The following is a 51113-nucleotide window of genomic DNA, read 5'->3' as shown; positions in this document are numbered from 1 at the left end:
AACACCCAAGGGGTTTTGATTGGACTCAAAGCAAGAACATATTTGAATGTGTAGACAGAACTTTTATTAATCAGTTTTCCGAATTTTAGAATTTGCTTGGCGACCATAGCGTTGCGGACCCACCTGATCCCATGCCGAACTCAGAAGTGAAACGCAGTAGCGCCGATGGTAGTGTGGGGTTTCCCCATGTGAGAGTAGGACATCGCCAGGCTTTAAATATCGTTTTTAGGTCAAGACCTAAAAACAGATGGACACTTGCTTTGCAAATATGCCACTGCGGAGTGGTAGTTCAGTTGGTTAGAATACCGGCCTGTCACGCCGGGGGTCGCGGGTTCGAGTCCCGTCCACTCCGCCATTATACAAAAAAGCCCGATTCGAAAGAGTCGGGCTTTTTTACGTCTGTAATAAAGTAATAAATCGAAGTTGGCGTCTATAAATAGTAACTGAGTCTGCCTTCCGATAATCGGATACGTTTATGTATTCCAATTTACTCTGTTATTTACACGGAAAATCCAAAGGAAAAAGATCTAAGCTATTCGTTGATCTTTCTTATATACGAAAATATCTCTTTCACATCCTCTTCAGATAATACTGCCCCCCAAGCCGGCATGCCCTCGTTCCCATTTAATACAGTATCAATCAGCTCATCTTCAGTCTCAAACCAAGACGTTAACCCTGAGTAAATGTTTGATGGGGCTTCAGCTAAACTACTGGCGGCTAATCCGTCACCATGACCTAGCTCTCCATGGCAAGTAGCGCATAGGCTTTGATAGTTCTTTTCTCCATTAGATTCATTGGCTAATACGAAAGGAGTGGTGAAGATGATAGCTAGAGAGAGTATTAGAGTTTTCAAACGTAGACCCGCATTGTTTAGTTTTATTTATAGTAAGCGGTTGTCCGTGGATTTTATGTGAAAAAATGCCGACAACGTTGTCGGCATTTTTATTCGTTTTAAGGTGTTAGTAATAGGTTAGCTGTTGTTTACTAACATAAGAGCCTTCTTCGAGACTTCATGTGCTGCTTTCGACATGTCTTGTTTCTCGAGTGCGTCTGCAAGATAAGCATAATCTGAGACGTTTGAGCGAATAGAGAGTGCAGTCTCTAAGTGAGTCTGTGCATCCTTCCAGTTACTTTCCCTTAGATAAAACTGAGCAAGTGCACTGTGAGCAGCAGCGTTTGTATTGTCTTTTTTGATTGTTGTTTTTAGTAACTGAATAGGTGGATGAGTATCTGTTAGGTTCATTTCAGGGAGCAACTCAAATAACTCAGGCGTAGTATGTTTCTTTAGAGATTCCTTTAGAACTATATACGCTTCGTTATCCGCTTTTCTACCGATAAGTTGCTTTATAAAGCAAGTAATTAAGTGACTGTCTGTTTTGACTTTCTTAGGTAACTTATCCCAGTGAGTGATCAAGCCTTCACTGCCTTTTTGTACGGCAATTTCAGTTAAAAGACCACACTGTGCTTTTTGCAAAATAGCAGCTTGTTCTTCACTACCGATGAGTTTGGCTTTGATAAGTTTAGGTGAAAGCTCAATGAGCGGCTGCCAAAGCTTAAGCTCTAGATAAACGGTTTTAAGCAGATTCAATAGAATAGAATTATTAGGGTACTCATTTTTTAAGTTAGACAAGGTATCAAATGCTAACTCATACTCAGCCTCACGGACTTGTTGCTTGGCTTTAGTTAGCTCTACAGCTAGGTGAGCATTCTCTTGTTCACTTGCTTTTGTTAGGTAATGATCTCGCTTTTGTTTGTCACCCATGCCTTGTGCCGCTTCTGAGGCCACGAGGTAACAGAGTAAAGGCATGTCATGATGGTTAGCCCATCGCATGACCTTTTTTTCTGCGACTTTTAAATCGCCTTCCAGAAGCTTAATGATTCCTTCATTTGTATATCGACGAGAACGTCTTAATTTTCTTACACTAAACCAATTCCAAGTTGTGGAACTGGTACGTAGTGCTTTTTTTATTAAAAACTCTAATAGGAATAGTGCCGCTAGAGTAGCAATGATGAAGATTACCAAGGTGGTAACGCTCATTTCGATGGTTTTGTTAGCCACCGAGATCAGCACATAGCCTTGCTGCCCTGCGAATTGAGTCCCTGCGAATAACCCTAGACCCAGAACGACAAATAGGAATATAGAACGAAACATTACTTATCCTCCGTAACTAAGGTAGTGACTTCGCGACGTAGCCGTTCAGTAATAACGTCTGAAAGGATATTTTGTGTTTGTAGTTTATCAGGGTAATCAACTTCAATACTTTGTTTACCAAGAAATGCCAACGATGCATTGAACTCTTTTACTGTATTGTCATCGGCATTAAAGAAAGACGTGGACCACTGATGTGCGGTCGTTAACGCGGTTGCATAGATCTCTTCTTGCTCTACATATGTCGCTTTAATTGCCGTCTCAATCTTAGCTTTAACGTTCTCTCTCAGATAAAAATCTTGCTGAGGGGAGAGCAAAGGTATGACATTGCCATCACGAGTTCGGTAAGTGATGAAATTCTCAGAGAAGTCTTTAATAGACGTCATTAAGTTTGTCTGCCAGTCGTATATGTCTTGCGAGACTACTGCTTTTTCTTGTGCTTGTGCTTCAGGGAGAATAGCGTTGGCTAAAGGCAGTGAGTTCACTTGTTGCTGTAACGCAGTAAGTCGTAGAACCAACCCATCGCGGTCAATAATAGGCACCGATTTTAGGTGTGTGATGTCATTCGCCATTGCTTTGCGAAGTGGGACTAAGCTTGGGTCATTTAGAGACGCGATTCGTTGGTCTGCACTCTCCATCAACTTTGTTGCACTGACAACGTCTTGTTCTAGAAATAGCTTACGGCCGGCAAGCTTAACGAGGTAATCAGCTTCAGCGAGTAGCCAATCATTTGGACGGCGGCCTTTCACATCAGCAATCGCAAGTTGAAGGCTTTCTATACTCTTTTGTTGTTGAGTAAGAACCACTTCACTGCGGTGGGATATTTGAGATGCTTGCTTAATAGTCTCTTTTTGGGCAGCTTCTAATCGACTAGTTAACTCTAATTGAGAGGAGGATATTTCAGCCTTTAATGATGCTATTTGCGCCAAGTGTGATTCATTCTGCTGCTGAATCTTGTAGGTTAGTGCTCCGCCAACTAATAGAGATAAAATGATCGCTGCAATGCTTAGTTTACGTGATTTCTTTGCAGGAGGTTGATCCGAGGTTTTGTTACTCGAGCCTTTTGTTATGGTTTTTTCCTGCTTTTCTTTTTCTACGGTGCTCTTTGGTGCCGCTTCTTTTATTGTTTCAGGCGCCGCTGATTTATCAGATGCGATTATGGCGTCACTGGTGTTTGATATAGCATCTGCTGATGTTGGCTTCTGTTTTTTTTCAGGTTCAATATGCTCGTTATTTTTTTTACTTGTCATTGCTTATAGTCCTGTTTATTTAAGCTGGAGAGCAGTCACTAAATCATGGTTGGAAGCACTACCGGTATTCGTGACTGAGTTAAATCCTAATTTTTTCGCATCGAGTGCAATACGTTCACTTGGTACTAATAGGTGTAACTGAAAAAGCCAGTTTTTATTGTTTGGATTTACTTGAGAAGTGAAGAAGTTCAGTTGCCCTGTGCTAGTGATAACAAGGGTATCAACACCTTGTTGTTGCCATTGAGCAATTAGAATTTCAGATGAAAAGTGTAGATAATTTCTTTGGTAAACTTCTCTATATTCCACGTTGGCTAAACGTTTTAATAATGTGTCGTAAATGAGTTCACGCCCACCGTCACCCCGTAAAATCACGATGCGCTTGTTCTCAATTGACTGAAGAGGTTCTAGCGCTAATAAGTGCTCGCTATCTCCAACCTCTGGGTAGTGTACTTTTTGTTGGCACAGTTTGCTTAAAATCTGTGCTGTTTTTTGACCGACCGCAATATAGGTCGGATGAGTTGGCCAAAATTCTGAATTGTTCTGTAAGGCTTGGTGAGCGAAATTGACGGCATGTTGACTGACAGCAATGACAATATCGAAGCTATTGAGCTGATTGAGAAGGGTATTAAGGTCTGGATCAGGGGTAATCGAAATCAACGGATGGTGGAGAGCTTTTATCCCCACCTCCGATAGCTGTTGGCAAAGCTGAAGCCCTTGTGATTCAGGGCGAGTTACCAATACTGCCATAGATTATTCGTGCTCAGCGTACAACTTAGAGAGAATCTCTTTTGCACCATCATCAAGCAGTTGATTAGCGAGGGTTACGCCAAGTTGCTCTGCTTGCGCTCTTGGTCCGCGAATCTCACCACGTACCATTTTAGAACCATCTGGCTCACCGACTAAAGCTCTTAACCAGATGTCATCGCCATCCAGTAATGAATAGCTACCAATCGGAACTTGGCAACCGCCTTCAAGTGTCAAGTTCATTGCTCGTTCGCAGAGAACGCGATCAGCGGTGTCAGCATGGTTTAAAGGCTCAAGTAGTTTAATTAAACGCTCATCGTCAAGACGACACTCGATACCCACAGCGCCTTGTCCAACAGCAGGAAGTGACTGCTCTGGTTCAATAAAACTACGAATACGTTCCTCAAGTTTTAAACGTTTTAGGCCGGCAGCTGCAAGCACAATTGCATCGTAGTCACCCGCATCAAGTTTGCCTAAACGAGTTCCAACGTTGCCGCGTAGCTCTTTGATGATCAGATCTGGGCGAGCTTCTAGTAGCTGGCATTGACGGCGAAGGCTACAAGTACCAACAATTGCACCTTGTGGAAGTTCTTCTATAGATTGATATTTATGAGAAACAAAGGCATCGCGTGGGTCTTCACGCTCACAGATAGTGACTAAGCCTAAGCCTTCAGGAAAATCAACAGGAACATCTTTCATTGAGTGAACCGCTAAATCAGCACGTCCTTCAAGCATCGCGATTTCAAGCTCTTTAACGAAGAGGCCTTTACCGCCTACTTTTGCTAAAGGTGTATCAAGGATGATGTCTCCTTTAGTCACCATCGTTACTAGCTCAACTTCAAGACCTGGGTGTGCATTTTGAAGGGCATCTCTGACAAAATAAGCTTGCCATAGAGCGAGTGGGCTTTTACGAGTGGCGATACGGATAGGTGCGTTCTGAGTCATGAATATCTCAATTGATTGACATTTTGTCTTCATCCTACCATTCCAATAGTGAAATTCTTACTACTAGATCGCGTGGTTTTCATATTGATGAACGGTTAGCAGAAATAGCTCAAAATTGTGTGAGCTACATCTCGTTTATAATATGAGCTATTATTAGAAATGCGAGTTAACTACGACACTATGTAAAAAATAAATGCTGAAGATGATGGTGAAGTGCTTTCTTGCGTGAGCGCGGTTCAATTCTTTACCAAATCGAATAAAAGTGTTAGATTGATCACGTTTTGGCATTGTGTTTTGCTCGAAAGATGAACGAAATACAAAATTATAATTCAATCAAGGAATTACCTTGCAGGCTTATACACAGACTTTAATCCAACGATTAGATCGCTTAAACCAGCAACGCATTGAGCGTGCGCTGGCGCTAATGGATCTACAAGGTCAACGTGTATTCAATCTCATCCCACTGCTTTTTCATTTTAATCATCCCATTATTCCTGGTTATAAGGATTGCAATATTCCTTATGGCATCAGTGGCTTTGAAGCGACAGCGACTCAAAGAACTTATATAGAAGACACGGAAAAAACGGTCAATCAAACGTTAAAAACGTCTGACTCACCAGCTATCCTTGGTTTGTATACCATGGGAAGTACTTCTTCTATCGGTCAGAGCACGTCAAGTGATTTGGATATTTGGGTTTGTGTCTCTCCAGAGATGAATAGAGAAGATAGAGAAAACCTAACCAGTAAATGTTTAGGGATTACTGAGTGGGCTAAAACGCAAGGTATTGAAGCCAATTTCTTCTTGATGGATGAGACTCGCTTTAAAAGTAATTATTCTGAAGAGATGACCGGTGACAACTGTGGCTCATCTCAACACCTGCTACTTCTTGATGAATTCTATCGCTCAGCTGTTCGACTTTCGGGTCAGCGCCTATTGTGGCAAATCGTTCCTCCAGAGATGGAAGAGTGCTATGACGATTACGTCAAAGACCTCTGTAGTAAAGGCGATATTGACTGCAATGAATGGATCGACTTTGGCAAGCTTAACCGAATCCCTGCCGAAGAGTACTTTGGTTCGAACCTCTGGCAATTATATAAAAGTATCGATTCTCCGTATAAATCGGTATTAAAAGCGATACTGCTTGAAGCTTATTCGTGGGAATACCCAAATACGCAGTTATTAAGCCTTGATACTAAGCGTCGCTTCTTCGCACATGAACCTGATTTGTATGGAATGGATGCGTACTATCTCATGTTAGAGAAGGTAACGCGCTATCTTGAGCGTATCGGTGATGAAGCACGCTTGGATTTAGTTCGACGTTGTTTCTATCTGAAAACTCATGAGAAGCTTTCTCGTGACCCGGGTGCAGGCTCTGTCGCGTGGCGACGTGAAGCTCTGACGGACATGACAACAAAGTGGAATTGGGATTCATCGGTTATTTCTGAACTTGACGATCGCCGTCATTGGAAAGTCGAGCAAGTAAAAGTGGTGCATCATGCACTGCTTGATGCCTTGATGCAGAGCTACCGAAACCTGATTCAATTTGCCCGTAAAAATGATATTACCTCTGCGATTAGCCCTCAAGACATCAGTATTTTGGCACGTAAACTGTACGCTGCATTTGAGGTGCTTCCGGGCAAGGTGACTCTGCTTAACCCGCAGATTTCCCCAGATTTGCATGAATCTGATTTAACCTTTATTGAAGTACAAGATAACCGATCTAATTTACCTGGTTGGTATTTGTATAAACAGCCGCTGATCCCTCATCGTATCATCGGTCAGCCTAGCCTTGAGCATCACGAGTATCTTAGTAAGCTTGTTGCTTGGGCGTTCTTTAACGGCATGATTACAGAATCGACTCGTTTACATTCCGTTGTTCGTAAAGCTCAGCTCGATATTGATAAGTTTTATCAGATGGTGAGTGACTTACGTAACACGTTCTCACTGCGTAAGCGTCGCCCTAGCATGCAAGCACTGGCTAGTCCGTGTGAAATTAGCCAATTGGCGATGTTTATTAATTTTGAATGTGATCCTACCGCTGAGATCAATACCAAGACGACACGAGTCGACATGAAAGATGTCGATATATTTAGCTTTGGTGAGAAGCAACGTAGCTTGGTTGGCAGTGTAGACTTGGTTTATCGTAACTCTTGGCATGAAGTGCGTACGTTGCACTTTCAAGGTGAAACCGCGATCTTGGATGCGTTGAAAACCGTATTGGGCAAGATGCACCAAGATGCGATCCCACCAGAGTCTGTGGATGTTTTCTGTTACGCGAAAAACTTCCGTGGTGCGATTCGAAATACGGTCTATCAGCTACTCGCAGAGTGTATCGATTTACGTTTGAAACCGATTGAACAAGAGAAGCGTCGTCGATTTAAAGCGATGCGCATTGGCCAGCAGATGTACGGCCTGTTTTTTGAGCGTCGTGGCGTGTCGGTTCAAAAGCTTGAAAACTCGATTGATTTTTATCGGAGTATTTCGACCAATAAGTTAAATGGCTCACCTCTGTTGATGCTCGACAAAGAGCAGGATCGTCAACTACCTGAAATCATCGACGCCTTTGCGAGTGAAGGTTTGGTGCAGTTCTTCTTTGAAGATACTGACAAAGGGTTCAATATTTACGTACTCGATGAAAGTAATCTAAGTGAAGTTTATCACCAGTTCAGCGGTGAAAAAGACGAAATGATTGCGAGTGTAAATACTTTCTATACGTCAGCGCAGGATGAAAACCTACTGCCTGCAAAACAGATTAACTTTAATCTTCCTCAGTATTATCAAATTGTTCACCCTGAAGAAGGTGAAAGTTATGTCGTACCTTATCGTAACGACAACACAACCTATTCCAAGCCATCGCGAGCAGTGAATGCATAGCTAGTTGCGATGTACAGAAAGTGACGTAATAAAAAAAGAGTACCCTTAAAGGTACTCTTTTTTGTTTGAATCACGAGTTATTGAATCTCAGTGACTTATGGCCACTCAATTGTTTCATCAGCGTGTTTTTCACATTCTTGCTTCACCATAGAGAAAAACTCTTGGCCAGTTTTAGAACAAATCCACTGATCTTCAATTTGTTTAAAATGAAATCCGCCAGATTTAGACGCTAGCCATATCTCATGCATTGGCTCTTGTCGGTTCACAATGATCTGACTTCTATCATCAAACTCAAGGGTTAGTACGTTTCCAGAGCTCTCAAAATCAATATCTGCACCTGACTCATCAATCGCATCTTCAATGCGTTGCATCTGTAAATCGACCTCTTGATGAAATTCCGTATCGTTCATCTCTTCTATCCTATTGCTTTTCTTGATTGTGGTGCGATTATAGGGGGCATTGAATCAATAATCACGAGATGCAAAATGAAAAAATCGATCGTAGCACTATTTATGCTCTCTATTTTTACACTTGCAGGTTGTGGGCAGACGGGCGGACTTTACATGCCAGAAGATGCCGCACAAAATGAACAAGCTCAATAAACAACGAAGTTCTATAAAAAGATCAGTCAAAATTTAGTAAGGAAAACACTTTGGATTATTTCAACTACCAGGATGATGGCCAGTTATGGGCTGAAGATACCCCGTTAACGAGTCTAGTTGAGCAATATGGCTCACCTTTGTACGTTTACTCTCGAGCAACGCTTGAGCGCCATTGGAACGCATTTGATAAATCCGTTGGTGAGCACCCTCATCTTGTCTGTTATGCCGTGAAAGCCAATTCTAACTTAGGTGTACTGAACGCACTTGCGCGTATTGGTTCAGGGTTTGATATCGTATCTGGTGGTGAACTAGAGCGTGTTATTGCGGCAGGTGGTGATCCAAAGAAAGTTGTTTTCTCCGGTGTTGGTAAAACTGAAGCTGAAATGAAGCGTGCATTAGAGCTTGAGATCAAATGCTTTAACGTTGAATCTGAACCAGAACTTGAACGGCTTAACAAAGTCGCGAAGTCATTGAATGTCATTGCGCCAATCTCTCTGCGTATCAATCCTGATGTTGATGCGAAGACACACCCTTACATCTCAACGGGTCTTCGTGACAATAAGTTTGGTATCGCATTTGATAGAGCACCTGCAGTCTACAAATTTGCTCAAAGCCTCGAAAATCTAAATATACAAGGTATTGATTGCCACATTGGCTCTCAATTGACTGACTTAGCCCCGTTTATCGATGCGACAGATCGTTTGCTTGCTTTGATTGACCAATTAAAAGCCGATGGCATTAACATTGTGCATTTGGATGTTGGTGGTGGTTTAGGGGTTGTATATCGTGATGAACAGCCACCGCAGCCATCTGATTACGCGAAAGCACTACTGTCTCGTTTATCAAATCACCCTGAGATTGAGCTTATCTTTGAACCTGGTCGTGCCATTGCTGCCAATGCAGGTATCTTGCTGACTAAGGTAGAGTTCTTAAAGCACACTGAATATAAAAACTTTGCCATCATTGATGCGGCAATGAACGATTTGATGCGCCCAGCACTTTATCAAGCGTGGCAAGATATCGTTCCTGTTGTGCCTAAAAAAGGCGAAGCGCAAACCTACGATATTGTTGGACCTATTTGTGAAACAGGTGATTGTCTAGGTAAAGATCGTAGTTTGGTGTTGGCGGAAGGTGATTTACTTGCGATACGTTCAGCCGGTGCTTATGGTTTTGTTATGTCATCGAACTACAACACCCGAGCTCGCGTCGCTGAAGTTATGGTAGATGGCGATAAAACACACTTAGTTCGCGAACGTGAAGAGCTATCTAGCCTATGGGCTCTTGAAAACATCTTACCGGAGTAACGGCAGCACTATGCATTTCCATTTTTCTAAAATGCACGGATTGGGTAATGACTTTATGGTCGTTGACTGCATTACCCAAAACATCTTTTTCTCACCAGATCTGATTCGCCGTTTAGCAAATCGTCATACTGGTGTGGGTTTTGACCAGCTGTTAGTGGTTGAAGCACCCTATGATCCGGAAACTGATTTTCACTATCGCATTTTTAATGCTGACGGTAGTGAAGTCGAGCAGTGTGGTAACGGTGCACGCTGCTTTGCTCGTTTCGTTAGAATGAAGGGACTCACCAATAAATTTACCGTTAGTGTGAGCACTAAAAAAGGCAAAATGGTCCTGAGCCTTGAAGAAGATGATCAGGTAACTGTCGATATGGGCGAACCTGTGTTTGAACCGAGTAAGATCCCGTTCAAAGCGAAGCAGACTGAAAAAACCTATATTTTGCGTACAGATGAACACACCCTGTTCTGTGGTGCGGTCAGCATGGGTAACCCTCATGTTGTTACTGTGGTTGATGATGTGGACAACACTGATGTCGATACATTAGGACCACTGCTTGAATCGCATGAACGCTTCCCTGAGCGTGTTAACGCAGGCTTTATGCAAGTGGTTAGCCGTGAGGAAGTTCGTTTACGTGTCTATGAACGTGGCGCAGGTGAAACCAATGCATGTGGTAGTGGCGCGTGTGGCGCTGTTGCGATTGGTATTGTGCAAGGCCTTCTCGATAGCTCCGTAACCGTGCACTTACCGGGTGGTGAGCTTCATATAGAATGGCAGGGCCCTGGCCACCCTCTTTATATGACTGGTCCAGCAACACATGTCTTTGATGGTCAGCTATCTTGTTAGCTTAATTTGCCGTTCAGAAATAAAATGATAATTAAGGATTAATTTTGTCTCATATTGAAGCGGGTGCCTTAACCGCTGAAGTGGTTGCCGAGTATCTTCAAGACAACCCTGATTTCTTTTTACAGCGACGCCCATTGGTCGATCGTTTGTCATTGCCACACCAAGAGCAAGGCGCGGTATCACTGGTCCATATTCAGCTCAATAGACAGCGTTCACGTATTGAAGAGCTCGAAGAAGAGATCACCACGCTCATGTCGCTTGCAGCAAAAAATGATCGCACGTTTCATGAGTTTATGGACTTGCAAGAGCAAGTCTTAAAGTGTGAAGATCTGAATGGTGTATTTATTGCAATCGAAGAGAAAGCAAAGTCACTGTCACTGTTGGCTCATATTCGTCTAGTGGACGCTCAAAAATCTAAATATGCAGCGAAGCAAGAGAGTATCCAACGGTTTGCTGTTAATCACCTAAATGGTAAAGATGCTTATCTAGGACGTTTACGCAAAGCCGATCGTCTTGAATTACTCGGGGAAGAGACTCATGCTCCTGAGCTAGGATCTTATGTTGTACTACCATTGATTAAAGAGAACACATTAGGAGTACTGGCATTTTCTAGTGATGATGGCGGTCACTTCCAACCTCATCTTGATACACTTTTCCTGCGTCATTTAGCATTAGTTGTATCTCACTTAACCAACACTCTTCCTTGGCAAGCAATCGATAATGACCGAGTCTACAGCAGCACTTCCTCATAGTTTACAACGGCCCTTAGAGCGCTTTTATGAATTTCTTAGAAGCGAAAAAGGGCTGAGCCTACATACTCAACGAAATTACAAACAGCAGTTAGAAACTATGGCCCATCACTTAGTCTCGATGGGTCAAGATGAGTGGCAGCAAGTCGATGCTGCTTGGGTAAGGCAGCTTGCCAGTAAAGGTATGCGTGATGGTATGAAAGCCAGTAGCATAGCGACTAGGCTCTCTTGTTTAAGAAGTTTCTTTGATTTCTTGATTCTTCGCGGAGAGTTAAATGCAAACCCTGCAAAAGGGGTCTCTGCACCACGTAAGCAAAGACCATTACCCAAAAATCTCGATGTTGATGAAGTAGGACAACTGCTTGAAGTTGAGAGTGGCGATGATCCTCTTTCAATCCGTGATCGGGCGATGATGGAAGTGATGTATGGCGCAGGACTTCGTTTGGCTGAATTGGTTGGAATTAACCTAAAAGATGTTCGTGCTAGCGCGGGTGAAATCCGAGTTATTGGTAAAGGTGACAAAGAGCGAAAAGTTCCTTTTTCAGGCGAAGCGAAAGAGTGGGTCGCTAAGTGGTTAAGAGTTCGCTCTGATATGGCGAATAGCGGTGAACAAGCTCTGTTTGTTTCTAAGCAAGGCGTCAGAATTTCGCATCGAAATGTTCAAAAGCGTATGGCGGAATGGGGGCAAAAACAGGGAGTGGCGAGTCATATTAGCCCACACAAACTGCGTCACTCGTTTGCTACGCACGTATTGGAATCCAGTAATAATCTTAGGGCTGTTCAAGAGCTGCTTGGGCATGAAAATATCTCGACGACTCAAATTTATACTCATTTGGACTTTCAACACCTTGCTCAAGCTTATGACGAAGCGCACCCAAGAGCGAAGAAAAAGGACAACAAATAGATGCGTTTTTACCGTAGCATGTCGCCGATTAAAGCAATGACATTTGACCTTGATGATACCTTGTATGATAACCGTCCGATCATTAGACGTGTTGAACAGCAAATTACGAACTGGCTGCATCAGCATCATCCTGTCAGTGCAACTCGATCACTTGGGTGGTGGCAACAGCTAAAAAAAGAGGTTGTGATTGCAGAGCCGCTACTCAAGCACGATGTAACGCAATGGCGATTCGAGCAAGTTTTTCAAGGGCTTTTCCAACTAGGCTACGATAAACAGAAGGCTCAACAGGCTGCGCAAGCGACAATTGAAGAGGTACTGATATTACGGAGTCAGTTTGAAGTGCCTGAAGAGTCTCATCGAGTCTTGAGAATACTCAGTCAGCGTTACCCATTAGTCGCCATCACAAATGGCAACGTGGATGTGAATAAGATTGGATTGAGCCAATACTTCTCACTGGTATTGAAAGCGGGCCCTGACGGGTTGGCAAAACCAGAGGCAGACCTTTTTATTCAGGCGGCTGAGTTTTTAAATCTACAGCCAAAAGAAATTTTGCATGTGGGCGATCACTTAGTGACGGACGTTTTGGGTGCCAAACAAAATGGGTTTCAGGCGTGTTGGTTTAATGATCAAGAAGCCGACCTCATTCATCATAAACACAGTAAGACGCTACCCGATGTCGAAATTAACCGGTTGGACTCACTGCTTCAGTTTTAAGCGGCTCATCGACTCACGATTTGGCTTGGTATTGATGACCACATTTGTCGGCATGGAAGACTTTCATATAATATTGAAAGAATTCCGTGAGCTTTTGCGAAGATATATTCTCTTCTACTGAATTCAATAGTTCAGCCCCAACCTCGAGGGTGCATAAATGCCCCTTGGCTTGATTTCGTCTAAGCTGATAGCTTGAGCTAGAACTCGGTGAAAGGTGGACATGTTGGCAACCTTCTAGCCAAGGAATCTTCTTCGCCATTTTCTTTGCTTCTTGCCATGTACCATCGAGAATAATGAATAACGGTACTTTTTCTATCGATTCAATTTCTTTTCCAGCCGTATTTCTCTTCTCAGTATTTTTTCGCTCAGTATTATTCGATGCAATAGTTTCTACCGCCTTAGAAACAGCAATACTCTGTTCGCTAGGAAACAAAATGAGCGGCTCAAGGTGAGGCTGCTTAATAAGGTCAACGAGTGATTGAGTAGGCGCCGTTCGTTGCCAAATGTGTTGAGAGCAGTGCGTTAAGCTTGCTTGTAACCATTGCCCACTATTGGTTTCTCGAGTGAGTTCGTTTTCATGCATCAGCAGTGCAATATGAATCGAAGACTCAATGCGAGGAATCAAATCACAGACACAGTGAAGTGATAGATGGCAGTCTGGACAATTGATAGAGCTAGTCATCTTGGTGATTACTCGTTAGCAGCGCTATTGGTGGAAAAAAGAGTCAGTCCACCATTGGCAATAGGGTAGAGAACATTGCCAACTTTCTCTTGGCTTGCATTTAATTGCTGGCCATCGCGAGTGAAGATTCGCTCTGAACGTAGGAACTGTCTTTGATGGTGAGTCATCACCACTTGTACCTGATTTGAGTTCAGTTGCTGCCAATAGCCTTTCTCGATGATGGCGGGTTCTCCATTGTTATAATCATAGCGAGTCGTGGCGGTGTGGTCGTTGAATAATGCCATCTTAACGGTGAAGTTAGTACCTTGGGTTGAGGCGGCCTGATAAGAGCCTGTCCAGCCTAACGTTGCATCCTGATTAGAGAGTGTGGCGCAGCCTTTATACTGTTTATCATCAATACTCATCGTGGCTTTCCAGCCGTATAAGCTGTCACTCATGGTGTCATTGCACAGTTTCTCTTCAAGCAAAAGATGACCATTATCAAATTGATATTCACGCGATTTAGTGGAAATGTTGCTCTGTTTTATCGTCAGCGGTTGAGCATCACTCCCCATTTTTTGAAAGACAAACTTGTCCCCTTCGAACGTGCCAGACCAATTTGGCTCCATACCAAATACGCGTGTCGGCTTGAATGGAAGATCACATCGATTTGGATTTTCAGCGGTGAGTAAGCTTATTTGGTCAACCACAAATCGTGCTTCGAAATCAGTATCAAATCCGTGCTGGCTTGGAGTAACCAAATGTCCAATCACTTCACCATATAGTGGTTGATAGGGGCCTCTCACTAGTCGAGTTGCAGCAGGGCGTTGTGTTGAATCTAGTGCTAGCCACAGCTGTTTGTTACTGCCGCATGGAGTAATACTGCTAACCTCATGACCAATCACAACCTCACCACGAAGAACAAACGTCTGTGGTTGGACTGTCTCTGGTTTGTCGAGAGTAGCGTTAACCGATTCTACAGATTGTGTTGATGTGGTGCTGGTGGAGCAAGCTTGAAGAGCTAAGAGTGAGATGAGTAAAGTAGAACGTCCAAATACCTTCATGAGACAGTGACCTTTAAGGATATCAATGGCTGCATTATGGCATAGCGAAGGTAAAAAATAGAAGTGTGATAATAAGGGCAGTGAGGTACTGCCCTAAAGTAGTTCAATTAACGAATGCCTTGTATTACCAAGACTGGTCAATCTATTTTAAATTAGATGCTCTTTCAAATAATGCGCAACAGCATCATCAGCGTTACTACCGATCACTGTGTTATTAGGAAGTGCTTTCATTACTTTATGGTGAGAGGTACTCATGACTAACCCAAGACCTGCCATACTTAGCATTTCAACATCATTCATGCCATCACCAAAGGCGATACAGTTATCGAGTTTAAGGTTAATTGACTGAGCAACTACATCCAGAGCTTCACCCTTAGAAACTTCTGCTGCCATCACTTCTAAGCACCAAGGTGTTGAAAAGGCGATATTGGTTTCGTTACCAAATAGCTCATTGAGCTTGTCTTCAAATTGCACTAAGTAGTCGTGGTCATGATCTGGGTGGGTAAAGAAAATTTTGGCAATGCCGTCAACCGGAGCGTTATCGACGTCAAAAACTTTGTATGTAAAGCCTGATTCATCATGGAAGTTCTTAAGGATCTTATCTTCCTTATTAAGCAGCCACTCATCGTTTTGATAAAGATGAATCATGATATCTGGATCTTGTTTAATCACATCAATTACAGGTTGAACTAGATGTTCAGGAACGTTTTTACTGTACATCAATTGATCGTTTTGATCGTGAACGCGAGCGCCATTTGACGTTACCATGTACGCTGGAATGCCCACTTGCTCACGGATCCCTGCTACATCAACGTGATGACGGCCCGTTGCGAATACAAATGTTAATCCCTTCTCGTGCAACTCTTTTAAGGTACGTTTGGTGAAATCACTGAGTTTGTGGTTTGGCGCAAGTAAGGTGCCATCAAGATCAGAAGCAACGATTTGAAACTGTGAGTAGTTGTCAGCGGTGGTCATAGTACCCTCATAATGCTGGAAGTGGGTCGAGTGGTCGTTTTATATGCTTAGTTTACGTCAAAAATGAGGAAAAAAAGAGGGTAACTTGAATCTCCCCTTTTTCCTCATTTAGCTTAATGAAGCTGCTGATATTTAGCTGAACGGTTCAATGATGATGTTCATTAATAATGATATTGTTAGCTAGTATTGAGAGAAAAAGCTAAGCGTACAATCGAGAGCGTCGTTTCGATAGATATCTTGTTCAAATAACAGTTCATGCTTCGAACCATGAACAATCTTAAGCGCGCATTGTGAGTTGGTTTTAGCGAGCTTTTTTATGAAGCGAACTTGGTCTTTGTTATCTACGATAGAGTCTTCACTGGCCTGCATGACCAACAGCGGAATTTCAATGCGCCTTGTTTGTTGAATACACTGTTTTGTCGCAACCAAACCTTGCCAAACCCAACGATGGCTTGGCCCACCTAGTTTTAGTTGGGGTTTACTTTCATACAAATCTCGAAACCAGTAGTAGCGTGGCTTACTTTGGGTCAGTTGGTTAATCTCAAACGGTTTTGCAAAGTAGCTTTGTTGGCCTGGTGCGTACTGTGGTAAAGCAGTGACCATGCTCATTACTTGAGTAACAGGGATAGCAACAGTGCGTAGTAGCCTTGGCATCGCTATTCCAAACATGGGAGCGCTTAAGGTTGCGGCATCAAAATAATGTTCTGGATTGGTTTGCAAGTAGCGAGTAGCAATTGCTCCACCCATCGAGTGAGCAAGCAAATAGCGTTTCTCATAATGCTCTAGAGAGAATGAGTCTAGCACCTGCTGCATATCTGTTAGATAGTCATCAAACTCATCAACATAGCCCAATTCCGGGTCATCCGTTAAACGCTCTGACATTCCCTGACCTCGATGATCAAAGGAGTAAATATCATAGCCTTGATAGAAAAGGTCATGGAACAGCTCTTGATACTTCCAAGCAGACTCAATTCGACCATTAACGACAACAATTGCTTTGGTGTGTTTAGGATCGGTTATCTGGCACCAGTAAAGCTGGCGCTTATCTCGGGAGGTTAGATACCCTTCCGATCTAAATTGCCAAAGTTGTGAGATATTGGAATTGATAGCTTGCTCAAACGATGACTCTTGAGTATAAGATGAGTTATTCGAGCTCGATTGATTCATAGCATCCTAGTTAATATTTGAGTATTACTGAGGTGTAAATTATGTGGGGCTAAGTTCATTTAGTCGAGGAAAATTACATGGATATGCATATTTGGTTGGCGTACGTGGTTACCGCCATTGTATTTAGTTTAGCTCCAGGTTCAGGTACGGTGAACTCAATCAGCAACGGTTTGAACTATGGCACTAAAAAATCATTGTCTGCAATTGCTGGCCTTCAGCTTGGCTTAGCTTTTCATATTATGCTGGTGGGCGCTGGTATTGGTGCTTTAGTTGCTCAATCTGCCTTGGCATTTAGCATCATTAAATGGGTTGGAGTCGTTTATCTAATTTGGTTGGGTATTCAAAAGTGGCGCGATCAAACAAGCTTAGAAGCGAATGCTGATGGTGCAGAGTTGTCTAATTTAGTACTAATGCGTAACGCGGTTTTAATTAACTTAACCAACCCGAAATCGATCGTCTTCTTGGTGGCACTGTTTCCTCAATTTCTAGATCCGAGTAAAGACCAATTTACTCAATTGCTGGTATTGGGCGTAACAACCGTCGTTATTGATAGTATTATCATGCTTGGGTATACCTCTCTTGCCGCAAAAATGGGCCGATTTATTCGTTCTGAAAGCGTGATGGGGAAGGTAAATCGCGTGTTTGGTTCGATGTTTATGGGATGTGGTGCACTGTTAGCGACCTCAAAAATATGATGAAATGCACTATTCGCTCATAGATACAGAATTACTATGAATAATATTTACGTTGCTCGTCAGCCGATTTTAAACTCTAAGCGGCTGACTTTAGGTTATGAGTTACTGTTTCGTGATGGGGAAAATAATGCCTTCCCTGCGCATATTGATTCAAACCGAGCAACGTATCGTTTAATAGTTGAAAACTTTTTATCTATTGGCACTAATCCTTCAATCGATCGCTCACGCTGCTTTATTAATTTCCCTCACCAAAGTCTCATTAATGGTTTACCTAACATCTTGCCTAAAGATAAAGTTGTTATTGAGGTACTTGAAACTTGTGAGCCGACCGAGCCGTTACTTGTTGCTATTAAAGAGCTCTATCAGCAAGGTTATGTTATTGCCCTCGATGATTTTGTGTATCAGCCTCAATGGCGTCGCTTTTTACCCTATGTTCAAATTGTAAAGGTAGACATCATGGCGATGGGGTTGGCAAAAGCGTGTTTGATGGTGAAGGCGCTTAAAGCCAGTAACAGTCGGTTAAAATTTTTAGCAGAGCGCGTTGAAACGGCTGAAGAGTTTACAGCCACACGATTGGCTGGATTTACGCTTTTTCAAGGTTATTTCTTCAGTAAACCAGAGATCATCAAACAACGTTATATCAGCCCTGATCAACTGATTGCAATGGAGCTATTTAATGAGGTTTGTAAGCCAAATGTAGACTTCGATAAAGTAGAACGCATTATCGCCAAAGACGCTAAGCTCTCTTTTAAGCTGCTAAAGTTTGTTAATACGATGTCGGACCGATTAACTGTACCGATCACAACCTTTCGTCAAGCGCTTCTCTATCTTGGTCAGGATAAGCTCAAGTCTTTTGTTTCATTAACCGTTGCTTCCTTTGTCTCTCGCAATAAACCGCAGGAGCTGTCCAAGTTATCGCTTCAGCGTGCTCAGTTCTGTTTTCTGATGTCACGTAATCCAATGTTTTCAGTCTATCGAGATCAAGCCTTCTTAATTGGTCTCTTTTCGATGCTAGATGCCTTATTAGACTTGTCCCTTGATGATCTCATGGAGCAACTGCCGCTTTGTGATGGTGTTAAAGGAATACTGCTTGAGCGAAGTGGTCCGTTTGGTTCGCTGTTGCTGATGGAGGAGTGTTTTGAGAACGCCGATTGGCAGGGATTGCAAAGCTTTTGTCACACGCTGGAATTAAATGTTGAAGAGGTGATTAGCGCCTTATCTTCTGCGCAAAAGTGGAGCCAACAAGTTAACCAAGTCACGTAAGTTTTTGTTATAAAAGATTAAGTCATAAAAGCTTAGTCCATCAAAGTGTAAGTTATAACTAGCAACGGGCTATCGCTCGCTTCCTACCCTTTATTTAATTGATCTCAATACTCTTAATACCTGTTGTATGAACTTTTTATTGCAGTGCTAATGCACCTATTGACATCAAACAGACTAAAACTAATATATATGGATATGCGTATATGTGAGATTTAAGAATGTTACCACACCAGTTTTTCAAAATGCTTTCTGATGAAACGCGCATGCGATGCCTTCTATTGATCGCAAGAGAAGGGCGGTTATGTGTTTGTGAGCTTACAGGTGCCTTAGAAGAGAGCCAGCCTAAAATATCACGCCATCTTGCACAGCTTCGTCAATCTGGCGTGTTGGTGGATGAACGTGAAGGCCAGTGGGTTTACTACCAGGTTTCGAGCACGCTTCCAGGCTGGCTACGCAAGGTGATAGCGGGCTTAAAAGAGTCCAATTGCCTACAAGAACAATATCAATTAGATGTGCAGCGTTTACAGGAAATGGCTGCGCGTCCTTGCACTTAATTTTATGAATAAGAGAACGAGATAATGACAGTTAAAGTAGGAATTAATGGTTTTGGCCGCATTGGCCGCTTGGCTCTTCGCGCGGCATTTGATTGGCCAGAACTAGAGTTTGTGCTTATCAATGATGTTGCGGGTGACACCAAAACTCTTGCACATTTACTTGAGTTTGATTCGGTTCAAGGCCGTTGGAATCACGAAGCGACGAGTGAAGGTGATGAGATCATCGTTGATGGTCAATGCATCAAGACAACCCAAGAGCGAGACATCAATGTCGTCGATTGGTCTGGCTGTGATGTTGTGATTGAAGCAACAGGAGTCCACCGTAAAACATCGATTTTGAATCAATACTTAGAGCAGGGAGTGAAGCGTGTTGTAGTTAGCGCACCAGTGAAAGAAGAAGGTATTGCGAATATTGTCGTTGGTGTGAACGATGCGATCTTTGATGCAGATAAGCACCGCATTGTTACTGCTGCATCTTGCACAACCAACTGTATTGCACCTGTCGTTAAGGTTATTAATGAAAAGCTTGGCATTGAACAATCTTCATTTACCACAATTCATGACTTAACTAATACTCAGACCATTTTGGATGCGCCGCATAAAGATCTTCGTCGTGCGCGTGCTTGTGGTATGAGCCTTATCCCAACATCAACGGGTTCTGCGACAGCAATTGTAGAAATTTTCCCAGAGCTGAAAGACAGAATCAATGGTCATGCGGTACGTGTTCCATTAGCGAATGCATCACTGACGGATATCGTTTTTGATGTGAAGCGTGATACGACTGCTGAAGAAGTGAATGCAATGCTTAAAGAAGCATCGGAAGGCGAACTGAAGGGAATTCTTGGATTTGAAGATCGCCCGTTGGTATCGATTGATTACCGTGGTGACCAGCGTTCAACGATTGTCGATGCACTATCCACCATGGTTGTTGGTACGCGCATGGTGAAAATTTACGCTTGGTACGATAACGAGATGGGCTACGCAACGCGTACGGCTGAGCTTGTTCGTACTGTTGGCTTGGCTTAAGGAGAGCGTGATGACACATCCAACATGGGAACTGGCCGTTGAAGAAGGTGCTTTAGTATTAACGCCTTGTCCGGGCACGAAAGGAACGGATCTATTAACGTCTTTAGAGCAGCTTAAAGCGCAAGGCGTAAAAGCGATTGTGACAGCGATTAATGCGCAAGAGATGGCCTCGAAGGGAGTTGAAGCACTAGGTGAGCAAACCAAACAACTTGGCATGGAGTGGCATCATATTGTCATTGAAGATGACCAAGCTCCAGATGACGCTTTTGCTCAGCAGTGGGCTAACGCATCGCCACAGTTGCAGAAAATCATCGCGGAAGGTGGCAAGGTTGCGCTTCACTGTATGGGTGGTTCTGGTCGAACGGGGCTATTTGCAGCACATTTACTATTAGAAAGAGAGTGGTCTCTAGATAAAATCATCTCAGAGGTTCAAGCGTTGCGACCTGGTGCCTTTACGAAGGCTATCCAAATAGACTATATCAGCGGTATCGCTGCCCAGTAGTTATTAGTTAACAGTCGCAAATAGTTACTAGTGAAAAATCGATCGGTGACCATTTGCGATCATGGGAACCAAGTGTCTAATATTGGTTAAAGAGCTTTTGGGACATGATGATCCAAAAGCTCTTTTTGATTGAATAGATTGTTGTCTGTAATTTTGAGAATCCATATGTTTTCAAATTTAAGTAAAAGTGTTCGCCAATATATGTTGGTGACATTCAACTACTGGAACTTCACCATCACGGATGGTGCGCTTCGTATGCTAGTGGTTCTGTATTTCTACGATCTTGGCTATAGTTCGTTAGAGATAGCCTCGTTGTTCCTCTTTTATGAATTCTTTGGTGTGGTGACCAACCTCATTGGTGGATGGCTTGGTGCTCGGCTTGGTTTGAATAAGACCATGAACATAGGGTTAGGGATGCAAGTGGTCGCCTTGGGTATGCTGGCTGTGCCAAGTGCGATGCTAACGATTCCTTGGGTGATGGCCGCACAAGCATTGTCGGGTATTGCGAAAGACCTCAATAAGATGAGTGCTAAGAGTTCTATAAAAACCTTGGTACCTGATGAACAGCAAGGTGCATTGTATAAATGGATCGCTATTTTGACGGGGTCTAAAAATGCTCTTAAAGGTGCAGGTTTCTTTATCGGTGGTTTATTGCTTTCAACGATTGGTTTCCAACATGCCGTACTTGCGATGGCAGCGGTACTAACGATGGTATTCATTGGCAGTGTCGTTAGCTTAGAAGCGGATATGGGTAAAGCGAAAAACAAACCTAAATTCAACCAAATTTTCTCCAAGTCAGAATCAATCAATATCCTTTCAGCTGCGCGTATGTTCTTGTTTGGCGCTCGTGATGTGTGGTTTGTTATTGCTTTGCCTATTTATCTTGGCACTGTGTTTGGGTGGGATCATTCATGGGTGGGAGGATTTCTAGCGGCTTGGACGATTGCTTATGGTTTTGTACAAGGAATCGCACCTAAGATAACGGGTAAGGCACAAGGAAAAGTTCCTGATGGACACGCGGCTCTGGTGTGGGCAAGTGCACTAGCGGTAGTGACTGCTTGTATTGCTTATGCGGTACAAATTGGTTGGCAGCCTGAGTTGGTTATTATCGGTGGCCTGATGGTGTTTGGTGCCATATTTGCGGTTAACTCTTCTCTGCATTCGTATCTCATAGTGAGCTATGCAAAAGGTGATGGAGTTTCGTTGGATGTGGGGTTCTATTACATGGCCAATGCGATGGGGCGTCTCATTGGTACCATCTTGTCGGGTTGGGTATTTCAAATGGCAGGCCTTGCAGCGTGTTTATGGGTCTCCTTTGCTTTCCTAGCATTAACATCCTTAATTTCGATTAAACTACCAAAGTTACAATCAGTCAACGCTTGAATTGAATGTAATTAATTAACCAAAAGCTGACGAGTGTGTTACATCGTCAGCATTTTTGTTGCTATATTCAGTCTGTTACCGATACGAATGAGGATAGTGGCTTGAGAGAACGCGTTCAGTTTTTTGATTTATTACGCTGCGTAGCGGCAGTGGCTGTGATCGCAATTCATGTGCTAGCACCGTATCGACATGAGCTTGGTGTTATTCCATTTGATCAATGGGTTACAGCGGTGAGTGTCAATGGCGTATCTCGCTGGGCTGTTCCTGTTTTTATTTTGATTACTGGTGCGTTGATGCTGAGCGATCAGCGTCCGTTTGATGCTAAATATTATGTTAAGCGTCGTTTGGGCAAAGTGCTGCTTCCCTTTATTGCATGGTCTCTGTTTTATGCGTATCTATCTGGTTGGACATTAGCGGGTTATGACGGTGATGTGACTACAGAGGTTTTATCGGAAAGCTTAACCCACTCGACTTATTATCATTTAGGCTTCTTTTACTACTTTATTCCGCTTTATTTTGTGATTCCTTTGCTACAGATATTTGTTCGTCGAACCACTGATGAGGCTGTGTATGCGTTGGTGGCTGTTTGGCTGCTAACTTCTGTATTGTATCTATTTAAGATTGATGGGCCTTGGAGCAATCAACTCTGGTTATATGCAGGTTACCTTCCACTTGGGTATGTCTTGTTTAAGAAGGTCCCGCTCAATAAAACCAGTGTCGGAATCTTTACCGCTCTTGGTATTACAGCGCTGCTGGCTACGGTGCTATCTGTGGTGAGTTTAAGCATTGAAGCGGAAGAGTACACTGTTGCTCGCTGGCTCTCTTACAAGACCCTAAATGTGATACTCGCAGCGAGCATGATATTTATGTTATGTCGTTATTTTGGTGAGGGGTTATCTGCTCGAACCACGAAAGTGGTTGGATTGATTAGTCAAAATAGTTTAGGTATCTATATTCTTCATCCAATATTTCTATGGCCGATGAAGGAGTTTGGTTGGTATCAGGGACATCCTGCTTGGGTTATCCCTGTTTGGATCGTCATCAGTGGTGCTGGTGCTCTGTGTTTAAGCTGGCTATTCTCACGCTCAGCGAAGACTAGCTGGCTACTGCCATAAGCGGTGAAGTTTACTGCTTAAGAACGGTAGCATTTAAAAAGTTCAGTATTTAAAAGCTTCAGCGTTTAAGTGCAAAGTGGAGGAATTTATCACCTTGATAGGTGAGCTTTCCTTTATCACCAGGGTTAAGTGCATGGTAGTAATGAACACCAATTTGAAATTCGCGCTTAGGCCCTAAGTGCCCACGTTGGACATAAATCCAAAACTCGTCCTCTTCACCTGGCTCTGCGTCAGGGACTTGGATGACTTGTTTATCTAAAATAGTCACGTTGACCGACTGTTCAGGTGCGTTTTCTCCCTGCATATGCCTTCGGTAAAAACCGAGAAAGACCCAAGCTGCAACTAATGCTAGTAGGGTAATTGCAATAAAAAGTAAAACAGGCATGACGCTCTCCATAGTATCGACGCGCTATTGTAGCTCTGAGAGTAATGGAGTTAGCAATTAGAGATCATGATTCGTGAGCCATGTATGAATCTAATCATTAATTTGGTTAGATAATCATATTTTCAATGAGTTATAGATCTAGGTTTATCGTTTAATTTTCTAAAAAACTCGAAAAAGTGATCCGCATATAGAAGAATACAAGTGTGCCTGTCTACAATAATAGTGATGGAGGAACGTGATGTCGGATATTGAAAAAGTTGTTTTACGAACTCGTAAACTCGAGACATTGCTTCGAGGGCAATATCATGCGGAAGGGAAAGGCCTACATCAGTTAATTACTAGCTGTGAAGAGCGTTTACCTCATGACGTGATTGGAAAGCTAAGATACATAGCGACAATTCGTAATAAAATCGTTCATGAAGACGAGTATGAACTCGAAGATCGTAAGGCGTTCTTGTCTACATGTGATGAATGTGAACAGGAGCTAACACCAAGAAGTAGTCGCTTTATCTGGAGAGTGGCTATTACATTGATGGCACTCATTACTCTGGTAGCGCTGGGGTTTTACTATGTGCATTGGGATGAACTATCTAAACATTTATAAGAAATATTAATTAGTTAGCACGGTGTGTGGCTGAAATTTATCGAACTATATTACAAATAAACAAAAGGGACGCATTTGCGTCCCTTTTGTTTATTTGTAAGTTTAGTAATACATCATAGGTAGTATCATTAAGCCTGTTACTACGGCGATCATTACAAGTCCTTGTTTTTGTGAAGAAGTAATCATAACTCTGCTCCTATATGTCGATGTTAGTTACTATGCTTATTAGAATAGCACCACTTTAGTGGTTTGATCAAGTTCAACTTGATCAAACTTGCAAAAACCTAACTTTACTGAGGTAGAATTGACGAAAAATGGAAGGAAAGTCGTTGTGTTTCTTACTGTTTCTATTTTGAACTGATTGTTTTATTAATTATCGTTTTTGTTTTAACCTCATGATTTTAAGTAATAAAAAATGGTCTTGTTTTTGTTCGGTAATGTTAAATTATTTATTACACGGTCTTGGTGGTCAAACGGGAAGGTAGCTATGTTAATTCTTGTTTATTATTTTTATTGAGCGAAAATTATTGGACCTTCACTTGTAACATTTGATGAAAATGCTGCGCGAGTTGTTATTTTTACTACTATCTTGACCTTGATAGTGACAGCGGAAAGCAAGTGCTGAAATTTGCATTTTTAGTTGGTAAGTTATTGTATTTTAGGTTGGTTTGTTTTCTTGGATTAATGTGTTCTGTTTTGATGATGGTGACTTCCGTAACGATAGCTGCATGACATCTTGAATTTATGACCACCTTGGCCGATATACGACGGTTATACCTAATTTCTTAACTGCTTTGTTTAAGTCCTCCCTAAACTCATATGAAGAGGTTTAAAAGGAATTACTATCGAGATCCAAGTTTTGTCATACACCTCTAGACATCACTTATTACAAGCATAAACTGGCGGCGTAATGAATAGGGGTATTGGTATGTGGAGTTGGATGTCTGTCGCCCTGGCAGGCTTTGTTAGTATTTCAGCAAATGAAAGCAGTAAAAACACTCAAGCTATGGCATTTCGAGCCGTGAGCTTCGCATTTTTATTGGTCATCTTGTATCAACAAAATAATGAATTATCATCAGTCCAGCTATGGGTAGCACTCGGACTAGGTGTGTCGATGATTGCCGATACGTTGTATTTATTAAAAAGAAACCACAGACTTTGCTTTAGCTGCTTTTTGATTGCTCAGGTCTGCCTTAGTAAATCCTTTTGGGTTCAGCTATCTGGTGGTGTTGAGTGGTGGTTACCTGCTTTTTTATTAGCAAGTGGTGTTGTGGCTTTTTTCCTACTGCTCCCACAAATAGATAGGCTTATTTTTCCTGTCACGATCATGGGGTTAGTCTTAGTCCAATTAGCTTGGGCTGCTGGTGCTGTCTGGTTGCTACAATCTTCACTATTAAGCTTAATCGGCTTTATCGGTACCTTGGTACTGATTCTATCGGCTGTACTACTCGCTATTCATGATTACCGACGTCCAATCGTTGGTGGCCGCTATGTGGTGTCCGGAGCCTATTTGTTGGCTTATTCACTGATCACAGCTTCTGCTGTTGTATAATATTGGGTTGAGATACAACTCAATTATCAAGTAAAGAGAATACAAAAATGTCGACTGAAATCCATGCACATGCCGTACTTAACATGCTACGTGAGCAAGCTATGACAGAAGAAGCACTACGAGAAGCGATTAATAAACAGTATGGAGAGGGCGTTAAGTTTCGGACTTGCAGTAAAGATGGCTTTGATCTTGAATCATTACTGGCTTTCTTTAAGCAAAGAGAGAAAGTCTGGGTCAAAGATGGTGTTTGGACTCTCAATGCTGAACGAGTGTGTAGCCACTAATTTATAGAGTTGGTAATCGTCCAATACCTAGATAGGTAAGCAGGTTTCTTAAAGGCGTTGAAATCGTTATACTGCGCCAACTATTTTTAAGAGACCTGTTTGCTATGGAAATCCTATCTGCTGCGACCATGTTATTCCTCATCATGGATCCCCTTGGCAATCTTCCTATTGTTCTTTCAATACTCAAACACTTAGATCCTAAGCGTAGAAAAAAAGTACTATTCAGAGAGCTACTATTTGCTCTTGGAATACTGTTGCTGTTTCTATTTGCTGGTCAAAGCATCATGAACTTCTTACATGTCGAACCGGAAACGCTGAGTATTTCTGGCGGTATTATCTTGTTTATTATCGCGATTAAAATGATCTTCCCAAGTGCAGGAAGCATTACTGGCCTAGCGGCGGGTGAGGAACCTTTCATCGTGCCGATGGCAATTCCGATGATAGCTGGCCCTTCTGTTATTGCTGCGTTATTACTTCTCTCTAGTCAGCACCCTGACAATATGTTGGAGCTTTCCGCGGCTGTGATGCTGGCATGGGGCGCGACGTTCTTCATACTCATGTTCTCAGGCTTCTTCCATCGTATTTTGGGCGAGAGAGGCTTGAAAGCGATAGAGAGATTAATGGGATTACTGTTGGTAATGATTTCGACGCAGATGTTCCTGAACGGTGTTAAAGGCTATATGAGTGTGGCGAGTTAATCCTTCATTGCTCTACGTTTTACAACCTATAGAAAAGCCGCTCACTGAGCGGCTTTTTTGTGCTAGAAACATTATTAACAAGCAGAGCTACTCTTCAGACTCTTTCTGCTGTGTTACTACTTCAGGCAGCAAACGTTTATTACGAATATCGATAACAGCGCAGACGCCAAAAACAAGAATAGAGAGCCTATCTCCCCAAGTCATTTTCAACTGTTTTGAAAAGGCCGCTGAAAAAATCACAGTTTGCAGTAGGTGAGTAAAGAGTAAGAACCCCATAATGATATACAGCACCAAATCGAGCGGGTAATGGAATGGCGTGATGATATTATAAATCAGCACCAACCAAACGATCGACGTGACTGCTTTTGCGATAATTATTCCCACATTCATCATAGTCTCCTTGTGATAATGACTTAAGGTTACAGCTCTTTTCTAGTAAACAGACGATAGCTCAGTTGCCCAGTCGTCTTCTCTCGGTAGGTATGCCAGTGAGGCGGTATGCCTTCAAGCGTCAGCTCTTTTTCGGTCTCAACATAAATTAATGCATCGTCACTGAGCCAGTTGTTCTGCTCTAGCAAGACAATAGCTTCAGCAAGAAGCCCTTTTCTAAAAGGGGGATCGATAAAGACAATATCAAACGGTGTACCTGCCTGTTTTAAGTAAACCAAGCTGTCGCTATTCACGATATTGATATTCTCAGCTTTGACGGCTTCTGCATTGGTTTTTAACTGCCTGTAGGCTTGGCTGTTAAGCTCAATAAGAGTGACTGATTCAGCTTGGCGAGAAGCAGCTTCAAAACCCAAGCCTCCCGAGCCGGCAAAGAGATCCAAACATTTAGCGTGGGGCACATCTTGTGCCAACCAGTTAAAGAGGGTTTCTTTGACTCTGTCCGTCGTCGGTCTTAGCCCTTCTAAATCGTGAACAGGCAGTTTTCTACCTCTCCACAGGCCGCTGATAATACGAACAAAGCCAGTGGAAGGCTTTTTTTGTGATGTGTTTTGCTGGCGACGTCTTACCATGGATTTTTTGACCGCTAATTAAGTGTTACTATACACCGCTACCTTAAATGTATCGGTAGGGTGTAAATCTGAATTTAATAATGACAGAGTGTACCAATCTAATTGAAGGTTTTTCACTGCTTTGTCATTTTCTTTTCTATAGAAGAGATAATTCTATAAGAAAAGTGTTGTTGTTAGTTTAGTAAATCTAGGATATCTCCAGATGACGGAAAAAAAGAAACGCGGCTTACTCTCTTGGCTTGGCTTTGGTGATGAAGAGCAAACCAAAGAATCACCAAAATTAGACTCAGCAGAGCAACAAGACGAGCCTGAGTTATTACAAGACTCATCAGTTGATGAACAGTCAGCGTTAAAAGAACAGTCAGCCGAAGAAGTGTTGGTGGAATCACCTGAGCCTTCCGCAATTGAGCCACAGCCGGTTGAAGAACCTGTTGAGATAAGCAGTGAAGTGGATGACTCTGTTCTAGCAGAAGCAGAAGCAGAAGCAGAAGCAGAAGCAGAAGCAGAAGCAGAAGCAAGAGTTGAAGAGCAAGAGAAACCAACCGAAAGTTTCTTTACTCGTTTAAAGCGCAGCTTAAGTCGAACTAAAGCCAATATTGGTGCTGGCTTCTTCGGCCTATTTAAAGGCAAGCAGATTGATGACGATTTGTTTGAAGAGCTAGAAGAGCAACTTTTGATTGCTGATGTGGGTATGACCACGACGGTCAAAATCATTGAAAGCCTAACGGACAAAGCCTCGCGCCAAGATTTAAAAGATGGTGAGGCGCTGTACGGACTACTAAAAGAAGAGATGTCTGAGATTTTATCGACAGTGGATAAACCTTTAGTCGTTGATACAACAAAAACACCTTACGTTATCTTGATGGTGGGTGTGAACGGTGTCGGTAAAACGACAACGATTGGTAAACTGGCAAAACAGTTCCAGAGCGATGGTAAGAAAGTGATGCTAGCAGCTGGTGATACTTTCCGTGCTGCGGCCGTTGAGCAACTTCAAGTTTGGGGTGAACGTAATAATGTCCCTGTGATCGCTCAACATACGGGCGCTGATAGTGCCTCTGTTATCTATGATGCAATAGAAGCAGCAAAAGCGCGTGGCGTTGATGTTGTCATTGCCGATACAGCTGGTCGCTTACAAAATAAAGCTAATCTAATGGAAGAGCTGAAGAAAATTGTTCGCGTGATGAAGAAGATTGATGACTCAGCCCCTCATGAAATTATGCTGACGTTGGATGCGGGTACCGGCCAGAATGCAATAAGCCAAGCAAAACTCTTTAGTGACGTAGCACCTGTAACGGGCATTACTCTCACTAAGTTAGATGGCACCGCAAAAGGTGGTGTTATATTTGCCATTGCGGACCAGTTTCAGATTCCAATTCGTTACATAGGCGTTGGAGAAGGGATAGACGATCTTCGTCCATTTAAAACAGAAGAGTTTGTTGAAGCGCTGTTTAGTCGAGAAGAATAGCCGTCGTTTAATCGTAATGGACTGTAGATTGTAAGAGGAAGCGTAGGTGATTAGTTTTCAGCAAGTAAGTAAAGCGTATCGTGGTGGTCGTCAGGCGCTACAAAAAGTCGATTTTCACCTGAAGAGGGGCGAAATGGCCTTTTTAGGTGGTCACTCTGGTGCGGGTAAAAGTACCTTGCTGAAACTTATCTGCGCGATGGAGCGACCAACCGATGGTAAAGTTGCTTTCAATGGCCATGACATCACTCGTATCCCCAATAAAGACATCCCTTTTTTACGTCGTAATATAGGCATTGTTTTTCAAGACCACCGACTATTAATGGACCGAAGTGTCTTTGATAATGTGGCTTTGCCTATGCGAATTGAGTCTATCTCTGAGGCTGACATTAAGCGCCGAGTCAGTGCAGCACTAGATAAGACGGACCTACTTGATAAAGCACGCTGTCTACCTAGTCAGCTTTCAGGTGGTGAGCAGCAACGAGTCGGCATTGCTCGCGCAGTGGTTAATCGACCTACATTACTGCTGGCTGATGAGCCAACAGGTAACCTTGACCCTGAACTTTCTAGTCGCGTCTTAAAGTTGTTTGAAGAGTTTAATCGAGCGGGTGTGACGATCATACTGGCTACCCACGACATCGGCTTAGTCAATACTCGTCCTCAATATCGCCACTTAGAGTTAAATCAAGGGTTTTTAAGTGAGGTTTCAGATTATGGGCGGTAATGTTCGTAACAAAAAATCGGCGAAAAAACGCCCTCAAAGTCCATTTAAAACAGTTGGCTTCTTCCGATCTCATATCAATCAAGCGAAGAGTTCATTTTCTTCTTTGTGGGTTAGACCTCTCGGAAATATTCTCACTTTAGCGGTTATTTCGATGGCTCTGGCGATGCCTGCTTGCTTGTATCTGTTGGGTAAGAATATGGCCGCGGTTGCTGACAATGTGGTGAGCCCTTCTCAAGTAAGCGCCTATATTGTTGAGCAGACACCAGAAGCAAGAATTATGGTGTTAAAGGATGAAATAGAAAGCCGATCTGAAGTAGCGCATGTCGAATACATTTCGTCACAGCAAGGGTTAGATGACCTTAGCCAGTACTCTGGTTTTGAACAAGCTATTAGTCTACTCGATGACTATGCGTTACCGAGTGTACTTGTGATAACCCCAAGTGCCGATGATAAACAGTTGATTGAAGCAATCGTTGATGGCTTGAAAGAGAACAAAGAGATAACCGATATTCGTCTAGATGAAGATTGGCTGACTCGCTTAGACGCTATTCAAGCGCTCATTACCGTGATAGTTGTGACGCTCTCTATATTGATGTTGACCTCGGTTTTTCTTATTGTAGGCAATACCTTACGTTTTAATGTTCTTGCTAATAAAGACGAGATTCAAACCATGAAGCTTATCGGTGCTACTGATGGTTTTATTTTGCGTCCTTATGTGTACTCCGGAATGTGGTTTGGTTTATTAGGCGCGCTGTCTGCGTGGGTACTAACTGCGCTGATTACAATACTACTTAACGGCACCGTAAAAGATTTGGCAATGCTTTACGATAGCCACTTTAGATTGATAGGACTGAGCTGGGATGAGTCTCTACTGCTTGTGATGCTAGGTTTACTGCTTGGTTGTGCAGCAGCCAAAGTATCGGCCAAACGTCATTTAAAAGAAATTGAACCAGTTTAATTTGGTAATGTCGTAATTTAATCGATAAGTAAAGAAACTCGTGTAATAGTGATGTACTTATAAGGATAGCGACGTACTTATAAATAACGCTTAACGTGTTTAAGTAGCGCCTAGAGCCAATTAGCTTCGAAACTTGAACATAAACTTTAGCGTGAACCCTATTTTGACTTGTAACAGTTATAGGTTTGTGCATAATAATTGACCCCTGCTTGAAACCTGTTCATATTGAGTTCAAGTGAAATGGGGTAAACCTATAATCCAGATCAGAGATTGATGAGGAATTGAATGGCAACTAAATCGTATTCAATGGCAGTAGTATCGCAAGATAGCCTAGATAGCTATATTCGTTCAGCACATAGCTATCCAATGCTAAAGCCGGAAGAAGAGCGTGAACTCGCAGAAAGATTACATTACAAAGGTGAACTAGAGGCTGCTAAAGGTCTTATCTTGTCACACCTTCGATTCGTCGTTCATGTCGCTCGTGGTTATTCAGGTTACGGCTTACCAATGGCTGATCTTGTTCAAGAAGGTAATATTGGCCTGATGAAAGCGGTAAAACGCTTTAACCCTGAAGTGGGTGTTCGCTTGGTTTCTTTTGCTGTGCATTGGATTAAAGCGGAAATTCACGAATACGTATTACGTAACTGGCGTATCGTTAAAATTGCAACAACCAAAGCGCAACGTAAATTGTTTTTCAATCTACGTAAATCGAAAAAGCGTTTGGGTTGGTTTAATAACGGTGAAGTCGAAACGGTTGCTCGCGAACTGGGTGTTGAACCTTCAGAAGTTCGTGAAATGGAATCTCGCTTAGCGGCGCAAGACTCTACGTTTGAAATGCCAAACGATGATGACGAAAGTGGTCACTCGTATACAGCTCCAGTACTTTATTTAGAGGATCAGGCGTCTGATCTTGCTGATAATGTGGAAGCATCGAATTGGGAAACTCATACCAATAATCGACTTAGCCACGCTTTAGCAACACTTGATGATCGCAGCCAACACATTGTTCGCTCACGCTGGTTAGACGATAACAAAACGACATTGCAAGAGCTTGCTGAAGTCTATGGCGTTTCTGCTGAACGTATTCGTCAGCTAGAAAAGAATGCGATGAAGAAACTAAAAGCCGCAGTCGGTGAGTTTTAACACGTAGCAGGCCTGCGACAGGTTAGCTTTAGAATTATAGAAAGCCGAGATCATTTGATCTCGGCTTTTTTGTTTTTGTGATCTAATAACAATCAGGTATTTACAAGCTTGCCTGTGGGTAACTCTGTGCAAAGTTTATTGAGCACCTGTCAGAAAGCGGGGTAAATAAAGGCTTCATGGGTAATATTCCTATGGGGATACTTTTCCATTTACTCACAAATAAATAAAGATCAACACTATATATAGTAGATCAAAGGATCCAAAACCACGTTATCAACGCAATCCACAGACTTATGCACAATCTAGTACTTGTTCAGCGCTGGTGGATAACCCTATTGCTTGTTGGTACTTATCAAGCTTGGGATAGGTTACAATCACACTTCAAAAGTTAGAGATACATAGGTGTAAAATTGGACCAATTTCAAACCATCAATATTGAGCAAACGCAGACATTATTACTAAAACCGGAGGCGATTTTGGCCGATACTCGAGATAGCCAATCATTTGCTCAAGGGCATGTAGAAGAAGCTTTCCCGTTAAACAATGACACCATTGTTGAGTTTATGAATGAAGTGGAGTTTGAACAGCCTATTCTTGTCATGTGTTATCACGGAATTAGCAGCCAAAACGTGGCTCAATATTTGATTAATCAAGGTTATAGTGAAGTGTACAGTGTTGATGGCGGCATAGAAGCGTGGCGAAGAGCAGGATTACCTCTAACCGTATCAAAATAGAGTAACGGCATCAGAGTAGAGCGAGTGCTTGTAATTCAACTCATCAGCGGCGATATTGATTGGCTTCGTACAAATAAGTAGATAGCAAATGATTCGATTACTAACCGTGAGTAACCCTAGAGCCGCACAAGCTTTTATTGATTACATGGCTTCTAGGAAGATTGAAGTACGTATGATGCCAGAAGGCGAAGGGCAGTTTGCACTGTGGTTGTTAGATGGTCAGCATCAAATCGAAGTTGAAGTGGAACTTGAACACTTTCTGAGTAATCCAACAGATAATAAGTATCAAGCTGCATCATGGGCGATGGCAGAGTCACGAACCAACGTTTTTTCTTATCATATGCCTAGCTTTATTGACATGATAAAAGTGAAAGCGGGGCCTGTTACTTTGTTCGGCATGGTGTTGTGCATTGTTGTCTTTGCATTGCTACAGCTTGGTTTTAGAAATAATTTATTTTCACTACTTCACTTCCCTGCAGACCCGAGTCAACAGATCCAGATCTGGCGCTGGTTTACCCATGCTATCCTCCACTTTTCTGCAATGCATATCGTCTTTAATATACTGTGGTGGTGGCAGCTCGGTGGTGATATAGAAAAACGCCTTGGTTCGTTAAAGCTATTACAGATCTTTGCTATATCGGCAGCGCTATCTGGTGCTGGGCAGTATTGGGTTGAAGGGGCTAATTTTGGCGGTTTATCAGGGGTTGTATACGCTTTGGTGGGTTATTTATGGATGATGGGTGTTAAGGCGCCTCACTTAGGGTTAAACATGCCAAAACCGTTGATTGGCTTTATGTTAGTTTGGTTAGTATTAGGGTTTGTTCAGCCTTACATGGCGATTGCCAACACCGCGCATTTAGTAGGTTTGATTTCAGGTGTAGGGCTTGGGCTTCTCGATGCGAGTAAGAAGAAGCTCGCTTAATCGGAAAATACATTGATTTGAAGAGTTGATAGGCTTACTTCAAAAGAGTAAGCCTAATTGATAGAGTCGATATAGGTTTCTTAAGTCTACTGATATAGGTATTTAGTGAATAGTAGATCTGCGATGATCGTTCGACCTGTTTCTGGCAGAAGTGTTTCATTAAGTTGATCAACCAAAATTTTACGTAGATCTTCTCTTCCTGAAAGAGATTTTATAGTATCTTCTGATTGCTGACCAAGTAGCTCTATCACTGCGTCTCTAATGAGTGGCTGATGCTGTTCAACAATAGGTAAATCCGCGGCGCTTGCCACCATAATATCGATGCGAACCTGAATGTAGCCCAGCTTTTTGCCCTTGGTATAAAAGTTCGTGGTGAGATCCGGTTCTAAAGTGAAGTAGGCAAGTTGAGGTACCGCTTCTTCTTCCGCGTAACTTGGCAGCGAAAAGAGTAGACTAAAAATAGCAATTGTTTGGACTAGGTAACGTTTAAGCATATAAATGACTTTTCTTTTTTATAATGATGATACTCGTATCTATAGAGTCTTGTTACAATGGAGTATCTGTTTGTAATGAAATGCGGTTTGCATCCCTCGGTTGGTTTTGACCAATCTTTGCAGCTTTATTCTACGATGTTAAAGCTAATAATTGAATACTAGTATGAATCTATCAACTTCGCTCTATCTATCTGCTTTACTTCAAGTAAATTGGCAAGATCCTTCCGATTTTGACTTTCCATCTCAACAATCCAGAAGCTGGTTGTTAGAGCTTGGGTCTTTGTCACGCTTACTCGAACGCCACTGCCAAGCATTAACGGTAGACCTATTACATAATCGCATTGTGAAAGCAGAGCGACTTAACGAGCAAGAAATATCCCTTTTATCTCCAGAACAATGCTTATTGCGTAAAGTCGTATTAAAAGGCGATGGAATTCCGTGGGTGTTAGGGCGTACATTAATCCCGAGTTCTTCGATTGCAGATCAGCAGCATGACTTAACTGAGCAGGGTGAGATCCCTTTAGGTTTAACGGTGTTTAGCACCAATGATGTAAAGCGAGATGCGCTTCAAGTTGGTTGGGCAGAGACAGAGCAAGGACGATTTTTAGCGAGACGTTCTCGACTGTGGATGAATAATAAGCCGATGTTAGTCGCAGAACTGTTTTTACCGGCATCACCCATTTACGTTAAAGAGTGTCAATCATGAGTAGTGTCGATGCTAAGGAAAAGCATGAAGTGAGCGTAAAAGAGAAAGCAAAAGCTTACTGGCTACTCATGCGAATGAATCGCCCTATTGGTTCATTACTGTTGTTATGGCCGACGTTATGGGCGTTAATTGTGGCGGCGGAAGGACTTCCTCAGTGGGATGTTGTTGTCGTCTTTACCCTTGGGGTGTTATTGATGCGTTCAGCAGGCTGTGTGATTAATGATTTTGCGGATCGTCACGTTGATGGTCACGTGAAGCGAACCAAGGACCGACCATTGCCGTCAGGCACGGTTTCAAGTAAAGAAGCCATTGGGCTGTTTGTTTTGTTGGCCGTTGTTTCGTTTCTTCTCGTATTAACCATGAACCCTCTAACGATTAAGCTCTCTTTTGCCGGTATCGTTCTTGCGTTTATTTACCCATTTATGAAGCGTTATACTCACCTTCCTCAATTGTTCTTAGCGCTGGCTTTTAGTTGGGCTATCCCTATGGCGTGGGCAGCACAAACGAATGAGTTGCCACTCATGGTTTGGTATCTGTTTGTTATCAATGCTGTTTGGACCATTGCTTACGATACCCAATATGCGATGGTTGATCGTGATGATGATGTTCAAATCGGCATTAAATCAACAGCTATTCTCTTTGGCCGATTTGATAAAATGATCATCGGTGCACTACAGCTAGTAATGCTAATTATGCTGATGTTATTGGGTGATTACTACCTGCTAGGAACCACATTCTATTGGGGATTATTGGTTGTTGGGGCTTTATTTGTCTTTCAGCAACACCTGATTCGTCACCGTGAGCGCATGTCATGCTTTACAGCATTTCTAAATAATAACTACGTAGGTATGGTCATAACCATCGGCTTACTACTTGGTTTTCTAATTTAGCGAATAGCTTCTCTCGCTATATCCAATTTATAAAAAAGGCATCCAATAGGATGCCTTTTATTTTTGTAGTGAACGATCGTTAAGGTTGCTGCTGAGTGGCTATTGATTCGCTTGGTGGATGCTCTCTTGAATGGTTAAGCGAACTTCAGGGTAGAGCATTGAGTAGAGCAGCTGGGCCAGTTCTTGGCTTCGCTCTTGGTCGCATTCACCATTTTGTTCAAGGTATGCTTGCTGTTTAAGTGTGTTAAACATGCTAGAAAATACACCTTTATCAAAAAACTCAGGTGCGTTGATACCGTGTAGTCGACCAAGCCTTTGAGCGATATCTTGGCTTCGTTTCTCTAAATCAGATTTTCCTAACTCAGGATTATCAGAGAGTAGATTTAGCGCTATCGCGTAGCGTTGTAGGGTTTCAGTAATCGTTCTACCTAGCAGCATCAATACCTGAGTATTGGCTTGGTTGATGGCAACGTTATCGCCATCAATACAGACATGACCTTGGTTTGAAAGCTCTTCAATGTAAGCAGTGACTACGTCTGCTAGTGCTTCTTCCTCAATACTTAAAAACAGCTCTTGCTTAAGGAAAGGATAAATCTTTGCAACTCGGCTTTGAATGGTCGCGATAGGTAACTGCTGGCTACGAATCAGCATTTGTGCAATCAGAGATGGAATTGCTAGTAAGTGAATAATGTTATTACGGTAATAAGTCATTAATACTGATTGATGACGGTCGAGCGAAACAATGCTGCCCATCGCATCACTATCGATAACAAATTTATCTAGCGATTCTGCATGACGGACAAGCTCATCCGCACTTTCTGATGGCATTGTGAACGTTGACGAATACGGTACATTTTTCAAAAGCGATAAATAGCTGTCGATTTGATTAACTAGGCTATCGCGAGAGAGTGCTCGTTGGCGTGATGCCAAAAGCGCTGTCGCGCACAGTGTGAGTGCGTTAGCTGCTGCAGCATCGTTGATGTTGGTCATCATCTTATTGGCGAGCTTGTTTACCACCGGGTTCATCCATTGAGGTTTGTTACCACCCATAGGATCGATGTCTTGTGTCCACTCTGGAGCGTGTTCGTTTAGGTACTGGTTCAAAGGGATTGGCTCACCAAAGTTTACGTAGCCTTTACCAAAGTTGCGTAGCTTACGAATGGTGCGAAGAACTTGGCCTGCGTTTTCTTTCTCTTTGTCTTTTCCACGAAGTTCTTTGGCGTAAGTGCTCACTTCCATTACGTGTTCATAACCAATGTAAACAGGCACTAACGTGACTGGGCGGTTTAAACCACGCAGCATCGCTTGAATCGTCATGGCAAGCATTCCTGTTTTTGCTTGCAGTAGGCGACCTGTGCGAGAGCGTCCGCCTTCACTAAAGTACTCAACTGAATAACCTTTACTAAATAACTCAGCAAGATATTCACGAAATACCGTCGAATAAAGCTTATTGCCTTTAAAACTACGGCGAATAAAGAAAGCCCCACCACGTCTAAAGATAGGGCCGGCAGGGAAGAAGTTTAGATTGATGCCTGCTGCAATGTGAGGCGGGACCATACCTTCGTTGTAGAGAACGTAAGAGAGCAGCAAGTAATCCATGTGACTACGATGGCATGGTACATAAACAATCTCATGACCATCTTGTGCTAAGCGTCTGATGGTTGCAGCATTCGAAATATTCAAACCTTGATAGATACGGTTCCATAGCCAACCTAGCGTACGCTGACCCACTTTAATAAGTGAGTAGGAGAAGTTAGCTGCGACTTCTTCCATGATCGCGTGGGCTTCTTTACGGGCTTTTTCAATCGGGATGTTTTTAGCTTTTGCTTCTTCTTCAATCGCTTTTTCTATCGCTTGAGAATCGAGTAAGCGTTGAAACAGCGCCTGACGATTAGGGAGGTCAGGGCCAGAAGCTGCTAGCTTTTGACGAGAGAAGTGAATGCGGGCAACACGAGCAAGCTTATGTGCGATGGATTCATCTGTGCCGTGAGCGTCTGCCATATAACGAAGTGACACTACCGGGCTGAAACGAACCATGCAATCACGGCCGGAAAATATTACAGCAGCGGCTTTTTGAGGACCATTAAGCGCTTGAAGATAAGGTTTTGTCTGTTCTTCTTTACCTGGCTTACGCCCCCAAAGTACTGTCGTTGGAATTATCTGTACATCTAAATTGCTATCGAACTGGTGAAGTTCTAACAGTGATGAAAAGAGAGAGATCGAAGTATTGGGTACATCTTGATTACGTTGAACAAGCGTCGGTCTTGTTGATGTAAATACATAACGAGGAAAAGATTGACCATTGATAACGACGGGGCTTAAAGGATCAGGAAGACCGAGCTCCAGAACGTGCTTTTGCAGAGTTAGCAGGTCAACACTTGATCGGAATGGCAGTGCATACACAATAGGCTTGTCAGCATCAATATTATGATCTTCAATAGGGTTTGAAGGAATTGCCTTACCTTTTACTAAGAGTGATAAAGGTAACTTTAGCAATGATCGTGCTAGGGATTGTCCTGAAGACATATAGATTCACAGCCTCGTGTGTTTCAAATAAGCATAAGCGAATTTCTAATTATTTGTCATTTTAACGATAAGTAGAGAGTCGCCTAGGCAGGTCATTTAAAAGAGCGGCAAGGATACCAGAAACTGGTCTAACCTTTTAATCATAATGTGGATGATTTGGTCAGATTCGTGCGAATTTTTTATGAATGTTTATCTTATAAGGGAAAGGACGTGCCAGATAAAGCTGTACATGGATTCAAACGGATTCGAAATGCGTTAGTGTATTCATCTAAGGGGCTCAAAGCGGCGTTTAAAAATGAAGCTGCATTTAGAGAAGAGCTACTACTCGCCATCATCTTTATCTCTAGCTCTTTTTATTTTGAAGTGACGGATGTTGAGAGGGTGCTTTTAGTAACTTCAGTTCTTCTCGTGTTGGTGGTCGAACTAATTAACAGTGCAATCGAAGCGGTAGTGGATAGAGTAGGTGAGGAGCATCATGAGCTTTCTGGGCGTGCGAAAGATATGGGCTCTGCGGCAGTATTAATTACGATTCTTCTGGCGGTATACGTGTGGATAGAGATCATAATTATTTGACTGAATTTATCGATGAAAATCGAAAGAGTGAAAAAACAACCAATTATCTTTTCATTTTATAACTTACTGGATATACTCACAGTTAACTGTATAAAAAGACAGGTTACTTATGAAGCCATTGACTGCACGCCAGCAACAAGTATTTGATCTCATCAAAAGTAAAATTGATGATTATGGAATGCCACCGACTCGAGCTGAGATTGCTCGTGAATTGGGGTTCCGATCTGCGAATGCCGCAGAAGAACATCTAAAAGCGCTTGCACGTAAGCAAGCGATCGAAATTATTCCAGGCGCTTCGCGTGGTATCCGCATTCTATTAGAAGCGGCTAACGAAGAAGAAGGCTTACCGCTGATCGGTCAAGTCGCTGCGGGTGAACCAATTCTTGCTCAAGAGCATGTAGAAACGCATTACAAAGTGGATGCCAGCATGTTTAAGCCTCAGGCTGACTTCTTGCTTCGTGTGAATGGCGAAAGTATGAAAGACATCGGCATTATGGATGGTGATCTGTTAGCTGTTCATAAAACACAAGATGTTCGCGATGGCCAAGTTGTCGTTGCTCGTGTTGATGATGATGTGACAGTTAAACGTTTAGAGCGTAAAGGCTCAACGGTTTTGCTTCATGCTGAGAATACAGAGTTTTCACCAATCGAAGTTGACCTTACTGCGCAAAGCCTTGCTATAGAAGGTATTGCTGTTGGTATCATTCGAAATACCGATTGGATGTAACTTTCTTAATTGAGAGATAGTAGCCTATTTTGATCGGCGATGTTCTCAATAGCTTGTAAGTTTAAATGATATTCATTATCATCTTCTTTCTGGATTCATAAGGAAGATGATAATGTCTCTGCCGACCCCTTCTTCAAAACGACGCTATCAAATCCCCGCTGATTTGCTACAACCTTTATGGCTGAGAAGCCGTGAGAGTTTAGTGGATGATGGCCTTGTTTATGATCCTATCGCTGCAAACGCTTGTCGTTATTGCCAAGTTGCCCCTGAATGCCTGTCAGGAGATGTCGATCAGAAGCAGCTTTTGCATGCCACTCTTACCCAGCTTTGTGATTTACAAGTAAAAACGTTTATTGAACGTTATCCAGATGCTTGGATCATTAATGTAGGGGCAGGGTTAGACACTCGTTTTTACCGTGTCGATAATGGGCTTTGTCATTGGATCGAGTTAGATGTGACCGAGAATCTGTTATGGCGACAAAAACTATTCCATAAGAGCGAACGCTATTTGCATCAATGTGGCAGTGTTGATGATCTTCAGTGGCTCGATCAATTGCCTGTTCCAAACCATGCCAATGTCATGATCGTATGTGAGCACGCGCTGCTCGATGGATCTCAACAACAAGTCGCCAGTTTTGTACAAGCGCTCGGTCGTCATTTTGATGGGGCGACAGCATGTTTGGTCATCGCCGGAGATAAAACCTCGACTCAAATGGGGAAAAAGATGGGGTCTGGGGAGTACGCACACGGCTACTCTCATCCAGGTGAGTCCATTTTGAATTATTTACCCTGGGCACAATGGGTAAAAACATTCTCACCATTAGAAAAAAACTGTGGTCGCTGGAAGTTTTGGCAGCGATGGCTAACTAAGTTCCCCTCTTTAAAACAAAGACTAACACCAGTAGTAGTTCAGCTTCGTTGGTGATCCGGTTACACTTCACTCTCTAAAAGTGAGGTGACTGTGATTTCCCAACCAATTCAATTCTTCAATTATCTGTTTCGAACGCTAAGCAATCTCTCGCTGCATAAGAGGGTACTATTGCTCGCCATTCCAATGGTGCTTTCCAATATTACGGTTCCTTTGCTTGGGTTAGTGGATGCTGCGGTAATCGGTCATTTGGATCACGCATGGTATTTGGGTGGGGTTGCGCTTGGCGGCACGATGATCAGTGTGACGTTTTGGTTACTCGGCTTTTTGCGTATGTCGACCACAGGACTAACAGCTCAATCCTATGGCGCAGATGATAAGCAGCAACTGGCGCTCGTGTTCATTCAAGGCTTAATAATGGCCTTTGGCTTTGCCGTTGTCTTTCTACTATTTCACGGTGTGCTGTCTGATGTGATTTTTTCACTGAGTAGCGCAAGTGAAGAGGTGAAATTTTACGGTGAACAGTACTTTGCAATTCGAGCTTGGAGTGCACCGGCTTCATTAGCTAACTTTGTTATCTTAGGTTGGTTATTGGGCACACAAAACGCCAAAGCGCCTATGTGGATGGTGATCATTTCTAACGTGACCAACATCGCTCTCGATGTTTTGTTTGTGATGGGGTTTGATTGGAAAGTTGAAGGGGCAGCTCTAGCCTCGGTTATCGCAGACTATATGGGCTTCGCATTTGGTCTATGGTGTGTTTATCGAACGTGGTGTGAACGTAAGCTGCCTTCTCCTCGCTCTATAATTGCCCAAAGTGGCAACGATATTGGTCGGTTCGTTAAGCTAAACCGCGATATTTTTCTGCGCTCGCTCTGCTTACAAGCAACCTTTAGCTTTATGACATTCCAAGGGGCAAGCTTTGGTGACGATGTTATCGCTGCTAATGCGGTATTAATGAGCTTTTTGATGATCATTTCTTACGGTATGGATGGTTTTGCCTATGCGATGGAAGCCATGGTCGGTAAAGCGATAGGCGCGAAAGATAGAAAAGAGCTAAGTCAGTCTTTGATTGGTACGTTTTTTTGGAGTCTGATCATCTGTATTGCTTTAACCATCTCATTTTATATTTTTGGATCGAGCCTGATCAGCTTGATCACCGATATTCCAAGCGTACAAGAGAATGCTTATATTTATCTTCCGTGGTTAATTGCGATGCCACTTACGGCAATGTGGTGTTTCTTGTTTGATGGCATATTTATCGGTGCGACAAAGGGGAAAGAGATGCGTAACAGTATGTTTGTTGCGACAAGCTTTTTCTTTGCGATGTTCTATCTAACCAGTTCGATGGGTAATCATGCTTTATGGCTAGCGATGCTGAGCTTTATGGCGATGCGAGGGATCGGCTTAGCGGTTTTATTAATCGTGCAGTGGCGAAATGGAACATTCTTAGAGCAAAAAACCGCAGGTTAATCCCTGCGGTTTTGTTGGTTTGGATTCTATACGTAATCAGAACAGGCGGTTTAACCCATTAAGTGCAGCTACGCGATAGGCTTCTGCCATGGTTGGATAGTTAAACGTTGTATTAACGAAGTACTCAATGGTATTCGCCGAGCCTTTCTGCTCCATGATCGCTTGACCGATATGGATGATCTCAGCCGCACGTTCGCCAAAACAATGAATACCTAAAATTTCTTTAGTTTCTCGGTGGAAGAGTATCTTCAAGCTACCGATATCTTTGCCAGCGATTTGTGCTCTAGCCAAATGTTTAAACGATGCTCGGCCCACTTCATAAGGTACTTTCGCAGCGGTTAATTCTTGCTCTGTCTTACCCACAGAGCTGATTTCCGGAATGGTGTAGATACCAGTCGGAATGTCTTCAATCAAATATCCAGAAGCCTGCCCATGAGTGATTGCTTGTGCAACGAATCGGCCTTGATCGTAAGCTGCGCTAGCAAGGCTAGGATAGCCAATCACATCACCCACCGCGTATACATGCTCGATACTGGTTTGGTAATTGCTGTTCACGGAGACTTGCCCACGAGAGTCTGCAGCGAGACCGACCGCATCAAGGTTAAGCTTGTCAGTATTACCTGTTCGGCCATTTGCATACAGTATGCAATCGGCACGCATTTTCTTACCAGATTCAAGATGAACAATAACGCCATCTTCATTTGCTTCTATCTTCTCGAAGGTTTCATCATTTCTGATCACCACACCACTATTCCAGAAGTGATAAGAGAGCGCATCAGACGTTTCGTTATCTAGAAATGAAAGGAGTCTATCTCGCGTGTTTATAAGGTCTGTTTTAACGCCAAGCCCGCGGAATATAGAGGCGTATTCACAGCCAATAACACCTGCACCATAGATAATGATATGGCGAGGGTCGTGCTCTAAGCTTAGGATCGAATCACTGTCGTAAATACGTTGGTGGGTAAAGTCGACATCAGCAGGTTGGTATGGGCGAGATCCCGTCGCAATAACAAATTTATCAGCGGTGTACTTTTCAATCGTCCCATCAGGCTGAGTGACATCGATAGAGTGATCACCAGAAAACTGAGCCGTACCAAAAATAAGCGTACATTCATTTCTATCGTAGAAGCCTTGACGAAGTCGAGTCTGTTTATCAATAACAGATTTCGCGTGGCCTAGAATGTTAGAGAATGTGGAGTGAATACTGCTGTTATTGTGACAAAAAAGTGGGTTGCTATTAAATTCAATAATACGGCTAACGGCATGACGAAGCGCTTTAGAGGGAATGGTTCCCCAGTGGGTACAACCGCCACCGACGCTGCTCTCTTTTTCTATGATAGCGACATTGAGCCCCGCTTTGGTTAAACCCATAGCTGCCCCTTCACCTCCTGGGCCACTACCGATAACAATTACGTCAAAGTGGTTACTCTCAGTCATAGATATTTCCTTGTTATAATTTTTTACATTGCTGTAGCGAGATTTTAACGCATATTGCAGATAGGTAAATGAATTCAACACGAGAGAGTCGAAGTGATCACGGTGACTGAGGTAAAATGAGTGGGAGGAAAGTGATCTCTGACTTATTTATTACCGTTGCCTTATGAACTGAGTAGGAATAAAGCAAAACATAAGGTTTATGAACATCATCGCTTCGCGTTATAGTATGGTTGTTAAAATAATGAGCAAAGTAGTCCAGTCATGAAATCTATGGGTATTCGCGCACAACAAAAAGAGAAGACTCGTCGCTCATTAATTGATGCAGCATTTAGTCAGCTTAGCGCCAACAGAAGTTTTTCTAATTTGAGTTTAAGGGAAGTGGCTCGTGAAGCCGGTATTGCCCCGACCTCTTTTTATCGTCACTTTAAAGATATGGATGAGCTAGGCTTAACCATGGTGGATGAAGGTGGATTGTTACTGCGCCAGTTGATGCGTCAGGCTCGCCAACGTATTGCAACAGAGGGGAGTGTAATTCGTACCTCAGTTGAAACGTTTATGGAATTCATTGAAAGCAGCCCGAACGTATTTCGTCTATTACTTAGAGAGCGCTCAGGGACATCATTTGATTTTCGTACCGCCGTTGCTCGAGAAATACAACATTTTGCGGCAGAGTTAACCGAATATTTAACCATTACGGGAATGAGCCGTGATGAGGCACTTACTCAGGCGGAAGCTTCTGTAACTCTCGTATTTAGTTCGGGTGCAGAAGCTCTAGATTTATCCAAACGTGAGCGAGATGAATTAGCTGAACGTTTGATTATGCAGTTACGAATGATCGCTAAAGGTGCTTTTTGGTACCGTAAAGAGCGAGAAAGACATCGAAATAGAGGTAGGGCAGATTAATGTCGAATGCAGAAAATGTGTCGAACACAGAAAATAAAGTAGACCAAGACTTTGAGGCTGAAAATAACGCTCAAGTTGATCATGATTCTAATATAGATAAAGGCTCTGAGCGAAAAACACTGCTGCTCGCTTTGGTTGCAGGAATGTGTGGCGATTCACTGTTGTCTTGGATGACAATCAGTGATGTTAGTTTTTCCATATTCCCAATTATTGCCCTAGTGCTCTCAGTACAGGCGTTGTATCAAGAGTATCTACGTAGTCCGGTATCGGAAGATATTCCATTAGTCGGCTTAGCGTGCTTTTTCGTTGGTGGTTTTGGCCACTCAGCCTTTATTAAAGCTCAGTATCCTGATGCGGGCTCAAACCTGATTGCTATAGTGGTTGTGATGCTACTGATGCTATGGATAGGTAAGAAGCTTGGTTTTATCGGTAAAGATTCGTAGCTCCAAAAAGCTCAAAGCGAGTACCGAATTATAGATATAAAAACGAGCCAAGTGGCTCGTTTTTTGTTTTCATAGCGCTCTAAATATGACGATAGTTCTAAGCTTTGCGCTCAAGTAAAACGCCCGCTTCCATATGGTGGGTATATGGGAACTGATCAAACAGAGCAAATCGAGTCACATTATGAGTCTCGGAGAGAACATCAAGGTTATCTTTTAGCGTTTCTGGGTTACATGAGATGTAAAGAATACGCTCGTACCCTTGAACCATTTTACAGGTATCAATATCCATTCCCGAACGCGGCGGATCAACAAAGATAGTATTGCAGTTGTAGCTAGTAAGATCGACATTCGCCTGCTTCAAGCGGCGGAACTCACGCTTACCTTGCATTGCTTCGGTAAAGTCTTCCGCTGACATACGGATGATTTGGACATTGTCGATGTTATTCGCTGCAATATTATATTGAGCGGAAACCACTGAAGGCATCGCAAGTTCAGTAGCGAGTACACGTTCGAAGTTTTTTGCCAGAGCAAGAGAGAAGTTGCCATTACCACAGTAGAGCTCTAGAAGATCACCTTGGCTCTCTTGAGTACAGTCAGTCGCCCATTCAAGCATTTTCTCTGCAACTTTCCCGTTTGGCTGTGTAAAGCTGTTTTCTACTTGTTGGTAGATATAGCTATTGCCATCTACGTCTAATTTCTCAATAACATAGTCACGGTCTAGAACTATTTTCATCTTACGAGCGCGGCCAATAAGATTGAGGTTAAATCCTTCGTCATTTAAACGTTGCTTTAGAACTTTTGCTTGTTCAGTCCATTCATCATCAAGTTGGCGATGATAAAGCAGTGAAACCAGTATCTCGCCGCTCAGTGTTGAAAGGAAATCAACTTGAAATAGCTTATGGCGTAGTGTGTTGTTCTCTTTCATTGCATCAATAAGCAGAGGCATCAGATCATTGATGAGTCGGCTAGCTGCAGGGAATTGATCAACGCGGTATTTCTCTTTCGTCTCTTGATTGAACATCACGTAGTACATGTCTTCGCCTTCGTGCCATACGCGGAACTCTGCTCGCATACGGTAGTGTTGCTCAGGAGATTCAAATACTTCTAACTCAGGCACATTATAGTGAGAAAACATTTGGGTTAGACGTTCCGTCTTTTCTGCCAATTGTTGTTGATAGTGCTCAGGGTTTACATCAAGAGTCGCCATGGTTTTGCCTTTATCGCTAGTTCATTCTAAGAAAGAGCGCAGATTTTATTCAATCCTAGCCACTTGTCCAGTGATGAATGAAACTAGTGCTATTTTCTAGTCATTAAAACTATAGCTTATAGCGATGTTTACCTAGACAAAGTTGAGCGAGACGAATAACATCCTCGACTAACTGGTGCCACTCTAGAAGTATAGATGGCTGAATAGGGAATCTGGTGAGAATCCAGAACTGACGCGCAGCGGTAAAAGAGAACGAATACTCAAATGACACTGTACTAGATTGTATGGGAAGTCGAGTACTAGGCGGTGTAAACCAAGCTCTTAAGTCCGAAGACCTGCCAGTAGCCGAGAATAACATTAGATACTGATATCAATGCTCGGAAGGATTTCGCGATTTAGGACAAATAAGACAATGAACAAATCTATTCTAGCGATTGCTGTAGCATCGCTAACTACGCACGCCTCTATTTCTTACGCTGAGCAACAGGTTGATGAAACCATGGTTGTTACGGCAAACCGTTTTGAGCAACCGATTAAAGATGTTATTGCCCCTATTACGGTGGTAACAAAACAAGATATTGAAACATCTCAATCGAAAACGCTACCTGAAGTATTAAGAACCTTACCGGGTATTCAGGTCAATGCTGGTGGGTTTGGGCAGTACTCTTCAGTTTATGTAAGGGGCGCATCTTCTCGTCATTTACTTGTTTTGATAAACGGAGTGAGAATTGGTAGTGCTACTGCCGGTGAAGCTGCATTTAGTCAGATCCCTCTAACAGGTATAGAACGTATTGAATATATTCGCGGTGCCCGAGCTGCGCTTTATGGGTCGGACGCTATCGCTGGTGTAATCAATATTGTTACGGATTATCAAAAGGGCACTCAAACTGCTGAAATTAAGGTTGGTGCAGGTAGTCATAGCTTCTATGAGAGCAGTGCCTCAGTAGCAGGTGAAATTTCACCTTCGACTTGGGGTAAAGTTAGTATCTCAACCGAAGGTGATAATGGAGCTGTATCGGCTAGAGAGTCAACTGATACAATTCCATTTGAAGAAGATAAAGATGGCTATGATAAAACGACGATTGTTGCTGAGCTTGGTCATCAAGTAACCGATGAGCTTCAGCTAAGCCTTCAAGGCTATTATCACGAAGGCACAACCGAATATGATAAGACTGCATGGGATGAAAACTACGTTAATGTAATCCATCCGAATGCAGAGTCAGAAAGCACGTTGTATAACATTGCGGGAAAAGCAAAATATATCCGAGACGGATATTTTACTGAATTAACGTTAGCGACTAATTCGGATAAGGGTGTTGATAGCAACGATCTACAAGATGATTCGGTATTCGAAAGTAAACGTTACGTTGCCAACTGGATTCATAGTTATCGATTTACTCAAGACTTTATTCTTGGCGGTGGAGCTGAGTGGAATCGTGAAGAAGTATCAACAAGCACCGGCACTTACTTTGAAGAAAAAAGAAATAACAAAGCCTTGTTTGTTACGGCAAATTATCATCTAAATGATTTGTCTACAGAAGCGAGCTTACGTACTGATGATAATGATAGCTATGGCCGTAATAATACTTGGCAGCTAGGTGCTGCATATGCCTTGACCTCGGAACTACAGCTATCAGCAAATATGGGTACTGGTTATAAAGCACCTACATTTAATGACTTGTATTATCCTGATGCGGGAAACCCTAACCTGAATGCAGAAGAAAGCTTTGGTTATGAAGCTTCACTTTCTGGTTACCATGAGAGTGTAGAATGGCAAATTACAGGCTTTAAATCGGAAATAGAACAGCTGATTGCGTGGGCTCCTATTGATCCTAGTAACCCTGCAGGGGACTGGATTCCTTCGAATGTTGATACTGCTGAGATGAAGGGAATAGAGAGTGAAGTGACTTTCTTTGTGGATAACGTATCGAATACATTTGGTTATGACTATCTTGATGCTACTGATAGTAAAACAGGCAATCAACTGATTCGACGTTCTCAACATGTAGCGCGCTGGAATCTAGGTTACCAATTATCAAGTTGGAACTTTGATGTGACGACTTTGTATAATGGTAAGAGTTTTGAAGATGCTTCAAATACTAATGAGCTAGATGCTTATACGTTAGTTAACCTAGCTGCTAGTTATGCGTTTACTGAACAGTTGAAAGTTCAAGGCCGAGTTTTAAATGCCTTTGATAAAGAATATGTAACGCAAGAAACCTATAACACTATGGGGCGCTCATACTATATTAGCGCGGCCTACCAATTCTAATTATTATCTAAACCGCCTTCGGGCGGTTTTTACTTTTCTATAGGTCTGAATAATGAAAAAGAACGTAGTGATAAGCTGGTCGAGTGGAAAAGACTCGACACTAACCCTAATACGGCTACTTGAAGATCCTAACTTTAATGTAGTGGGCTTATATACCACCTATGTAAAAGATGAAGTTCCATTCCAAGCCACTCCGCTAGAAGTTGTCCAAATGCAGGCTGACCTTGTTAGGCTTCCCCTAATAACTATTGAACTTCCAGAAGTCTTTCCGAGTAACGCTATTTATCAGGAAACAGTAATAGATGGGCTCAAGAGTTCAACGTTGCCGATTGATGCCATAGCGTTTGGGGATATGTTTTGTAATGGCATTGTTGATTATCGAAAAAGTTATATTGAGCCCGCAGGGTGGGACTGCGTGTTTCCACTATTAGGGGAGCCTTCGGAGACGTTAGCTGCGGAAATTCTTAGACGAGGAATTATTACATCCCTCATTACCATTGATGGTGATCGCCTCGATAGAGAGTACTGCGGTAGAGAATACAGTCACTACTTGCTTAAAGAGCTTCCCGAAAACATCGATCCATGCGGTGAAAATGGTGAGTTTCATACTTTAGTGACACAAGCACCGTGCTTTGAAGGGAAAATAGAGCTAAAACTACTGTATGTCGATCATGATGAGCGATTCAGTTATCAAAGATATCAAGCAACCGCGTTGCCAAATCATAAAGAGAAGGTATGATTTGCGGGTACTAACTTAGGAATAATTAATAGCGTGTCTAATCAGAGCAATCCTTCAGTTCTAATCTTTGACTCCGGTGTTGGTGGGCTCTCTGTCTATCAAGAAGTTAAACTTCTTCTGCCACAAGTAAATTGTACTTACCTGTTTGATAACGAAGCTTACCCATATGGAGAGCTCTCTCAAGAAGTATTGATTCATCGAGTAGACATGCTTATTTCCAATTATCTGGCTGAGAATCCTATCGACGCTGTGGTGATTGCCTGCAATACCGCAAGTACTATTGTTCTTCCCACATTACGTAAAAAGCACACTATCCCTGTCATTGGTGTCGTCCCAGCAATAAAGCCAGCATCAACGATTGCCAATAAAGCGGTTGGCCTAATAGCCACGCCGGCAACTATAACTCGCGAATATACGAAAGACCTTGTACGAAGCTTCTCAAGTGATACACACGTTGAAATGCTTGGTTCAACTCAGTTGGTTGAAATGGCTGAAGCAAAATTAAGGGGAAGGGAGGTATGTATCGAAGTATTAGCACAAATACTAAAGCCTCTTATTGGCAATATTGACGTTGCCGTACTTGGATGCACACATTTTCCTTTGATCAAAGAAGAGATAGCGCAGGTATTAGGTAATAAAGTGACTTTGATTGATTCGGGTGAAGCGATAGCTAGGCGAGTGCAGTCATTACTGAAGTTAGAACCTGGAAATGTTTATAAAGAAAGGCAGGCTATTTGGAGTAGTGCGCGTCCATCAGATGAAAGCGCACTTAATTATGTATTGAAAGAGCTAGGTTTTAGTCCTGTTCAATGTCTTCGTTTTCCGGGTGTTTAGGATCGTTCGCTACTCTTACCTTTAGAGTACGCTGCATATAGTCTTGGTCATTAAGAGCTTTGATTGTTGATTTAACATCATTAGCTGCGATGACTACAAAACCAAAGCCTCTTCTTTTACCTGTGCGCTTGTCTTTCATAAGGCGCACGGCAAAAACCTCACCATGTTTAGAAAAAAGTTCCCTTACGTGTGCTTCATTTGCTTTATAAGGTAGGTTACCTACATAAAGAGTTTGTGTTGAAGGAGAAGAAGTTTCAGAAGTTTCCGTGTCAGTGTTAGAAGGTTTTAGAATAATGGCAGAAGCACAAACACCGATAACGAATGCGATTGCAGAAGGTATTTCTACAAAGTTGAGAACGATAGCGCCAACAACTGCGACGGCTACTACCATTGGGATCGATTTATTAGAGTTCATATTGAATACTACATTTCAATTAATAAGAGAGAGTTAGGGTCTACTGTTAACAAAATAGACACATGAATCTTACGTACATGTTTTGACTTTTACCAATATAATGATGTGACATGTCTCAAATGTTGAAATTTTATTCAATATTAGTGATGTTGGTGGCTTTTTAGGCGAACGAATTTAATTTAATAAAAAAGCCTTGTCATAAAGTTAATCCTCTCTATAATGCCGCCTCACTGACACGGAATGAGACACACATCTCATCGAGTGTTAAGTAGGAAAAAAGAGTTTGAAATTAACTCTTGACTCCAAAGTTTCAAAGCGTATTATACGCACCCCTGACAACGAACGGCAACGAACGAAAGTCAGGCGCTCTTTAACAATTTAAACCTATCAATCTGTGTGGGCACTCGTTGATGAAAATCCAAAATGTTTTACTTAGGTAAAACAGTTTCTTCGGAAACACTTGGGCTTCAATGAACTGAGTGACCAATACGAATAACTTCGGTTATTTGGCACAGTCAATTCATTATCTTTCTGTTGGAAAGGTAATAGCTTTAAAGTTACATCTTCATGTTTACATGAAGATTAGTTTTGAAGTCAGTATTCATTGAGCCGACAAAATCTTAAATTGAAGAGTTTGAT

Annotated in this window: 53 protein-coding genes, 1 tRNA gene, 1 rRNA gene and 1 riboswitch; of the genes, 37 read left to right on the top strand and 18 right to left on the bottom strand. The window is 42.5% G+C overall.

The window, feature by feature from the left end; all coding sequences use genetic code 11:
• Positions 1 to 95 precede the first annotated feature (95 nt).
• Positions 96 to 211, top strand: a 5S ribosomal RNA gene (rrf, locus tag L4D20_RS23450).
• 67 nt (positions 212 to 278) lie between these two features.
• Positions 279 to 355 (top strand) — tRNA-Asp (locus L4D20_RS23445).
• A gap of 177 nt (positions 356 to 532) precedes the next feature.
• Here L4D20_RS23445 and L4D20_RS23440 read toward each other — a convergent pair.
• The 5 genes from L4D20_RS23440 to hemC form a co-directional block, all read right to left on the bottom strand.
• Positions 533 to 853, bottom strand: coding sequence for a c-type cytochrome (locus L4D20_RS23440; protein ID WP_428803999.1), 321 nt, complete (start codon positions 851 to 853; stop codon positions 533 to 535).
• A 117-nt stretch (positions 854 to 970) separates the two neighbouring features.
• Positions 971 to 2152, bottom strand: coding sequence for a heme biosynthesis protein HemY (locus L4D20_RS23435; protein WP_428803998.1), 1182 nt, complete (start codon positions 2150 to 2152; stop codon positions 971 to 973).
• Positions 2152 to 3399 carry a uroporphyrinogen-III C-methyltransferase gene (locus tag L4D20_RS23430; RefSeq protein WP_428803997.1) on the bottom strand — a complete coding sequence of 416 codons (1248 nt, stop codon included), beginning with the start codon at positions 3397 to 3399 and terminating at the stop codon, positions 2152 to 2154. Before L4D20_RS23430 ends, L4D20_RS23435 begins: the two co-directional genes overlap by 1 nt.
• Before the next feature lie 15 nt (positions 3400 to 3414).
• A complete protein-coding gene (locus L4D20_RS23425) occupies positions 3415 to 4146 on the bottom strand; it encodes a uroporphyrinogen-III synthase (RefSeq protein WP_428803996.1) in 732 nt (243 codons plus the stop codon).
• A 3-nt stretch (positions 4147 to 4149) separates the two neighbouring features.
• Positions 4150 to 5088 carry a hydroxymethylbilane synthase gene (hemC, locus tag L4D20_RS23420; protein WP_428803995.1) on the bottom strand — a complete coding sequence of 313 codons (939 nt, stop codon included), beginning with the start codon at positions 5086 to 5088 and terminating at the stop codon, positions 4150 to 4152.
• Between the two features lie 346 nt (positions 5089 to 5434).
• Here hemC and L4D20_RS23415 point away from each other — a divergent pair, with 346 nt between their 5' ends.
• On the top strand, positions 5435 to 7963 hold the full coding sequence (locus tag L4D20_RS23415; protein WP_428803994.1) for a class I adenylate cyclase: 2529 nt from the start codon (positions 5435 to 5437) through the stop codon (positions 7961 to 7963).
• Positions 7964 to 8058: 95 nt separating this feature from the next.
• Here the strand turns inward: L4D20_RS23415 and cyaY are convergent, their stop codons facing one another.
• Positions 8059 to 8373: an iron donor protein CyaY gene (cyaY, locus tag L4D20_RS23410; protein ID WP_428803993.1), complete on the bottom strand. Its 315-nt coding sequence runs from the start codon at positions 8371 to 8373 to the stop codon at positions 8059 to 8061.
• 75 nt (positions 8374 to 8448) lie between these two features.
• Here cyaY and lptM point away from each other — a divergent pair, with 75 nt between their 5' ends.
• From lptM to yigB, 6 genes are read left to right on the top strand one after another with little or no spacing between them, the layout of a single operon-like run.
• The gene (gene lptM, locus L4D20_RS23405; RefSeq protein ID WP_428803992.1) at positions 8449 to 8565 is read left to right on the top strand and encodes an LPS translocon maturation chaperone LptM; all 117 of its coding nucleotides are present in this window, start codon (positions 8449 to 8451) and stop codon (positions 8563 to 8565) included.
• 50 nt (positions 8566 to 8615) lie between these two features.
• Positions 8616 to 9869 carry a diaminopimelate decarboxylase gene (lysA, locus tag L4D20_RS23400; protein WP_428803991.1) on the top strand — a complete coding sequence of 418 codons (1254 nt, stop codon included), beginning with the start codon at positions 8616 to 8618 and terminating at the stop codon, positions 9867 to 9869.
• A gap of 10 nt (positions 9870 to 9879) precedes the next feature.
• On the top strand, positions 9880 to 10710 hold the full coding sequence (gene dapF, locus L4D20_RS23395; RefSeq protein WP_428803990.1) for a diaminopimelate epimerase: 831 nt from the start codon (positions 9880 to 9882) through the stop codon (positions 10708 to 10710).
• Between the two features lie 44 nt (positions 10711 to 10754).
• A complete protein-coding gene (locus L4D20_RS23390) occupies positions 10755 to 11462 on the top strand; it encodes a DUF484 family protein (RefSeq protein WP_428803989.1) in 708 nt (235 codons plus the stop codon).
• Positions 11431 to 12363, top strand: coding sequence for a tyrosine recombinase XerC (gene xerC / locus L4D20_RS23385; protein WP_428803988.1), 933 nt, complete (start codon positions 11431 to 11433; stop codon positions 12361 to 12363). The genes L4D20_RS23390 and xerC overlap by 32 nt, the downstream gene beginning before the upstream one ends.
• A complete protein-coding gene (gene yigB / locus L4D20_RS23380; RefSeq protein ID WP_428803987.1) occupies positions 12364 to 13077 on the top strand; it encodes a 5-amino-6-(5-phospho-D-ribitylamino)uracil phosphatase YigB in 714 nt (237 codons plus the stop codon). It begins immediately after the preceding gene.
• Between the two features lie 13 nt (positions 13078 to 13090).
• On the opposite strand, the gene L4D20_RS23375 is transcribed toward yigB, so the two are convergent.
• From L4D20_RS23375 to L4D20_RS23360, 4 genes are all read right to left on the bottom strand, one after another.
• Positions 13091 to 13759: a tRNA-uridine aminocarboxypropyltransferase gene (locus tag L4D20_RS23375; RefSeq protein WP_428803986.1), complete on the bottom strand. Its 669-nt coding sequence runs from the start codon at positions 13757 to 13759 to the stop codon at positions 13091 to 13093.
• An 8-nt stretch (positions 13760 to 13767) separates the two neighbouring features.
• Complete coding sequence (locus L4D20_RS23370; protein WP_428803985.1) at positions 13768 to 14802, bottom strand: COG3650 family protein; 1035 nt, start codon at positions 14800 to 14802, stop codon at positions 13768 to 13770.
• A 147-nt stretch (positions 14803 to 14949) separates the two neighbouring features.
• On the bottom strand, positions 14950 to 15777 hold the full coding sequence (locus tag L4D20_RS23365; protein ID WP_428803984.1) for a Cof-type HAD-IIB family hydrolase: 828 nt from the start codon (positions 15775 to 15777) through the stop codon (positions 14950 to 14952).
• 180 nt (positions 15778 to 15957) lie between these two features.
• Positions 15958 to 16944 (bottom strand): alpha/beta fold hydrolase, encoded by a 987-nt coding sequence (locus L4D20_RS23360; RefSeq protein ID WP_428803983.1) that lies wholly within the window; start codon positions 16942 to 16944, stop codon positions 15958 to 15960.
• 77 nt (positions 16945 to 17021) lie between these two features.
• Here L4D20_RS23360 and rhtB point away from each other — a divergent pair, with 77 nt between their 5' ends.
• The 7 genes from rhtB to L4D20_RS23325 all read left to right on the top strand — a co-directional run bounded on the left by rhtB (position 17022) and on the right by L4D20_RS23325 (position 23482).
• Entirely contained in the window at positions 17022 to 17639 is a 618-nt protein-coding gene (gene rhtB, locus L4D20_RS23355; protein ID WP_428803982.1) for a homoserine/homoserine lactone efflux protein, read from the top strand.
• Between the two features lie 36 nt (positions 17640 to 17675).
• Positions 17676 to 18902 carry an EAL and HDOD domain-containing protein gene (locus L4D20_RS23350; RefSeq protein ID WP_428803981.1) on the top strand — a complete coding sequence of 409 codons (1227 nt, stop codon included), beginning with the start codon at positions 17676 to 17678 and terminating at the stop codon, positions 18900 to 18902.
• Between the two features lie 218 nt (positions 18903 to 19120).
• A complete protein-coding gene (locus tag L4D20_RS23345; protein WP_428803980.1) occupies positions 19121 to 19456 on the top strand; it encodes a metalloregulator ArsR/SmtB family transcription factor in 336 nt (111 codons plus the stop codon).
• Positions 19457 to 19480: 24 nt separating this feature from the next.
• Positions 19481 to 20482, top strand: coding sequence for an ArsJ-associated glyceraldehyde-3-phosphate dehydrogenase (locus tag L4D20_RS23340; RefSeq protein WP_428803979.1), 1002 nt, complete (start codon positions 19481 to 19483; stop codon positions 20480 to 20482).
• 10 nt (positions 20483 to 20492) lie between these two features.
• A complete protein-coding gene (locus tag L4D20_RS23335) occupies positions 20493 to 20984 on the top strand; it encodes a cyclin-dependent kinase inhibitor 3 family protein (protein ID WP_428803978.1) in 492 nt (163 codons plus the stop codon).
• Between the two features lie 165 nt (positions 20985 to 21149).
• On the top strand, positions 21150 to 22367 hold the full coding sequence (gene arsJ / locus L4D20_RS23330) for an organoarsenical effux MFS transporter ArsJ (RefSeq protein ID WP_428803977.1): 1218 nt from the start codon (positions 21150 to 21152) through the stop codon (positions 22365 to 22367).
• Between the two features lie 101 nt (positions 22368 to 22468).
• Positions 22469 to 23482 (top strand): acyltransferase, encoded by a 1014-nt coding sequence (locus L4D20_RS23325; RefSeq protein ID WP_428803976.1) that lies wholly within the window; start codon positions 22469 to 22471, stop codon positions 23480 to 23482.
• Between the two features lie 58 nt (positions 23483 to 23540).
• Here L4D20_RS23325 and L4D20_RS23320 read toward each other — a convergent pair whose 3' ends face one another.
• A complete protein-coding gene (locus L4D20_RS23320) occupies positions 23541 to 23867 on the bottom strand; it encodes a DUF2500 domain-containing protein (protein ID WP_428803975.1) in 327 nt (108 codons plus the stop codon).
• A gap of 238 nt (positions 23868 to 24105) precedes the next feature.
• Here L4D20_RS23320 and L4D20_RS23315 point away from each other — a divergent pair, with 238 nt between their 5' ends.
• From L4D20_RS23315 to L4D20_RS23300, 4 genes are all read left to right on the top strand, one after another.
• Positions 24106 to 24471: a DUF4145 domain-containing protein gene (locus L4D20_RS23315; RefSeq protein ID WP_428803974.1), complete on the top strand. Its 366-nt coding sequence runs from the start codon at positions 24106 to 24108 to the stop codon at positions 24469 to 24471.
• A gap of 928 nt (positions 24472 to 25399) precedes the next feature.
• Positions 25400 to 26023 (top strand): lysoplasmalogenase, encoded by a 624-nt coding sequence (locus L4D20_RS23310; protein WP_428803973.1) that lies wholly within the window; start codon positions 25400 to 25402, stop codon positions 26021 to 26023.
• 47 nt (positions 26024 to 26070) lie between these two features.
• The gene (locus L4D20_RS23305) at positions 26071 to 26307 is read left to right on the top strand and encodes a YecH family metal-binding protein (protein ID WP_428803972.1); all 237 of its coding nucleotides are present in this window, start codon (positions 26071 to 26073) and stop codon (positions 26305 to 26307) included.
• A 104-nt stretch (positions 26308 to 26411) separates the two neighbouring features.
• Entirely contained in the window at positions 26412 to 27005 is a 594-nt protein-coding gene (locus L4D20_RS23300; protein ID WP_428803971.1) for a YhgN family NAAT transporter, read from the top strand.
• 87 nt (positions 27006 to 27092) lie between these two features.
• Here L4D20_RS23300 and L4D20_RS23295 read toward each other — a convergent pair whose 3' ends face one another.
• Complete coding sequence (locus L4D20_RS23295; protein WP_428803970.1) at positions 27093 to 27398, bottom strand: DUF1145 domain-containing protein; 306 nt, start codon at positions 27396 to 27398, stop codon at positions 27093 to 27095.
• Positions 27399 to 27424: 26 nt separating this feature from the next.
• Positions 27425 to 28024 (bottom strand): 16S rRNA (guanine(966)-N(2))-methyltransferase RsmD, encoded by a 600-nt coding sequence (gene rsmD / locus L4D20_RS23290; protein ID WP_428803969.1) that lies wholly within the window; start codon positions 28022 to 28024, stop codon positions 27425 to 27427.
• 202 nt (positions 28025 to 28226) lie between these two features.
• On the opposite strand from rsmD, the gene ftsY reads away from it, so the two are divergent.
• From ftsY to glpG, 6 genes are all read left to right on the top strand, one after another.
• On the top strand, positions 28227 to 29489 hold the full coding sequence (gene ftsY, locus L4D20_RS23285; RefSeq protein ID WP_428803968.1) for a signal recognition particle-docking protein FtsY: 1263 nt from the start codon (positions 28227 to 28229) through the stop codon (positions 29487 to 29489).
• Between the two features lie 46 nt (positions 29490 to 29535).
• Positions 29536 to 30210: a cell division ATP-binding protein FtsE gene (ftsE, locus tag L4D20_RS23280; protein WP_428803967.1), complete on the top strand. Its 675-nt coding sequence runs from the start codon at positions 29536 to 29538 to the stop codon at positions 30208 to 30210.
• A complete protein-coding gene (gene ftsX, locus L4D20_RS23275) occupies positions 30200 to 31168 on the top strand; it encodes a permease-like cell division protein FtsX (protein WP_428804000.1) in 969 nt (322 codons plus the stop codon). Before ftsE ends, ftsX begins: the two co-directional genes overlap by 11 nt.
• Positions 31169 to 31453: 285 nt before the next feature.
• Positions 31454 to 32311: an RNA polymerase sigma factor RpoH gene (gene rpoH, locus L4D20_RS23270; RefSeq protein WP_428803966.1), complete on the top strand. Its 858-nt coding sequence runs from the start codon at positions 31454 to 31456 to the stop codon at positions 32309 to 32311.
• Positions 32312 to 32721: 410 nt separating this feature from the next.
• Entirely contained in the window at positions 32722 to 33045 is a 324-nt protein-coding gene (gene glpE, locus L4D20_RS23265) for a thiosulfate sulfurtransferase GlpE (protein ID WP_428803965.1), read from the top strand.
• Positions 33046 to 33133: 88 nt separating this feature from the next.
• A complete protein-coding gene (gene glpG, locus L4D20_RS23260) occupies positions 33134 to 33967 on the top strand; it encodes a rhomboid family intramembrane serine protease GlpG (protein ID WP_428803964.1) in 834 nt (277 codons plus the stop codon).
• Positions 33968 to 34053: 86 nt separating this feature from the next.
• On the opposite strand, the gene L4D20_RS23255 is transcribed toward glpG, so the two are convergent.
• Positions 34054 to 34461 carry a flagellar basal body-associated protein FliL gene (locus L4D20_RS23255; RefSeq protein WP_428803963.1) on the bottom strand — a complete coding sequence of 136 codons (408 nt, stop codon included), beginning with the start codon at positions 34459 to 34461 and terminating at the stop codon, positions 34054 to 34056.
• Between the two features lie 163 nt (positions 34462 to 34624).
• On the opposite strand from L4D20_RS23255, the gene L4D20_RS23250 reads away from it, so the two are divergent.
• Positions 34625 to 35167: a chorismate lyase gene (locus tag L4D20_RS23250; RefSeq protein WP_428803962.1), complete on the top strand. Its 543-nt coding sequence runs from the start codon at positions 34625 to 34627 to the stop codon at positions 35165 to 35167.
• Positions 35164 to 36057 carry a 4-hydroxybenzoate octaprenyltransferase gene (gene ubiA, locus L4D20_RS23245; RefSeq protein WP_428803961.1) on the top strand — a complete coding sequence of 298 codons (894 nt, stop codon included), beginning with the start codon at positions 35164 to 35166 and terminating at the stop codon, positions 36055 to 36057. The genes L4D20_RS23250 and ubiA overlap by 4 nt, the downstream gene beginning before the upstream one ends.
• A gap of 99 nt (positions 36058 to 36156) precedes the next feature.
• Here the strand turns inward: ubiA and plsB are convergent, their stop codons facing one another.
• Entirely contained in the window at positions 36157 to 38583 is a 2427-nt protein-coding gene (gene plsB, locus L4D20_RS23240; protein WP_428803960.1) for a glycerol-3-phosphate 1-O-acyltransferase PlsB, read from the bottom strand.
• A 210-nt stretch (positions 38584 to 38793) separates the two neighbouring features.
• On the opposite strand from plsB, the gene L4D20_RS23235 reads away from it, so the two are divergent.
• The 4 genes from L4D20_RS23235 (at position 38794) to dinF (ending at position 42224) form a co-directional block, all read left to right on the top strand.
• Positions 38794 to 39156, top strand: coding sequence for a diacylglycerol kinase (locus L4D20_RS23235; protein ID WP_428803959.1), 363 nt, complete (start codon positions 38794 to 38796; stop codon positions 39154 to 39156).
• A 109-nt stretch (positions 39157 to 39265) separates the two neighbouring features.
• The gene (gene lexA, locus L4D20_RS23230; protein WP_428803958.1) at positions 39266 to 39883 is read left to right on the top strand and encodes a transcriptional repressor LexA; all 618 of its coding nucleotides are present in this window, start codon (positions 39266 to 39268) and stop codon (positions 39881 to 39883) included.
• A 112-nt stretch (positions 39884 to 39995) separates the two neighbouring features.
• Positions 39996 to 40808 (top strand): class I SAM-dependent methyltransferase, encoded by an 813-nt coding sequence (locus tag L4D20_RS23225; protein ID WP_428803957.1) that lies wholly within the window; start codon positions 39996 to 39998, stop codon positions 40806 to 40808.
• A gap of 36 nt (positions 40809 to 40844) precedes the next feature.
• Complete coding sequence (gene dinF, locus L4D20_RS23220; protein WP_428803956.1) at positions 40845 to 42224, top strand: MATE family efflux transporter DinF; 1380 nt, start codon at positions 40845 to 40847, stop codon at positions 42222 to 42224.
• Positions 42225 to 42260: 36 nt separating this feature from the next.
• Here the strand turns inward: dinF and sthA are convergent, their stop codons facing one another.
• Positions 42261 to 43661 carry a Si-specific NAD(P)(+) transhydrogenase gene (gene sthA, locus L4D20_RS23215; protein ID WP_428803955.1) on the bottom strand — a complete coding sequence of 467 codons (1401 nt, stop codon included), beginning with the start codon at positions 43659 to 43661 and terminating at the stop codon, positions 42261 to 42263.
• 261 nt (positions 43662 to 43922) lie between these two features.
• Here sthA and fabR point away from each other — a divergent pair, with 261 nt between their 5' ends.
• Together fabR and L4D20_RS23205 are read left to right on the top strand one after the other, a co-directional pair.
• On the top strand, positions 43923 to 44564 hold the full coding sequence (gene fabR, locus L4D20_RS23210) for an HTH-type transcriptional repressor FabR (protein WP_428803954.1): 642 nt from the start codon (positions 43923 to 43925) through the stop codon (positions 44562 to 44564).
• Positions 44564 to 45007 carry a YijD family membrane protein gene (locus tag L4D20_RS23205; RefSeq protein WP_428803953.1) on the top strand — a complete coding sequence of 148 codons (444 nt, stop codon included), beginning with the start codon at positions 44564 to 44566 and terminating at the stop codon, positions 45005 to 45007. The genes fabR and L4D20_RS23205 overlap by 1 nt, the downstream gene beginning before the upstream one ends.
• Positions 45008 to 45104: 97 nt before the next feature.
• Here the strand turns inward: L4D20_RS23205 and trmA are convergent, their stop codons facing one another.
• Positions 45105 to 46214 carry a tRNA (uridine(54)-C5)-methyltransferase TrmA gene (gene trmA, locus L4D20_RS23200; RefSeq protein WP_428803952.1) on the bottom strand — a complete coding sequence of 370 codons (1110 nt, stop codon included), beginning with the start codon at positions 46212 to 46214 and terminating at the stop codon, positions 45105 to 45107.
• 155 nt (positions 46215 to 46369) lie between these two features.
• Positions 46370 to 46571, top strand: a riboswitch (cobalamin riboswitch).
• A 55-nt stretch (positions 46572 to 46626) separates the two neighbouring features.
• Between trmA and L4D20_RS23195 the strand changes: the two genes are divergently transcribed.
• The 3 genes from L4D20_RS23195 to murI are packed head-to-tail and all read left to right on the top strand — an operon-like array spanning position 46627 to position 50059.
• On the top strand, positions 46627 to 48486 hold the full coding sequence (locus tag L4D20_RS23195) for a TonB-dependent receptor domain-containing protein (protein WP_428803951.1): 1860 nt from the start codon (positions 46627 to 46629) through the stop codon (positions 48484 to 48486).
• A 52-nt stretch (positions 48487 to 48538) separates the two neighbouring features.
• Positions 48539 to 49225, top strand: coding sequence for a Dph6-related ATP pyrophosphatase (locus L4D20_RS23190; RefSeq protein WP_428803950.1), 687 nt, complete (start codon positions 48539 to 48541; stop codon positions 49223 to 49225).
• 33 nt (positions 49226 to 49258) lie between these two features.
• Complete coding sequence (gene murI / locus L4D20_RS23185) at positions 49259 to 50059, top strand: glutamate racemase (RefSeq protein ID WP_428803949.1); 801 nt, start codon at positions 49259 to 49261, stop codon at positions 50057 to 50059.
• Here the strand turns inward: murI and L4D20_RS23180 are convergent.
• Positions 50022 to 50474, bottom strand: coding sequence for an RNA recognition motif domain-containing protein (locus L4D20_RS23180; protein ID WP_428803948.1), 453 nt, complete (start codon positions 50472 to 50474; stop codon positions 50022 to 50024). The two genes, murI and L4D20_RS23180, sit on opposite strands and share 38 nt — an antisense overlap.
• Positions 50475 to 51113 lie beyond the last annotated feature (639 nt).

Origin of the sequence: Vibrio kyushuensis (assembly GCF_050337325.1) — a bacterium.
GTDB classification, from domain to species: domain Bacteria; phylum Pseudomonadota; class Gammaproteobacteria; order Enterobacterales; family Vibrionaceae; genus Vibrio; species Vibrio kyushuensis.
This window is presented reverse-complemented; position numbering and strand designations above follow the sequence as displayed.

Excerpts from the sequence above, each read along its gene's own strand:
- L4D20_RS23295 (WP_428803970.1), bottom strand. The coding sequence starts at position 27,398 with ATGATGAATGTGGGAATAATTATCGCAAAAGCAGTCACGTCGATCGTT.
- lptM (WP_428803992.1), top strand. The coding sequence starts at position 8,449 with ATGAAAAAATCGATCGTAGCACTATTTATGCTCTCTATTTTTACACTT.
- L4D20_RS23310 (WP_428803973.1), top strand. The coding sequence starts at position 25,400 with ATGTGGAGTTGGATGTCTGTCGCCCTGGCAGGCTTTGTTAGTATTTCA.
- L4D20_RS23305 (WP_428803972.1), top strand. The coding sequence starts at position 26,071 with ATGTCGACTGAAATCCATGCACATGCCGTACTTAACATGCTACGTGAG.
- L4D20_RS23180 (WP_428803948.1), bottom strand. The coding sequence starts at position 50,474 with ATGAACTCTAATAAATCGATCCCAATGGTAGTAGCCGTCGCAGTTGTT.
- rhtB (WP_428803982.1), top strand. The coding sequence starts at position 17,022 with ATGGATATGCATATTTGGTTGGCGTACGTGGTTACCGCCATTGTATTT.
- ftsY (WP_428803968.1), top strand. The coding sequence starts at position 28,227 with ATGACGGAAAAAAAGAAACGCGGCTTACTCTCTTGGCTTGGCTTTGGT.
- L4D20_RS23350 (WP_428803981.1), top strand. The coding sequence starts at position 17,676 with ATGAATAATATTTACGTTGCTCGTCAGCCGATTTTAAACTCTAAGCGG.
- L4D20_RS23365 (WP_428803984.1), bottom strand. The coding sequence starts at position 15,777 with ATGACCACCGCTGACAACTACTCACAGTTTCAAATCGTTGCTTCTGAT.
- sthA (WP_428803955.1), bottom strand. The coding sequence starts at position 43,661 with ATGACTGAGAGTAACCACTTTGACGTAATTGTTATCGGTAGTGGCCCA.
- arsJ (WP_428803977.1), top strand. The coding sequence starts at position 21,150 with ATGTTTTCAAATTTAAGTAAAAGTGTTCGCCAATATATGTTGGTGACA.
- L4D20_RS23300 (WP_428803971.1), top strand. The coding sequence starts at position 26,412 with ATGGAAATCCTATCTGCTGCGACCATGTTATTCCTCATCATGGATCCC.
- cyaY (WP_428803993.1), bottom strand. The coding sequence starts at position 8,373 with ATGAACGATACGGAATTTCATCAAGAGGTCGATTTACAGATGCAACGC.
- L4D20_RS23345 (WP_428803980.1), top strand. The coding sequence starts at position 19,121 with ATGTTACCACACCAGTTTTTCAAAATGCTTTCTGATGAAACGCGCATG.
- L4D20_RS23195 (WP_428803951.1), top strand. The coding sequence starts at position 46,627 with ATGAACAAATCTATTCTAGCGATTGCTGTAGCATCGCTAACTACGCAC.
- L4D20_RS23425 (WP_428803996.1), bottom strand. The coding sequence starts at position 4,146 with ATGGCAGTATTGGTAACTCGCCCTGAATCACAAGGGCTTCAGCTTTGC.
- L4D20_RS23360 (WP_428803983.1), bottom strand. The coding sequence starts at position 16,944 with ATGAATCAATCGAGCTCGAATAACTCATCTTATACTCAAGAGTCATCG.
- L4D20_RS23375 (WP_428803986.1), bottom strand. The coding sequence starts at position 13,759 with ATGACTAGCTCTATCAATTGTCCAGACTGCCATCTATCACTTCACTGT.
- L4D20_RS23435 (WP_428803998.1), bottom strand. The coding sequence starts at position 2,152 with ATGTTTCGTTCTATATTCCTATTTGTCGTTCTGGGTCTAGGGTTATTC.
- L4D20_RS23250 (WP_428803962.1), top strand. The coding sequence starts at position 34,625 with ATGAATCTATCAACTTCGCTCTATCTATCTGCTTTACTTCAAGTAAAT.
- ftsX (WP_428804000.1), top strand. The coding sequence starts at position 30,200 with ATGGGCGGTAATGTTCGTAACAAAAAATCGGCGAAAAAACGCCCTCAA.
- xerC (WP_428803988.1), top strand. The coding sequence starts at position 11,431 with ATGACCGAGTCTACAGCAGCACTTCCTCATAGTTTACAACGGCCCTTA.
- hemC (WP_428803995.1), bottom strand. The coding sequence starts at position 5,088 with ATGACTCAGAACGCACCTATCCGTATCGCCACTCGTAAAAGCCCACTC.
- yigB (WP_428803987.1), top strand. The coding sequence starts at position 12,364 with ATGCGTTTTTACCGTAGCATGTCGCCGATTAAAGCAATGACATTTGAC.
- lexA (WP_428803958.1), top strand. The coding sequence starts at position 39,266 with ATGAAGCCATTGACTGCACGCCAGCAACAAGTATTTGATCTCATCAAA.
- L4D20_RS23255 (WP_428803963.1), bottom strand. The coding sequence starts at position 34,461 with ATGCTTAAACGTTACCTAGTCCAAACAATTGCTATTTTTAGTCTACTC.
- rpoH (WP_428803966.1), top strand. The coding sequence starts at position 31,454 with ATGGCAACTAAATCGTATTCAATGGCAGTAGTATCGCAAGATAGCCTA.
- L4D20_RS23225 (WP_428803957.1), top strand. The coding sequence starts at position 39,996 with ATGTCTCTGCCGACCCCTTCTTCAAAACGACGCTATCAAATCCCCGCT.
- plsB (WP_428803960.1), bottom strand. The coding sequence starts at position 38,583 with ATGTCTTCAGGACAATCCCTAGCACGATCATTGCTAAAGTTACCTTTA.
- L4D20_RS23340 (WP_428803979.1), top strand. The coding sequence starts at position 19,481 with ATGACAGTTAAAGTAGGAATTAATGGTTTTGGCCGCATTGGCCGCTTG.
- rsmD (WP_428803969.1), bottom strand. The coding sequence starts at position 28,024 with ATGGTAAGACGTCGCCAGCAAAACACATCACAAAAAAAGCCTTCCACT.
- L4D20_RS23370 (WP_428803985.1), bottom strand. The coding sequence starts at position 14,802 with ATGAAGGTATTTGGACGTTCTACTTTACTCATCTCACTCTTAGCTCTT.
- L4D20_RS23315 (WP_428803974.1), top strand. The coding sequence starts at position 24,106 with ATGTCGGATATTGAAAAAGTTGTTTTACGAACTCGTAAACTCGAGACA.
- L4D20_RS23190 (WP_428803950.1), top strand. The coding sequence starts at position 48,539 with ATGAAAAAGAACGTAGTGATAAGCTGGTCGAGTGGAAAAGACTCGACA.
- L4D20_RS23430 (WP_428803997.1), bottom strand. The coding sequence starts at position 3,399 with ATGACAAGTAAAAAAAATAACGAGCATATTGAACCTGAAAAAAAACAG.
- fabR (WP_428803954.1), top strand. The coding sequence starts at position 43,923 with ATGAAATCTATGGGTATTCGCGCACAACAAAAAGAGAAGACTCGTCGC.
- dapF (WP_428803990.1), top strand. The coding sequence starts at position 9,880 with ATGCATTTCCATTTTTCTAAAATGCACGGATTGGGTAATGACTTTATG.
- ubiA (WP_428803961.1), top strand. The coding sequence starts at position 35,164 with ATGAGTAGTGTCGATGCTAAGGAAAAGCATGAAGTGAGCGTAAAAGAG.
- L4D20_RS23320 (WP_428803975.1), bottom strand. The coding sequence starts at position 23,867 with ATGCCTGTTTTACTTTTTATTGCAATTACCCTACTAGCATTAGTTGCA.
- L4D20_RS23205 (WP_428803953.1), top strand. The coding sequence starts at position 44,564 with ATGTCGAATGCAGAAAATGTGTCGAACACAGAAAATAAAGTAGACCAA.
- L4D20_RS23335 (WP_428803978.1), top strand. The coding sequence starts at position 20,493 with ATGACACATCCAACATGGGAACTGGCCGTTGAAGAAGGTGCTTTAGTA.
- glpG (WP_428803964.1), top strand. The coding sequence starts at position 33,134 with ATGATTCGATTACTAACCGTGAGTAACCCTAGAGCCGCACAAGCTTTT.
- trmA (WP_428803952.1), bottom strand. The coding sequence starts at position 46,214 with ATGGCGACTCTTGATGTAAACCCTGAGCACTATCAACAACAATTGGCA.